This window comes from Scandinavium sp., from assembly GCF_051650185.1.
Classification (GTDB): Bacteria; Pseudomonadota; Gammaproteobacteria; order Enterobacterales; family Enterobacteriaceae; genus Scandinavium.
On sequence record NZ_JBOFIN010000140.1, the window covers coordinates 1 to 57671 of the forward strand.

Sequence of the window (57671 nt, forward strand, 5' to 3'; positions counted from 1 at the left end):
CTGCGGCAATGCCTTTACCCAGAGAGGATACGACCCCGCCGGTCACAAAAATATAGTTCGTTGTCATGCTGAACCTGAGAAGTTAGGGTGAAACGATGGAATAACCAGGACGGGAAAGTAGTATACCCGAACACGGCGAACGCCACAAACATTCATTCTCGCTCTCCATTCTCTGGCTCAGGCAAAGATAAGGAGTGAGAAAATAGCCCCTTTTGGGTAAATGTTTTTGACGTAAATCAAGCGCTTGTCATTTTAAAAATCACACAAATCGCGCTTGATCGCAAAAAAGCGTTAGAGATCAGTTTCCTGTCGTTTTACTTCCTGCCACACGCTTTCCATCGCTTCGAGGTCGATCCCGGTCATTTCCAGGCCTCGCTCGCTAACAATGCGCTCAACTTCGCGGAATCGGCGCTCGAACTTGAGGTTCGCTTTTTGCAGCGCGGTTTCGGCTTTCACGCCCAAATGACGAGACAGATTGACGGTCGCAAACAGCAGGTCGCCCATCTCTTCTTCGAGCTTCGCTTCATCGATGACAGCCTGTTTGGCTTCATGCATCACTTCGTCGATTTCTTCATACACTTTGTCGAGGACCGGGCCCAGGGATGTCCAGTCAAAACCAACAGCAGAAACACGCTTCTGGATTTTATGCGAACGCATCAGCGCAGGCAGGCTGTGGGGAATGTCGTCCAGAGCTGAATGTTGTGCTTTTTCAGCACGTTCAGCGCTTTTGATGGCTTCCCAACGTGCCAGCACTTCCGTGCTGTTCTCAGCGGTCGCATCACCAAAAATATGCGGATGACGACGTTCCAGCTTGTCGCTGATTGCCGCGCAAATATCATCGAAGTTAAAGCGCCCTTCTTCCTGCGCCATTTGGGCGTAGAAAACGACCTGGAACAGCAGATCGCCCAGTTCGCCGCGCAGATCGTCGAAATCTTCGCGGGAGATAGCATCCAGCACTTCGTACGTCTCTTCGAGGGTATAGGGCGCGATGGTGGCAAACGTCTGCTCTTTATCCCACGGGCAGCCGTTTTCCGGGTCGCGCAGGCGTTTCATAATGCCAAGCAGGCGGTCGATTTGGGTCATGGGGGATCCTTGCTAAATTTGAGATTACTCCCTCACACCGGCCCTCTCCCTCAAGGGAGAGGGAGAAAACCGATCCCCCTCGCCCCTTTGGGGAGAGGGTTAGGGTGAGGGGAAAAAGTCAGCCGCCGTGTAAACGACGAGCGTCAATCACATCGGGCACCTGGTTCAGCTTGCCGAGCACACGGCCCAGCACCTGCAGGTTGTAGATTTCGATGGTCATGTCGATGGTGGCGAGCTGCTGTTTGGTGTCGCTACGGCTGGCCACGCCCAGCACGTTCACTTTCTCGTTGGCGAGAATGGTAGTGATATCGCGCAGCAAACCGCTACGGTCATTGGCCTGAACACGCACCACCAGCGAATAGCCAGCGGAATAGCTTTCACCCCATACCGCATCAACGATACGTTCCGGCGCGTGAGATTGCAGCTCCACCAGTTGATCGCAATCCGCGCGGTGCACGGAAATTCCGCGGCCTTGTGTGATGAACCCAACAATTTCATCGCCCGGTATCGGCTGGCAGCAACGTGCGATGTGATGCATCAGATTACCGACACCTTCCACCACCACGCGACCGTCGTCTTTCTTGCGGTTTTGATGCGGGTTGTAAGATTTCTGCTGTAGCTGTTTGAGCGCCGCCGCATCCTGCTCCGCCGCACTCGGCTTGTTGAACTGCGCCTGAAGGAAGTTGATCATCTGGTTGATGCGGATATCACCCCCGCCAATCGCCGCCAGCAACTCTTCCATTTCGTTGAAGTTGTAGCGCGGCAGCAGGTGCTTCTCCGCCTCTTTCAGATTGATGTCCAGACGTTCCAGCTCGTCATCAAGGATCTGACGCCCGGCGAGGATATTTTTATCGCGATCCTGTTTGCGGAACCAGGCCTGGATCTTGGAGCGACCGCGGCCCGTCGTGATGTAGCCCAGGTTCGGGTTCAGCCAGTCACGGCTTGGGTTAGGCTGCTTCTGAGTGATGATCTCAATCTGATCGCCCATTTGCAGCTGATAGGTGAAAGGCACGATGCGACCGCCAATTTTCGCGCCGATGCAACGGTGCCCCACGTCACTGTGAATGTGGTAGGCAAAGTCGAGCGGCGTGGAGCCCGCAGGCAAATCCACCACGTCGCCTTTTGGCGTAAACACGTAGACGCGATCGTCAAACACCTGGCTGCGAACTTCGTCGAGCATCTCGCCCGAATCCGCCATCTCTTCCTGCCAGGCAATCAGCTTACGCAGCCACGCAATGCGGTCCTCATGACCACGGCTGCCGCCAGATGCTGAACCTTCTTTGTATTTCCAGTGCGCCGCAACGCCCAGTTCAGACTCTTCGTGCATCTGGCGCGTACGAATCTGGATCTCAACCGTTTTGCCGCCCGGGCCTAACACCACGGTGTGAATCGACTGATAGCCGTTCGGTTTCGGGTTGGCAACGTAATCGTCAAATTCATCCGGTAGATGGCGGAAATGGGTGTGAACAATACCGAGAGCGGCGTAGCAGTCCTGCAGGCGTTCGGCGACAATGCGCACGGCGCGCACGTCGAACAGCTCATCAAACTGCAAATGCTTTTTCTGCATTTTGCGCCAGATGCTGTAGATGTGCTTCGGACGCCCGTAAACCTCGGCTTTGACGCCTTCTTCTTTGATGGAGGCACGCAGCGTACCGACGAATTCATCGATGTAGTGTTCGCGGTCGATGCGGCGCTCGTGGAGCAGTTTGGCGATTCGCTTATATTCCGCCGGATGCAGATAGCGGAAGCAGTAATCTTCCAGCTCCCATTTGAGCTGACCGATGCCGAGGCGGTTCGCCAGCGGCGCGTAGATATTGGTACATTCCTTCGCGGCCAGAACGCGTTCGTCTTCCGGCGCATCCTTCACTTCGCGCAGATGGGCAATGCGTTCGGCGAGCTTGATAACCACGCAGCGGAAATCATCGACCATTGCCAGCAGCATCCGGCGAACGTTATCCACCTGCTCTGACGACACCGAATCCGTGTGGGTTGCTTTCAGCTGGCGAATCGCGGCCATATCCCGCACGCCGTGGATCAGCGTGACTACCGATTTGCCAAAGGTTTCCTCCAGCTTCTCTTCGCTCACCACTTCGCTGACCACCAGCGGGTAAAGCAGCGCGGCACGGAGTGAATCGATATCCATATTCAGCATGGAGAGGATTTCAACCATCTCGACGCCGCGCCACAGCACGATATCCGCCTCAGGATGGTTGAGAGTTTGTTCGCGACAATATGTCCATGTCTCGGTTAAGCGCTCACACGACGGCTGGCTGGAAATGCCCAGGCTTGCTATCCATTTGACCGGATCAAACTCTCCAGCTTTATTAAGATGTGCACTGCGTACCGCAACCATTGTCCTCTCCTTTAGGGACCGGGCCTGTCGAAGTCGACAAGCCTTGATTCATTATTTGTGCTCAAACAGCACCATCGACTCCAGGTGCCCAGTGTGCGGGAACATGTCCAGCATTGCCAGACGCTGAATTTGATAGCCTGCGGCCAACAATACCTCGCTGTCGCGCGCCAGCGTTGCCGGGTTACAGGATACATACACCACCCGCTGCGGGGCCAATTTTACGACATGTTGCATCACACCCGGTGCGCCCGCTCTGGCAGGATCGAGTAAAACTTTGTCAAACCCGTTTTTTGCCCAGGCCTGCAACGTGACATCTTCTTCCAGATTTTCATGAAAGAATGTCACATTGGGTAAATCATTAAGTGTCGCATTCTGCTGGCCCTTCTCAACCAGCGCTGGCACGCCTTCCACGCCAACGACGCTTGCCGCCCGCTTCGCCAGCGGCAGGGTGAAATTGCCCATGCCGCAGAACAAATCCAGCACGCGATCGCCAGGCTGCACGTCCAGCCACGCCAGCGCGGTGTCGACCATCAGCTGATTAACGCCATCATTGACCTGAATAAAATCCCGCGGACTGAATGTTAAGCGTAGCCCGTCTGAGTGATAGCAGGGCGCTTCGCCGCTAACCTGTTCAATCGTTTCACTTTGCGGTGCCAGCCACAGCGCAAGCTGGTGAGTATGCGAAAACTGTTCCAGTTTTGCTTTATCGGCGGCAGAAAGCGGAGCGGTGTGGCGCAACACCATCAACGGGCCATTATCAGCTTGCACCAGTTCCACATGCCCTAAATGGCGAGCGCCTTTCAGCGAAGATAAACAATCACGCACGGCCGGGATTAATGTTTCAAGAGTGGGCACCAAAACGGGGCATTGCGTGACCTCAACGATATCGCTGGAGCCAGCCTGACGAAAACCCATCTGCAAGTGTTGGGTCTTTGGCTGATAATTCAAGCTAAGACGAGCGCGACGACGGTAGCCCCACGGCGATGCCGACAGCACGGCATCCACTTCGTGTTTCATCAAACGGGCCAGTGCCGCCTGCTTGCTGCGCTGCTGAAGGGCTACGCTCGCATGCTGCTGCTGACAGCCTCCGCACACGCCGAAATGAGGGCAGCGCGGCGTTTCACGCTCAGCACTGTCGTTCAGACGCCGTTTTACCTGTCCGCGAGCATACTGTTTTTTATCTTCGATAATCTTAATTTCAGCGCGCTCATCCGGCAGCAAGCTGTTGATAAAAAGCGTTTTACCGTGATGACGAGCCACACCCTGGCCAAAAGGGTCAAGGTCGCTTACCGTCACGGTTATGATCTCGCGCGTCGTCACGCGGCGTTTTGCAGAGTAGAATTGCGCCATTGTAGAGAGTTTTCTCAAACGTAGTGTGTTAACCCTGATTCTCCCATAACGGACCTCCATGACCAACTACAGCCTGCGTGCGCGCATGATGATCCTGATACTGGCCCCGACCGTCCTTATCGGTTTGCTGCTCAGCATCTTCTTTGTCGTTCACCGCTATCACGACCTGCAGCGCCAACTGGAAGACGCCGGTGCCAGCATCATTGAGCCGCTTGCGGTCTCCAGTGAATATGGCATGAACTTACAAAACCGCGAGTCAATCGGTCAGCTGATAAGCGTCCTGCACCGCCGCCATTCCGACATCGTGCGGGCCATTTCGGTGTACGACGAGCACAACAGGCTGTTTGTGACATCGAACTATCATCTTGATCCCAGCGAGCTCCAGCTGCCGAAAGGCGCCCCGCTGCCACGCCGATTGAGCGTCATTCGCAGCGGCGATCTGATGATCTTACGCACGCCCATTATCTCGGAAAGCTATTCGCCGGATGAATCACCCACGTCGGAAGCCAAAACGCCGGTCAATATGTTGGGCTACGTGGCGCTGGAGCTGGATCTCAAATCCGTGCGGCTGCAGCAATACAAAGAGATCTTTATCTCCAGCGTGATGATGCTGTTCTGCATTGGCATCGCACTCATCTTTGGCTGGCGACTGATGCGGGATGTCACCGGCCCGATTCGCAATATGGTGAATACCGTCGACAGAATTCGACGTGGGCAGCTTGATAGCCGCGTGGAAGGCTTTATGCTCGGCGAACTCGATATGCTGAAAAATGGCATCAACTCGATGGCGATGTCGCTCGCGGCCTATCATGAAGAGATGCAGCACAACGTCGACCAGGCCACGTCTGACCTGCGTGAAACGCTTGAACAGATGGAAATCCAGAACGTCGAATTGGATCTTGCCAAGAAACGCGCACAGGAAGCCGCGCGTATTAAATCAGAGTTCCTTGCCAACATGTCACACGAGCTGCGCACGCCGCTCAATGGCGTGATTGGCTTTACGCGCCTGACGCTGAAAACCGATCTTAACTCCACGCAGCGCGATCACCTCAACACCATTGAGCGCTCAGCGAACAACCTGCTGACCATCATTAACGACGTGCTGGACTTCTCGAAGCTGGAAGCGGGCAAGCTGATTCTGGAAAGCATTCCTTTCCCGCTGCGCAATTCGCTCGATGAAGTCGTCACCTTGCTGGCGCATTCCGCCCATGACAAGGGGCTTGAGCTCACGCTGAATATTAAAAATGACGTGCCGGACAATGTGATTGGCGATCCTCTGCGTCTGCAACAGGTCATCACCAACCTCGTCGGCAACGCCATCAAGTTTACCGAGCACGGCAACATTGATGTGCTGGTCGAGAAACGCTCTCTGAGCAACAACAAAGTGCAGATTGAAGTGCAAATCCGCGATACCGGAATTGGCATTCCGGAACAGGATCAGTCGCGGCTGTTCCAGGCTTTCCGCCAGGCAGATGCCAGCATTTCACGTCGTCACGGCGGTACCGGGTTAGGTCTTGTTATCACCCAGAAGCTGGTCAAAGAGATGGGCGGGGATATCTCCTTCCACAGCCAGCCAAATCGCGGCTCCACTTTCTGGTTCTTCATCAGTCTGGATTTGAACCCGAACGTCGTCTCTGAAGGCCCCATGACCGCGTGCCTGGCCGGCAAGCGGCTGGCCTACGTGGAAGCCAATGCCGCCGCTGCGCAATGCACCATGGACTTACTGGCCACCACACCGCTGGACGTGGTCTACAGCCCGACGTTTTCTGCCTTGCCAGACGATCACTACGATATTCTGTTGATCGCCGTTCCCGTTTCGATGCGTGATTTGAACATGCATTCAGACAAACTGGCACGCGCACACACCATGACGGATTTCCTGCTGCTGGCGCTGCCTTGCCACGCACAGGTGAATGCTGAAGAACTCAAACAAAACGGCGCTGCTGGCTGCTTGCTCAAGCCGCTGACGTCGACGCGTTTGCTCCCGGCGTTAACCGAGTATTGCCGCAGCAATCATCTGCCGGTCTCCCGGGAAAGCAGCGATCGTCGTCTGGGCATGACGGTCATGGCCGTTGACGACAATCCTGCCAACCTGAAACTGATAGGCGCCTTGCTGGAAGATCAGGTGCAGAATGTCGAGCTGTGTGACAGCGGCCAGGCCGCCATCGAACAGGCTAAACAGCAACAGTTCGATCTGATCCTGATGGACATTCAGATGCCGGATATGGACGGCATTCGCGCCTGCGAGCTGATTCGTCAGTTGCCTCACCAGCAGCAGACGCCGGTAATTGCCGTGACAGCTCACGCCATGGCAGGGCAAAAAGAGAAATTGCTGAGCGCCGGGATGAATGACTATCTGGCGAAACCGATTGAAGAGAGCAAGCTGCGTAATCTGCTCCATCGCTATCAACCCGGCATGACCGTCCCACTGATTGACACGTCAGAGCCGCAGCCACCGGTCAATATCAATACCACGCTCGATTGGTCGCTGGCGTTACGCCAGGCGGCCAATAAGCCTGATCTTGCCCGCGATATGTTGCAGATGCTGATCGCCTTCCTGCCTGAAGTGCGTAACAAAGTGGAAGAGCAGCTTGTCGGCGAGCAACCTGAAAAACTGGTCGATGCCATTCATAAGCTTCACGGGAGCTGCGGCTACAGCGGTGTGCCAAGGCTGAAAAATCTGTGTCACCTTATCGAAGGGCAACTGCGGGACGGTATTGCTCCGGAGGAGATGGAGCCGGAATTTCTGGAACTGCTGGATGAGATGGACAATGTGACCCGCGAAGCGCGGAAGATGCTGGGATAAGCAGGGTTGCCCTTTCACAAGGGCAACATCATTTAGCTGAGCAACGTCGCCCAGTGTTCAACCCAAGGGTTGGAAATGGTTTCTGGTTCAGGATCTTCGCTGGCATCAATCATCAGCATTTCACCAATGCGCTGCGCACCTTGTTCCTGCAGCAGCGCGTCAAAGCGCTTCCCCCCGCCGCAAAAATGGGAATAAGTACTGTCGCCAAGCGCAATAATGCCGTAGCGCAGATGGGGCTGGTACATGTCCTGAATGCCCTGATACAGCGGCACAATGCTGTCCGGCAAATCGCCCTGGCCCGTGGTGGACGTGACCACCAGCACATAGCTGCCCTGATATTTTTCCCAGTCGCCCACTTCAGGATCTTCAAACACCTGCGCCTTGTGACCATGAGCGCTAAGAATGGTTTGCGCCTCTTCCGCCACCAGCAGTGCGTTTCCGTACATGGTGCCGACAAAAATGCCTACGTCTGCCATTACTTTTCTCCCTGAATCATTCGGTTATGATCTCATCCTGACGGTTGTCAGAGGTAAACTCAACCCTTTCAACGGCAGGGAGAAGCCCGCGCCAGCCGAAATGTGACAATGCCTGCATCCAGACGTCATCCAGCCCGGCGCGGATAACCAGCGGTTCGCCGGTGAACGGGTGCGTAAGGTGCAGTTCGCTTGCATGTAGCATTAACCGATCGCAACCAAAATGCTCCGCCGCACTTCGGTTTTGGCGCAAATCGCCGTGCTTACTGTCGCCGATTATCGGGTGACGAAGATGGCTAAGATGGCGGCGTAACTGGTGCTTGCGGCCGGTTTTCGGCTCCAGTTCGACAAGGCCATAGCGCGTCGTGGGGTAACGTCCGGTTGCTACCGGCATTTCAACCGTGGCAAGCCCGCGATACTGCGTCACCGCTGGCTGCGGGTCTTTATCCTCGCGAGCATATTTATCGGCGATCTTGTCGAGTTCTTCCACCAGCGGATAATCAAGTACCGCTTCTTCCATCAGCCAGCCACGCACAATGGCGTGATAACGCTTCTGGATCTGGTGCTGTTCAAACTGCTGCGACAGCAAACGACCCGCTTCGCTGGAAAGCCCCATCAGCAAAACGCCGGATGTCGGGCGATCAAGGCGATGAACAGTAAAAACATGCTGGCCAATCTGGTCACGCACGGTCTGCATCACTACGACTTTCTCGTCACGATCGAGCCAGCTGCGATGGACGAGCCAGCCAGAAGGTTTGTTGACCGCGACCAGCCATTCGTCCTGATAGAGGATCTCCAGCATCAGTCGTCGTCGCCTGCGAACAGAGCGTCCAGTTGTTCAAGCTCTGGCAGGATAATGGCGCGAAACGGATGGCTCGCCTCAAGGGCAATTTCGTAATACGGCATCACGGCGAAGCTTTGCGGAAGCGGCTGTTCACTGTCGAGAAGCTGGTGCATGCGAGGGATCAACACCCACTGCAGCCACTCCAGCGGCTCAAGAGTATCCATACAGAAGGGTTGCGTGCTTTCAAATACGCTGGCGTCTGGCGGAAGATCCTGCCAGTGCTGATGCTCGCGTAATTGCGCTTCAATGGCCTGCAAACGCAGGCGGACACTGTCGTGATGAGTCATGGAAACCTCGAAAGAAACATCGAATGAAAATCTGCGGCGGAGAATACCACCAGTGCGGCGAGAAATAAAAAAAGGGAGCACTGTTTTCACAGTGCTCCCGGTTCGTTTCGCAGCAATCCAGCTACTTTTAGTGCTCCCTGCTCATCCGTGACAACTTTTCCTGTGGTCTCCTGACCTGTTCATCCGTAAACCGTTGCATCCTGCTCGCACCACCCCGATGCGATTAGACTTATCCGTAAGTGTGTCCTGATCTTCCTGATCCACCGGGCATCCTGACCGGCTCTCGTTCTCCATCCTGGAGGTGTCCTTTGCGCGTCCTACGCTATCCTTTCGCTTTCATCCTGAAAGCCTTCCTTGTAGCACCATCCTGGTGTATCCGCCTGAAACGTCATCATCCTGATGTTCGTTTCGTTGTCGCGTTCCCTGTCGACGTGTATAGAATCCTCTATTCCGCCTCGTCTTACAAGCCTCTTACAGTGAACACTTTAAGATTATCTTCATACGAAACTTTCGAATTTGCGAGGTAACTCGTTGATTTATGAAGGTTGACGCACAAGCGCAGCGGCAATGTCAGTCTTACACGGGGGCGATCTCTCACAATGCGTGTAAGAGATCTCTCACAAGAACCCCAGGCATATGGATTACAGAACAGGCTCGAGGTGAGTCAGGAAACTCGCAATGGAGGCAGAAAGGACGGTGCGGTTACGGGTGCCGAGTGTTTCAAGCACCACTTCGCCCGTCAGGTTGCACACCGAGATGACGTCCAGTTCGCTGTCCAGCGTGGCGATGAACAACGTCGGCGATAATTTAAGGCGCTTCTGTGTGACCAAATGACCAATCAGATTTTCCTGCACACGCTGGAAATCTTCCGGGCTCCAGACTTGCAATAACGTCAATTGACGCTCACCAAACCTGGCCGGCATATCACCCGCAAACTGGGTGGTATAATAAGTTTGAAGCGGGGGTTGTACCACAATGTCCAACGCCCTTTCAACCGCTTCAAGTGTTGACGCGGGGCTGAATGGCTGCGGTTGCCAAAAAACAGCATCCTGACTGGTCGACACCACACAAGGTGATGGCACGCCGTAAAGGTCTTCGCTGCGAGCGGGCGTTCCATCACGCTGCTGCCATGCCGCGCAAAAACGTTGGGTAAAAGCGTCTAAGGCTTCTGCGGTTTGTGGTTCCACTGCTTTCTCTCTCCAGGTCAGCCAGGATAAACTCATCCTGATAGTCTACCTGCTTTATGACGGTGAAACATGTCCTCTTATGAAAATCATCAGGCGCTTTCTGGCCTGACGCTCGGTAAATCAACGGATTACCGTGATGTGTACGATGCAACGCTGCTACAAGCTGTTCCACGTAGCCTGAATCGCGATCCGCTGGGTCTGCGTGCTGATGCCCTGCCGTTTCACGGCGGCGATATCTGGACGCTCTATGAACTCTCCTGGCTCAACGCCAAAGGCTTACCGCAAGTCGCCGTCGGCCATGTGGAACTGAGCGATACCAGCGTGAATCTGGTGGAATCGAAAAGTTTTAAGCTCTACCTCAACAGTTTCAATCAGACACGCTTTGCCGATTGGGAAGCCGTCCGCTCCACGCTGGAACGCGATCTCAGCGCCTGCGCCGAAGGTAAAGTGACCGTCGCCTTATATCGACTGGATGAAATTGAAGGTCAGCCGATTGCGCACTTCCATGGCACCTGCATCGACGATCAGGACATCGAGATTGAAAGCTATGAATTTAGCGCCGATTATTTGCAGGATGCGGCCAGTGGCAAGATTGTAGAAGAAACGCTGGTCAGCCACCTGCTGAAATCGAACTGCCTGATAACTCATCAGCCGGATTGGGGCTCTGTGCAGATCCAGTACCGTGGACCGAAAATCGACAGAGAAAAACTGTTGCGCTATCTGGTCTCGTTCCGCCACCACAATGAGTTCCATGAACAGTGCGTGGAGCGCATTTTCAGCGACATCCAGCGCTTCTGCCAGCCTGAAAGCCTGAGCGTTTACGCACGCTATACCCGTCGCGGTGGACTGGATATTAACCCCTGGCGCAGTAACACCGATTTCGTTCCCGCCATCGGGCGACTGGTTCGCCAGTAACATAAATCATTGCAAAATAAAGCACGGTTTCGACCGTGCTTTTTCTTGTGGAAATCAGACAGGCAAGGCTATTGTAATCAACAGGGAAGACGATACTCGTCCCGTAAGGAGTTCACTTGATTACACATATTAGCCCACTTGGCTCAATGGATATGCTGTCGCAGTTGGAAGTTGATATGCTGAAAAGCAATGCCAGCAGCGACCTTTATCAGTTGTTCCGCAACTGTTCACTGGCAGTGCTTAACTCAGGGAGTCTCACCGACAACAGTAAAGAGCTGCTTTCCCGTTTTGAGAATTTTGAGATTAACGTGCTGCGTCGCGAGCGCGGCGTAAAACTGGAACTGATCAATCCGCCAGAAGACGCTTTCGTCGATGGACGTATTATTCGCTCTCTTCAGGCCAACCTGTTTGCCGTCCTGCGCGATATTCTGTTCGTTTACGGGCAAATCCATAACACCGTTCGTTTCCCTAATCTCGACCTTGAGAGTTCAACCCACATCACCAACCTGGTGTTCTCCATCCTGCGTAACGCCCGGGCGCTGCACGTTGGGGAAGCACCGAGCATGGTTGTGTGCTGGGGCGGTCACTCAATTAATGAAAATGAGTATCTGTATGCTCGTCGCGTTGGCACTCAGCTTGGTCTGCGCGAACTGAATATCTGCACCGGCTGTGGCCCGGGCGCGATGGAAGCCCCGATGAAAGGTGCGGCGGTCGGTCACGCTCAGCAGCGTTATAAAGAAGGGCGTTTTATAGGCATGACTGAACCGTCCATCATTGCCGCTGAGCCGCCAAACCCGCTGGTGAATGAACTGATCATCATGCCGGATATCGAAAAGCGTCTGGAAGCGTTCGTCCGTATCGCCCACGGGATAATCATCTTCCCGGGCGGTGTCGGTACCGCGGAAGAGCTGCTTTATCTGTTGGGCATTCTGATGAACCCGGCAAATAAAAACCAGGTACTGCCGCTGATCCTCACCGGCCCGAAAGAGAGCGCCGATTACTTCCGCGTGCTGGATGATTTCATCGTCCATACGCTGGGTGAAGCCGCTCGCCGTCACTATCGCATTATCGTGGATGACCCGGCAGAAGTGGCGCGTCAGATGAAGAAAGCGATGCCGCTGGTGAAAGAGAACCGTCGTGATACCGGCGATGCGTATAGCTTCAACTGGTCGATGCGTATCGCGCCCGATCTTCAGCAGCCGTTTGAACCGACGCACGAAAACATGGCGAACCTGAAGCTGTATCCGGATCAGCCAGTGGAAGTGTTAGCCGCCGACCTGCGCCGAGCGTTCTCGGGCATCGTAGCCGGTAACGTCAAAGAAGTGGGCATTCGCGCTATCGAAGAGCATGGACCGTATAAAATCCACGGTGACAGCGACATGATGCGCAGAATGGACAACCTGCTGCAAAGCTTCGTGGCGCAGCACCGTATGAAGCTGCCAGGCTCCGCCTACATCCCTTGCTACGAAATCTGTTCCTGATGTTTTGAACAACACCCGAGGGCGGCCAATAAGCCGCCCTTATCTTTTGCTGAGATAAGAAACACTATCCGTTCATTTACTGCGATAAATATTCATCAAAATTATATTAAGTCGCATAAAACCGCTATTTAGCCTGCTTTAATCCGCATAAAATCTGATTCAGCGCCCCTTAACTTCCCTTGCGTACGCTGAAAATGGTAGCCTTCACGCCCTTAAATTTTACCTAACCGCATAAAACCAGACTGATGGTCTAATAAGTAACGCTCAGAAAGTGTTTTATCGCATTTGGGATCATGATCACTGATACATTGATGAGTTAAATGTATCTTTCCGCCCCCATAGAGATACGGGTAAAAATCATAAAAAACGCCCGTTTTGCACGAATTTATTTTACCGTCAGCCACTTATTCATTGGATTTGACTAAAAAACTGACAAATTGCTTCCTCCAGGAGATACAGATGGAAACCACTCAAACCAGCACCCTCGTTTCGGCTGAGAGCCGTAGCGGATGGCGTAAGACGGATACTATGTGGATGCTGGGCCTTTATGGCACCGCGATTGGCGCAGGCGTACTGTTCCTGCCAATCAACGCCGGGGTTGGCGGAATGATCCCGCTGATCATCATGGCGATTATTGCCTTCCCGATGACCTATTTTGCTCACCGTGGCCTGACTCGCTTTGTGTTATCCGGTAAAAATCCGGGCGAAGACATCACTGAAGTCGTGGAAGAGCACTTCGGTATTGGCGCAGGCAAACTGATTACCCTGCTCTACTTCTTCGCGATTTACCCGATCCTGCTGGTTTACAGCGTGGCTATCACCAACACCGTTGAGAGCTTTATGACTCACCAGTTGGCGATGACCCCTCCACCGCGCGCCATTCTGTCGCTGATCCTGATTGTCGGCATGATGACTATCGTGCGCTTCGGTGAGCAGATGATTGTAAAAGCGATGAGCATCCTGGTGTTCCCGTTTGTGGTGGCCCTGATGCTGCTGGCCTGCTACCTGATCCCACAGTGGAACGGCGCAGCGCTGGAAACCCTGTCACTGAGCAGTGCTAACGCCACCGGCAACGGTTTGTGGATGACTCTGTGGCTGGCGATCCCGGTGATGGTCTTCTCCTTCAACCACTCCCCGATCATCTCCTCTTTCGCCGTGGCGAAACGTGAAGAGTACGGTCAGGATGCCGAGAAGAAGTGCTCCAAAATTCTGGCCTTCGCTCACATCATGATGGTACTGACCGTGATGTTCTTCGTGTTCAGCTGCGTGCTGAGCCTCTCTCCGGCAGACCTGGCGTCCGCGAAAGAGCAGAACATCTCTATTCTGTCTTACCTGGCGAACCACTTTAACGCCCCGCTGATTGCGTGGATGGCCCCGATCATCGCGATTATCGCTATCACCAAATCCTTCCTCGGCCACTACCTGGGCGCGCGTGAAGGCTTCAACGGGATGGTGATTAAATCTCTGCGTAGCCGCGGTAAAACCATTGAAGTGAGCCGTCTGAACAAGATGACTGCTGTGTTCATGCTGGTGACCACCTGGATTGTGGCGACCCTGAACCCAAGCATCCTCGGTATGATTGAAACGCTCGGCGGCCCAATCATCGCGATGATCCTGTTCCTGATGCCGATGTATGCGATTCAGAAAGTCCCTGCGATGCGCAAATACAGCGGCCACATCAGCAACGTGTTTGTGGTCATCATGGGCCTCATCGCCATCTCCGCGATTTTCTACTCCCTGTTCGGTTAATTCCCCGAGCCGCCTGAGGGCGGCTCTTTTCTTTACAGCAATGGACGCATCATGATCAGCGTATTCGATATTTTCAAAATCGGCATTGGTCCTTCCAGCTCACACACTGTGGGGCCAATGAAAGCGGGCAAGCAATTCACGGACGACCTGATTGCACGCGGGATCTTAAACGACACCACCCGCGTGGTTGTCGATGTCTACGGCTCACTTTCTCTGACCGGGAAAGGCCACCACACCGACATCGCCATTATCATGGGTCTGGCGGGTAATCTGCCGGATACCGTCGATATCGATGCTATCCCCGCTTTTATCCAGGATGTGAACACTCACGGCCGCCTGCTGCTGGCAAACGGTCAGCACGAAGTCGAGTTTCCTGTCGATCGGTGCATGAATTTCCATGCCGACAATCTTTCCCTGCATGAAAACGGCATGCGCATTACTGCGTTGAGCGGTGAGAAAGCGGTCTACAGCCAGACGTATTACTCCATCGGCGGCGGCTTTATTGTCGATGAAGACCATTTTGGGCAGAGTAACGAGGCACCGGTTGCTGTGCCCTATCCGTACAAAACCGCAGCCGATTTGCAGCGTCACTGCCAGGAAACAGGGCTCTCCCTTTCCGGCCTGATGATGCAGAACGAACTGGCACTGCACAGCAAAGAAGAGCTGGAACAGCACTTCGCCGCGGTGTGGGACGTAATGAAGTCGGGCATCGAGCGTGGGATCACCACCGAAGGTGTGCTGCCGGGCAAACTCCGCGTACCTCGTCGTGCTGCCGCACTCCGTCGTATGTTGGTCAGCCAGGACAAAACCACCAGCGATCCCATGGCGGTTGTTGACTGGATTAACATGTTCGCACTTGCCGTGAATGAAGAGAATGCGGCGGGTGGTCGCGTAGTGACTGCGCCAACCAACGGTGCCTGTGGCATTGTTCCGGCGGTGCTGGCCTACTATGACAAGTTCATTCGTGAAGTGAACGCTAACTCTCTGGCACGCTACATGCTGGTCGCCAGTGCGATTGGTTCACTGTACAAAATGAACGCCTCCATTTCCGGCGCGGAAGTAGGCTGTCAGGGTGAAGTCGGCGTAGCTTGCTCGATGGCTGCGGCGGGTCTGGCGGAACTGCTGGGCGGAAGCCCTACGCAGGTTTGTATTGCCGCAGAAATCGGCATGGAACACAACCTTGGATTGACCTGCGATCCGGTGGCAGGCCAGGTTCAGGTGCCTTGCATCGAGCGTAATGCGATTGCATCGGTGAAAGCCGTGAACGCTGCGCGTATGGCTATTCGCCGTACCAGCGAGCCCCGCGTGTGCCTCGATAAGGTTATCGAAACCATGTACGAAACCGGCAAGGACATGAACGCCAAATACCGCGAAACCTCTCGCGGCGGCCTGGCGATGAAGATTGTCACCTGCGATTAAGCCCCTTAAGATGCCTCGTTCTGCGAGGCATCTTCCCGTTTTTACTGCTTACATAGCCTCATCTTTCCCCGGATGTTACCCTAAGCGCCTTGCTATCAAGGAGGGTACTCATGGCCGTACATCTGCTTATCGTCGATGCACTCAATCTGATTCGCCGTATTCACGCGGTTCAGGGTTCCCCCTGCGCTGACACCTGTCTGCACGCGCTTGAACAGCTCATCGTGCACAGCCACCCGACGCACGCCGTGGCGGTTTTTGATGATGAAGCCCGCAACCAGGGCTGGCGGCATCAGCGCCTGCCGGATTACAAAGCCGGACGTTCCCCAATGCCCGACGATCTGCATGCTGAGATGGACGCCATCCGCAACGTCTTTGAGAAACGTGGCGTACGCTGCTGGGGTTCAGCAGGAAGTGAAGCAGACGATCTCGCTGCCACCCTCGCGGTGAAAGTAGCAAGCGCAGGCCATCAGGCGACTATCGTTTCCACCGACAAAGGCTACTGCCAGCTGTTATCGCCGACCATTCGCATCCGTGACTACTTCCAGAAACGCTGGCTGGACGCGCCGTTTATTGCCCAGGAGTTTGGCGTAAAGCCAGAGCAACTGCCGGACTACTGGGGGCTGGCGGGGATCAGCAGCTCGAAAGTACCTGGCGTAGCAGGCATTGGGCCGAAAAGTGCCACGGAACTGTTATCGCAGTTCGCAACGCTAGAAGCGCTGTATGAGCATCTGGATGACGTGCCGGAGAAGTGGCGCAAAAAGCTGGCTGAGCATAAAGAGATGGCGTTTATCTGCCGGGAAGTGGCGACGCTACAGACGGATTTACAGCTGGACGGGAATTTGCAGCAGTTGAGGCTGGCGAAATAACAACACTGCCCGGAGGCGCTGATTGCCCGGTGGCGGCTACGCCTTACCGGGCCTACAAACCGGGCCGACGGACTTGTAGGCCGGGCAAACGAAGTGCCGCCCGGCAACAAATCACCGCTCGTCGCGACGACCACCCACGGCGGCCCACATACGGCGCACGTGGACAGTCACTTCTTCACGATCGTGATAAAGCTGGCGAGCCTGAATCTGCGCCGCAATCCCATGCTCATCCAGCTGCGCCTGAATATACGCCAGATTCTGCGACACCTCTTCGTAGCGTTTTTTCATCGGCAGCTTGAGGTTAAAGATGGTTTCGCGACACCAGCCATTCACCAGCCACTGCGCCATCAGCGCGGCAACCTTCGCGGGTTTCTCGACCATGTCGCATACCATCCATGAGATGTTGTTGCGCGTTGGGCGATAGCGGAAACCATCTTCACGCAGCCAGGTCACCTGCCCGGTATCCATCAGGCTTTGCGCCATCGGGCCGTTATCGACAGAGGAGACCCACATGTTGCGTTTCACCAGCTGATAGGTCCAGCCGCCCGGACACGCACCCAAATCAACCGCATACATGCCGTTCGCCAGACGCTCATCCCACTCATCGGCCGGAATAAACACGTGAAACGCCTCTTCCAGTTTCAGGGTCGAACGGCTTGGCGCATCAGACGGGAACTTCAGGCGTGGAATGCCCATATAGAACGGAGAGTTGTTGGTGGTCAGTGAATAGCCCACATAGCAACAGCCTGGCGCAATAAAGAACACGTGCACCACAGGCCGTTTCGGCGTTTCGTAGCCTGCCAGCACATTCACTTCACGAAGTGCAGCGCGCAGCGGCACGGTGAATTTGCGGCAGAACTTCATCAGCTCTTTGCTTTCGTTGGTGTCAGCCACTTCCACGCGCAAATCGCCGCCCTTCTCCACCACGCCTGTTAGCATTCCCACCACTGGCGTGATGCGGTCTTCCGGCGGCAGATCGGTTAACAGCTCGCAGGCCACAAACATCTGACGGGCGAAAATCAGCGAGGCAAACGGCAGCTCTTTAATCAGCTTCTCCGCTTCGCCTTCCTGATAGCACTCAAAAATCACATACCCCGAGTTGTCTTTTACTCGGGCAAAACCATAGACGCCAAGGCGCGATGCCTTGTCAGAAATCTCTGCTGCGCACTCTTTCTCAAAACCCTGACGGCTGTAGAGGACAACCTTATTCATGCGCGATACCTTTACGCTTTAAACGAATAGCGCCAATCAGCATCAGCACCCAACCGGCGAGGAAGCTAACGCCGCCCACCGGAGTGACAAATGCCCACAGGCGTAAATGCGACAGCGCCAGACAATAAAGGCTGCCGCTGAATAATACGGTTCCCAGCGCCATAAACACGCTGCTCCAGTAGAACCAGATGCTGATACGGCGCTGCATCGCCACCGCCAGCCCAAAAATCGCCAGCGTGTGAAACGCCTGATACTCAAGGCCGGTCTGGATCCAGCCCATCTCGACAACGCCGAGGGTTTTACTCAATACATGTGCCCCGAAGGCGCCCAGAGCAACAAAAACAAAGCCACTGATGGCCGCAAAAATCAGCATGAAGCGACTGGTCATGTCATTATCCTGAAGTCATTTATTGTTCGTAACGGAAGCGAAATTTCTCTTGCTCGCTTGCCGCTTTCGCCAGTATCCACTGCCGGAAAGCGGCTATTTTACCCAGTTCTGCCTGGCTGTCATGGCAAACGAGGTAAAACGCATTTTTGCTGACCAGAACATCATTAAACGGGCAAACCAAACGGCCTGCCTCAATTTCGGACTGCGCCATCACGTTGTTGGCCAGTGCGATCCCTTGTCCGTGGATTGCCGCCTGCAGCACCATGGCGCTGTGGCTGAAGATCGGTCCTTGTTGAACATTGATATGGTTTAAGCCCAACTGGCGCGTGTACGTCTGCCAGTCGCGGCGTGAAGCATCGTGCAATAAAGTATGTTGCGCCAGGTCAGCTGGTGTTTTCAACGCCTTATCGCCGGTTAACAGCAATGGCGAGCAAACAGGCAGCAAATATTCGGCGTACAGCTTCTCAACCCTCAGGCCCGGCCAGTTCCCCCGGCCATAAAAAATAGCCACGTCCACATCGTCCGCCAGCTTGTCTTCCTGACGGTCTACCGCCTGGATCCTGACGTCAATTCCCGGATAAGTTGAGTTAAAGCTTGCAAGCCGTGGCACCAGCCATTGAATGGCAAAACTGGGCAACATACTGACCGTCAGCGCCCCTTTTGCGCTTCGGGCCTGAAGTTTACGCGTTGCTTCGGTTAATTGCGAAAAGATCTCTTTGATGTCCTGAAAATAGCTCTGCCCTTCTTCAGTCAGCAACAGCGAACGGTTGCGACGACGAAAGAGCTTCAGGCCCAGGAAATCCTCAAGAGACTTGATCTGATGGCTCACCGCGGCCTGGGTGACGAAGAGCTCATCGGCGGCGCGAGTGAAGCTAAGATGACGGGCGGCGGCATCAAATACACGTAATGCATTCAGAGGAGGTAAACGCTTCGACATGATTGTTTTGGCTTAGATGTTAACTCGATTTAACAATTAGATTACATCATGTAACCTATTAGTTTTTTTTATCTGAGCCATTATAAATTGTCCGTTGAGCTTCTACCAGCAAATACCTATAGTGGCGGCACTTCCTGAGCCGGAACGAAAAGCTTTTTTCGGAATGCGTGTTCTGATGGGCTTTTGGCTTACGGTTGTGATGTTGTGTTGTTGTGTTTGCAATTGGTCTGGAGTTCAGACCTCGGTAGCAAGACTACCCCTTTTCACTTCCTGTACATTTACCCTGTCTGTCCATAGTGATTCAATGTAGCACCGCCGAATGCGGTGCTTTTTTTTGCTTTAAAATCAGCCGTTAGTTGTCCATTTCGACCATTTCTTTCACGTCGCTACGGTTGATTTGCTGCTTGTTACCATTGGCGTCTTTATAGGAAATCATACCGGTATCGTTATCGGTTTGTGGCTTACCGTCGGCGATAATAGTACGACCGTCATTGGTATGCATCACGTAGTTCGGGCCCGAGCAGGCGCTCAGGGCAAAAGTCAGCATACAGGCAGAAATGATTGCGGCAGTCTTTTTCATGTTCTTCTCCTTTCAGCAATTCATGCTGGGTTTCGAGCTTCAATTAACAGGCTAAAACAGTCGCCTAACATAATTCAGCATAACGCACTACCCACGGTTCGCCACTCATCCCAGAAAATTCCGAGGGTTACGCCTGCCCTTGCCCTGCTGCAAAAATTGCGCGACGATCGTCAGACTGGAATGAGGAAAACCATGAACGCATTCAACCCGGCGCAGTTTCGCGCCCAGTTTCCGGCGCTGAGCGATGCCGGCGTCTATCTGGACAGCGCCGCCACCGCGCTGAAGCCGCAGGCGGTTATCGATGCCAGCCATCAGTTTTACAGCCTGAGCGCGGGAAACGTGCACCGCAGTCAGTTTGCTGCCGCGCAAAAACTCACTGCTCGCTATGAAGCCGCGCGCGATCAGGTCGCGGCGTTGATTAATGCTCCGGATGGCAAGAACATCGTCTGGACTCGCGGCACGACCGAAGCCATCAATATGGTGGCGCAGTGCTTTGCGCGCCCTCGCCTGCAGCCTGGCGATGAGATAATCGTCAGTGAGGCAGAACATCATGCCAACCTCGTTCCATGGTTGATGGTGACTGAGCAAACGGGCGCGCGTATCGTCAAGCTGCCCTTGGGTGCAGATCGCTTGCCCGACGTTGAGCAGCTTTCCTCATTGCTTAACAACAAAAGCCGTATTCTGGCGCTGGGCCAGATGTCGAACGTAACTGGCGGTTGCCCTGATTTGGCGCGCGCCATTCAGCTTGCTCATGCCGCAGGCGTGGTGGTGATGGTTGATGGAGCCCAGGGCATCGTTCACTTCCCTGCCGATGTACAAGCGCTGGATATCGATTTTTACGCCTTCTCCGGTCACAAGCTCTATGGCCCAACAGGGATTGGCGCGCTGTATGGCAAAGCCGAATTGCTCTCAGAAATGACGCCGTGGTTGGGCGGCGGCAAGATGATCACCGAGGTGACCTTTGACGGGTTTAAAACGCAGCCCGTTCCCTATCGACTGGAAGCGGGAACGCCAAACGTAGCGGGCGTCATCGGGCTGAGTGCCGCACTTGAATGGTTGAATGAAACCGACATTGCGCAGGCTGAAACCTGGAGCCGCGGCCTGGCAACGCTGGCAGAAGAAGAGCTCGCCCGCCGACCAGGTTTTCGTTCATTCCGCTGCCAGGATTCAAGCCTGCTGGCCTTTGATTTCGCCGGTGTGCATCACAGCGACATGGTGACGTTACTCGCGGAATACGGCATCTCGCTCCGGGCAGGACAGCATTGTGCTCAGCCACTGTTAGCCGCGCTTGGCGTGAAGGGTACCCTGAGAGCCTCATTTGCCCCTTATAATACCCAGGAAGACGTTCACGCGCTGATCAACGCCGTGGACCGCGCCCTTGAACTTCTGGTGGATTAAATGACAAGCCCAGCCTTAGCCGGACATCCGTTCGGCACAACCCTGACTGAAGACGATTTACGACAGATTTTCGGCCCACTCACGCAGTGGGAAGACAAATACCGGCAGCTGATCCTGCTCGGCAAAAAGCTGCCTGCTCTGGCAGAAGAGCTGAAAGCTCAGGCCCAGGAAATTGCTGGCTGTGAAAATCGGGTCTGGCTCGGCCACACGCTGTCATCTAACGGGAAGCTTCATTTTTATGGGGACAGTGAAGGACGGATTGTGAGAGGCATGCTGGCAGTGTTACTGACCGCGATTGAAGGGAAGAGCGCGGAACAGCTTTTGTCGGCTGATCCGCTGAGCCTTTTTGATGAGCTGGGGCTTCGCGTGCAGCTTAGCGCATCCCGCAATCAGGGGCTGAATGCCCTGCGCGACGCAGTCATCGCCGCCGCGCAGAAGGCTTAAGCCTGACGATCGGCTTTCGCCATCATTTTCTTCAAAACATGGGACACCGCGACAAACCCGAACGTCGCGGTCACCATCGTCGCCGCACCAAATCCTGACGCACAGTCCATCCGTTTTGGCCCTTCGGCAGTGCTTTTCATCGCACATACCGTACCATCAGACTGCGGGTAAACCAGCGCTTCGGTGGAAAACACACAATCCACGCCAAGCTTGCCCTTACTGTTTTTCACCACGCCGAAATCATTCTTCAGGCGCTCGCGCAGTTTTGCCGCCAGCGGATCCTGAATCGTTTTCGCCAGATCGGCGACCTGGATCTGCGTCGGATCGATTTGCCCGCCCGCGCCACCGGTTGTCACCAACGGTACTTTGTAACGACGACAGTAAGAGATCAGCGCCGCTTTCGGCCGCACGCTGTCGATAGCATCGATGACATAGCTAAAGCCGGCCCCAAGATACTCAGCGACATTATCCGGCGTGACGAAATCATCAACCACCGTCACCTGGCACTCCGGGTTGATCTGACGAATACGCTCCGCCATCACTTCCGCTTTCGCAAGCCCGACATTGCCGCCTAACGCGTGGATCTGGCGATTGGTATTGGTGACGCATACGTCATCCATATCAATCAGCGTAATGGCGCCAATTCCCGTGCGTGCCAGCGCCTCTGCTGCCCATGACCCCACACCGCCAATGCCGACGACACAAACGTGTGCGTCAGCAAACAGCTGCAGCGCCTTTTCACCATATAAACGTGCCGTGCCGCCAAACCGCTGGCGCCACGCATCGCTAAGTACAACTGACATAAAACCTCAAACGACGTGATTAACCGCTAAAGACGTAACCGTTGCCCGCCCCACGCAATACCCAGACGCGACCGTAATGGTTATACCAACCCGCACGGTGTCCGGCATCCGGACCAATCCCCTGGTAGATATCGAAGTGCTGGCCTTTAATTGCACCGCCCACATCCAGCGCGACCATCAGTCGCAGCTCGTAGTGACCGTTAAATTTACCGTTGTTATCCAGCAGCGGGACTTCAGCCAGCAGCGTAGTGCCCGCCGGAATAATACTGCGATCGGAGGCGACAGACGCCCGGCCCACTAACGGAACAGCGCTCGCCCCTTTCACCGGTGCAAAAGATTGTGGTTTGAAGAACACGAAGGACTGGTTCTCTTCAAGCAAAGCACGCACTTCCGCTTCGCTGTGGGTTTCGCCCCAGTGACGGATAACCTGCATCGACATATCTTCTTTCTTATACTCGCCGCGATCGACAAGCACCTTGCCGATACTGCGGTATGCCCAGCCGTTTTTACCCGCGTAGCTAAAGAAGTTCAGCGGCGAGCCGTCGCCGAAATCGATATAACCGCTGCCCTGCACGTCCATGATGAAGTTATCCATCAGGGAATTGCTGTAAGCCAGAATGTACTTGTCGCTCAGCGCGCCTGCGTAGATTTCTGCGCGAGACGGCAGTCGACCGCGCTTCGGCGGCATGCGGTAGATTGGGTACTGGAACTCGCCCTGACGCGTGTGTCGCGCTTCAATTACAGGCGTGTAGTAACCGGTGAACTGGACGTTGCCGTAGTTATCTGCACCCTGCATCTGCCAGGCATCAAGCCCGTACTGCTTTAAGGTGCGCGTATCGCCACCGGCCTTAAGCCATTGCTGAACGGCACTGAACACAGCGCTTTGATTGCCATACAGGCGCGGCGATGCGTTACGAATTTCATTGACCTGCTGCGCGAAGTCGCCCCCATTAATTGGAGCCCCTACGGCGTCAGGCTGGTTCACCAGGGAAAACTGGTTGGTGAGCTTTCCGTCATTATATTGCTGACCGCGATCGGTCGGCTTTGATGAACAGGCGGCGAGTAACGCCATCATTGCCCCTGTTGCCAGATATTTTGCCCAACGTCCTTTCATGGTTTCCCGTCTTCTTTATAGGCTGAATGCGTGATGAAGATAACAAACCGTCAGGGGTATTGAAATGTGATAACGTGCCACGCAGTCCATTTTGAACAAAAAACAATCGACATGTTTTGTTTTTACCCACTCTTTATCATTTATGCAAAAAAGGGTTGCAACAAATCGTGACCCGCGTATAGTGCGCTTCCACGGACGCGGGATGGAGCAGCCTGGTAGCTCGTCGGGCTCATAACCCGAAGGTCGTCAGTTCAAATCTGGCTCCCGCAACCAATTAAAATATGATGTGTAAGGTTTACCTGATGGAAGGGTAAACATTCGGACGCGGGATGGAGCAGCCTGGTAGCTCGTCGGGCTCATAACCCGAAGGTCGTCGGTTCAAATCCGGCTCCCGCAACCAACACATGATGAAGTAGAAGGTTTATCTGATTCACGGTAAACAAACGGACGCGGGATGGAGCAGCCTGGTAGCTCGTCGGGCTCATAACCCGAAGGTCGTCAGTTCAAATCTGGCTCCCGCAACCACTTCATCAAACACTAAGCACCTTAACGGGTGTTTTTTTGTATCTGAAATTCGCCCAGCCCAAAAAACAAACAAAAAAATGACGCCTTCCGGCGCCATATTCTCTGATAATAATGCCTAACTGCGCCGTGCGAGCGTGGCCCCATCGGCAAAATAAGCTTTGATCCCCGCCAGTATCGACTCAGCAACTTCCTGCTGAAAGGCCGCTGTTTTCAGTTTGCGCTCTTCTTCAACGTTACTGATGAAGGCCGTCTCGACCAGAATGGAAGGAATATCCGGTGCCTTCAGTACCGCAAACCCCGCCTGCTCCACCCGATTTTTATGCAGATTGTTGACCTTCCCGAGCTTACCCAGCACCGCTTTACCAAATTTCAGGCTGTCATTGATGGTCAGCGACTGCACCATATCAAACATAGTGTGGTCGACGTAGCGATCGCCGCTCTTGCTCACCCCCCCGATCAAGTCAGAGGCGTTCTGAGTATCGGCGAGGTATTTCGCAGCGGTACTTGTCGCACCTTTGGTCGAGAGCGCAAAAACAGAAGAACCGCTCGGCTGGCGGCTGGTAAAGGCATCCGCATGAATCGAGACAAACAAGTCTGCGCGCTGCTTCTGCGCTTTCGCGACACGCACTTTCAACGGAATGAAAACATCCTCGTTGCGCGTCATGTACGCCTTCATGTTGCCTTCTTTGTCGATCAGCGCTTTCAGGCGGCGGCCAATTTGCAACACCACATCTTTCTCGCGAGTCCTGTATTTACCGACAGCGCCGGAGTCTTCACCCCCGTGCCCAGGATCAAGCATGATCACAATCGGCCTGTCGCGACCGGCTTTCCCCGGCTGTGGACCACTTTGCGCAGGCGGAACCTGCTTTTCCAGATCGCCTTTATTGTAATCTTCGAGCAGTGCCAGCAGCGGATCCTGCACTTCTGTTGCTGTGGAAGGGTAAAGATCCATCACCAGGCGCTCTTTAAAACCGGCGACTGGTGCAAGCGCAAACAGCTGCGGCTTCACGTTTTGCTTCAGCTCAAACACCATCCTGACGGTTTGCGGATCAAACTGACCCACGCGCGCAGATTTAATGTAGGGATCGTCGCCACGAATCTGCGCCCCCATGCCTTTCAGCACCGAGTTCAGGTTGACGCCTTCGAGATCGACCACCAGCCTTTCAGGATTGCTCAATGCAAACTGCTTGTATTTCAGAACCTGGCTGGATTCCACCGTCACGCGGGTATAGGTCGACGACGGCCACACGCGGACCGCAACCACCTGACTCGCGGCGGCCAGTCCCACCTGGCTTACGCTGAGTAACCACATCGCCCCGGCCCCTTTTAATAAGCGACGGCGACTTAATCCTGACTGACTTCCAGACATGCTTCTCCCAGGCAAAAATTTCAACTTTACTTTTTAAACATTGAGTTTGACCGAAAACTTTAACCAAAGGCGCATAAACTGTCATCAATAAAAGGGTAAACATTCCTGATTTGTGACGTTTTTCGGCTGACTTCTCCGCCACATTCACTGAAATTGCTGCTTGCACCTGCCGCCAAAAAAGAATAAAAATACACTCATTACGAATAATCATGCAATGAGGGTTGTGCTGTGGTGAAGGAACGTAAAACCGAGTTGGTCGAAGGATTTCGTCATTCTGTTCCCTACATTAATGCCCACCGCGGGAAGACTTTTGTCATCATGCTGGGCGGTGAAGCGATAGAGCATGAGAATTTCTCAAGTATTGTCAACGATATAGGTTTGCTTCACAGCCTGGGGATTCGCCTGGTGCTGGTGTACGGCGCACGCCCGCAAATTGATGCCAATCTGGCGGAACATCACCACGAGCCGATTTATCACAAGCACACCCGCGTGACGGATGCGAAAACCCTCGACCTGGTGAAACAGGCCGCCGGTATGCTGCAACTGGATATCACCGCACGTCTGTCGATGAGCCTGAATAACACGCCGCTTCAGGGCGCGCACATCAATGTCGTCAGCGGTAATTTTATTATCGCGCAGCCGCTGGGCGTGGATGATGGCATCGATTATTGCCACAGTGGACGTATTCGCCGCATCGATGAAGAAGCGATTCATCGTCAGCTCGACAGCGGCGCCATTGTGCTGATGGGCCCCGTTGCCGTTTCTGTCACGGGTGAAAGCTTCAATCTGACGTCAGAAGAAATTGCCACCCAGCTCGCCATTAAGCTTAAAGCAGAAAAAATGATTGGCTTCTGCTCCTCGCAGGGTGTCTACGACCAGCACGGCGAGATCGTCTCGGAATTATTCCCAAATGAAGCACAGGCTCGCGTAGAAACGCTTGAGGAAGAGGGTGATTACAACTCAGGGACGGCGCGCTTCTTACGCGGAGCGGTAAAAGCGTGCCGCAGCGGCGTGCGTCGCTGCCATCTCATCAGCTATCAGGAAAACGGCGCGCTGTTGCAGGAACTGTTCTCCCGCGACGGTATTGGGACGCAAATCGTGATGGAAAGCGCCGAGCAAATCCGTCGTGCAACCATCAATGATATTGGCGGTATTCTGGAACTGATTGAGCCGCTGGAGCAGCAAGGCATTCTGGTACGTCGCTCACGCGAACAGCTGGAAATGGAAATCGACAAGTTCACCGTTATCCAGCGAGACAACACCACCATCGCCTGCGCCGCGCTCTATCCCTTCCCGGAAGAGCGCATCGGCGAAATGGCCTGTGTAGCGGTGCATCCGGATTATCGAAGTTCATCGCGCGGTGAAGTGTTACTGGAAAGAATTGCGGCTCAGGCAAAACAGATGGGGCTAAGCAAACTGTTTGTGCTCACCACTCGCAGCATTCACTGGTTCCAGGAGCGCGGCTTCACCCCAGTCGAGGTGGATTTGCTGCCCGAGAGTAAGAAAGAGATGTACAACTATCAGCGCCGTTCAAAAGTGCTGATGGCGGATTTAGGCTGAAATAACTTTGCCGGGCGGCGCTACGCTTGCATCGGCCTACGATTTTGTAGGCCCGGCAAAGGCAGTGCCGCCGGGCGAGGCATTTACCCCATCCTCGCAAACAGCGCCGCCAACCCACTCCGGCGCTCTGTTTTCACCGTAATGGCTTTCGCCAGCAACGCCTCATCGGCGTACATCGACAACTGCTCTTTGGCTCGGGTGATCGCGGTATACACCAGCTCCCGGGTTACTACCGGGACATGCTGAGAAGGCAAAATCAGCGCCGCATGCTTGAATTCAGAACCCTGAGATTTGTGCACCGTCATCACCCAGGCGGTGTCGTGCTCCGGCAAGCGGCTGGGCTGGACTGATTTAATGCTGCCATCCGGCATCGGGAACCAGACGCGCAGGCCGTTTCCTCTGTCGAGCGCGATGCCGATATCCCCGTTAAACAGCCCCAGCGCGCTGTCGTTGCGGGCGATCATCACCGGACGGCCTTCATACCAGCGAGAGTGGCGTGAGAGCTGAATGCGATGCTTACGCGCCAGCAATTGTTCGAGCTGCTCATTCAGCCCAGCGACACCGTAAGGCCCCTCACGCAATGCACAAAGCAACTGATAATGACTAAAGACTTCCAGAATTTCCGCCGGCTCCGCTCTGGCTTTTACTCGTTCCAGATAGTCGGCATAGCCCTGGAAAGCTTCTTCAAGCATGATTTCGTAGTCTGCCGTCGTGCGCAGCGTTTTTAAGGCAATGTCAGAAAATCCTTCGGCGAACGCCTTTTTCATGGCCTGCACATCGCCTTTATTCACGGCTCTGGCTAACTGACCGATGCCGGAATGGCTGCCAAAACGGTAACTTTTTTGCAGCAGGCACAGGCTGTCTCGCAGTGCGCCTGCCTGCGTGCCCTTCCCGGCGGGTACGGAATAGCCCGTCAGTTGACTCAATTCCTGCGCTCGCTCTGGCGTATAGCCTTCGTTAACCCAGGCGCAGATATCACCCAACACGGCACCTGCTTCAACAGAAGCCAGCTGATCGCGATCCCCAAGGAAAATAACTCGCGCATGAGCAGGAAGCGCCGCAATAAGCCTCGCCATCATCGGCAGGTCAATCATTGAGGCTTCATCCACAACCAATACATCCAGATGCAATGGATTGCCTGCGTGATGGCGCAGGCGCTGGCTACCGGGCTGGGCTCCAAGCAAGCGATGCAACGTGCCTGCTTCGGTCGGCAGAAGCGCTTTTTGTTCATCGGTGAGCGGTAACTGGCGCAGCGCCGCCCCCAGAGATTCAGTTAAACGTGCGGCAGCCTTGCCCGTTGGCGCGGCAAGGCGAATGCGGCATTTTGGCAAGCTGTTAGTCTGAATCAGCGCGCCCAGCAGTTTCGCCACCGTGGTGGTTTTCCCGGTGCCGGGGCCACCAGATATCACCGAGATCCTTCGCGTTAACGCCACTGCGGCGGCCACTTTCTGCCAGTCTGTCTCTGCGGAAGCAGGGAAAAGCGCGGCCAGCGTATTCTTTAGCTGAACATGATCGCCAGCAGTACCGGGCTCAGACTGCGTGAAGAAGCGGGCAATCGTTAATTCATTGTTCCACATGCGATTGAGGTACAGCCGCCCTTCGCTCAACACCAGCGGTGTGGCCTCAGAGCCATCACTCACAGCCGGTGAGGCCTGTAATCGCACTTCGATTTCGCTCGCCGGTTCAGCCAGAGCAAAGAGTTGCCGCCATAACGCCTGAGCACGTCCGCTGGCCTGCTCATCTTCATGAAATCGCGACAGCGGCAGGCAGACGTGGCCTTCCCCGGCATCGCGGCTCAGCAGTGCGGCAGCCAGCAAAACGGCAGGATGGTCATTTTGCGCCACCATCAGCGCAAACTGTACGTCGAGCGGACGCAGTAGTTTTTGCTGAGCGGCCTCCAGCAGCAACGTTTCCATGGTCATGACACCACCTCCTGTGACGCGCCGGAAAAGAGCGAATCCAGACCGTCGATCAGTTCTCGTGCTGGACGAGTAGAGAAAACGCCTTGTCCGCTTTCACCGCCGTCAACGCCGCGCAAAAACAGATAGATAACGCCGCCAAAATGGCTGTCGTAATCGTAATCCGCCAGGCGATGGCGCAGATAACGGTGCAGTGCGAGGCTGTAAAGCTGGTATTGCAGATCGTAGCGATGAGACTGCATCGCCTGAGCCATCGCGACCTGGGTGTAGGCTTCACTGTTATCACCCAACCAGTTTGATTTGTAATCGAGCAGGTAGTAGCGCCCGTCATGGCGGAAGACCAAATCGATGAAGCCCTTCAGCATACCGCTCACCTGACGGAACTCTAACGGCGGGCAAGGAGCCGAAAGCGAGTCATGCTGACGAATCAGCGCGTCCAGCGCCTGCGGCACCAGCAGTTGTTCAATCGGTAAATAGAATTCCATTTCGACCTGTTTGTCGCGTGCCGCTAACTGGCTGAGCGATATTCCCGGCCCCGCCAGCGGAGTTTGCAAAATGGTCGCCAGCCATTGGGTTAACACCGGTGTCCAGTGAGCCTCAAAACCATTGCGCTCCAGCTGCTCCTGCATCCAGGCTTCTGATACAGGCTGCGTGAAATCAATCTCTTCAAACAGGCTGTGCAAAAACGTCCCCGGTGAAGCGCCACGCGGGAAGTTATGCGGCGTCAGCTCAGGCTCTTCAGGCACATCGGCAACCCCAGCGGCGTCGATATCAAGGCGCGGGAGCAAATCCTGCGCGGCACTGTGCCCTCGCTGCTGCAAGCCGGAATAACTGGTGACGCGCCAGTCATCAACAATGCGCCTTTGCATCGCTTTGGCCTGCAATTCCGGCATCTCAGGCGCAATAGGCTGCCAGCGTTCGGCAGCAGGCAGCGCCGGGCTCTCCAGCGAAACATGTTCATTGCAGAGCTCACGCAGGCAGGCTTCAAGCCCGGCGGCATCTTTAGGTTCCCCTTTTTGCACCAGACGCCCAATCGCGCTGTGATGCAATTCGGTGTCTGTGGCTTTGTCACTGCGACGAGGACTGAGCGGGGCAATGCCAAGGCTGCAATGCCAGATAGCGCGCGTCAGGGCGACGTACAGAAGGCGTAAATCTTCCGCCAGGCGTTCGGCCTCAGCCAGTTCCAGACTCTCTTCCGCATTATGTAAATCCAGCACCGCCACAAAGGACTGTCTGTCGTGATAGAACGCCTGATCCTGCTTGCGGTAACGGGCAATAAACGGCAACCAAACCAGCGAATACTCCAGCCCTTTCGATTTATGCACGGTGACGATTTGCACCAGATGCTTGTCGCTCTCCAGACGCATCTGCTGGCTGGAAGAACCGCTGTTTGGGTCGCCGATTTGCTGTGCCAGCCAGCGCATAAGCGCATGTTCGCTTTCCAGCTGGCCCGCCGCTTCCTGTAATAATTCGCTGAGGTGCAGAATGTCGGTCAGACGCCGTTCACCGCCCTGCGTCGCCAGCAGGTTTTCTGCGATATGTCTTGCCGCCATCAATGCACGCAGCATTGCCATGACACCGCGCTGCTGCCAAAGCTGACGATAACGGCTGAACTCTTCGACAAGTTCATCCCAGGCCACCTCATCCAGGTTCAGTTTTTCGATGTCCTGGGCATTCAGGCCAAACAGCGAACTGGCCAGCGCACTGCGCAAACTGGTTTCACGCTCTGGCGTTAGCACGGCCTGAAGCAGCCACAGCAATTCCTGAGCTTCCGGGGTTTCAAACACGCTGTCGCGGTTGGATAAATACACGGAAGGAATACCCAGTACGTTCAGTGCATCACGCACCTGCGCCGCTTCCTGGCGGTTACGCACCAGCACGGTGATGTCTGATGCCTGAACCGGGCGCGACTTATCACCCCGCCACAGCAAGGCTTCACCACGCTGCCCGGCGCTGAGCCAGTCCCGAATTTGCCCGGCGCAAAGCTGCGCCATAAAACTTTGGTAATCTCCCGCGCCGACATTAGCGCCAGGCATCAGCCAGAAGCTCATCGCCGGTTGATTTTCGCCTTTTAGCTCGAACCGCAGGCCCTGATTTTTCGGGGCAGATTTTACCGGCAAAAAGGGGATATCCCGGAACATGAAAGGGTTGTCGGTCGTGCTGAACAACTGGTTAACGCTCTCGACAACGCCTGGCGCTGAGCGCCAGTTGGTGTCCAGCGTGTAGTGTGCGGAGACATCGCTACGAGCGCGCATGTAGGTAAAAATATCCGCGCCACGGAAGGCATAGATGGCCTGTTTCGGGTCGCCAATCAGCAGTAATGCGGTATCTGCCTGTTGGCGCCAGATACGGCGAAAAATGCGGTACTGCTGCGGGTCGGTGTCCTGAAATTCGTCGATCATCGCCACCGGAAAACGTTGCCGGATAGCGGCGGCTAACGCTTCTCCGCTCTCGCTCTGCAACGCTTCATCCAGACGACTCAGCATGTCGTCAAAACCGAGTTCGCCGCGTCGACGCTTTTCTCTCGCCACAGCCTCGCGAATTTCAACCATCGCGCGGGAGATAACCAAATCATTGAGTGAGGGAGGCTCCGCCAGAAGCGCTTCAATCGTCGAAAAGAGCGGATGAACAGGCGGCGTTCCGCCCTCTTTGGTCCGCGAATACAGGAACGATTGAGCAAATTTCTCCAGCGAATCCGGCAGCTCGTAGCCGGTATGTTCTTCACTGGCCCACGCGCTGATCTTATCGATCCACTTTCCCTGATTGCCGCGATTGAACTTGCGGCGATCGAGATCGGAGTGCTCCAGCAAATCGCCAATTTCACCGACAGCCGCCAGCCACCGGGCTTTGATCCCGGCGATCTGTTCAATTATCTGCTGATGACGGGCAATCAGCGTTTCATCGGACGGCGGGGTTTCCAGCTGTGGCGCTTCGCCCTGAAGGTAGCGATCGATAGCTTTGAGCAGATCCTGCGGCCCTTTCCAGCTGGCATGAATGGCTTCAGCCACTTCACGAGGCAGCGGATAGCAATGGCGACGCCAGAAATCGGCACAGGCCTGGAAACGTAAGCGGGATTCATCTTCGATAAGCTGCTGTTCAAACAGCATGCCCGACTCAAATGCATTGAGGCTCAGCATGCGCTGACAGAAACCGTGAATGGTAAACACCGCAGCCTCGTCCATCTGCCGCTCGGCAAGCAGCAAAACGTCGGCGGCTTGTTCGCAGTCAGGAATTTCTTCAAGAAGGCTGGCGTAGAGAGGATTGTCGGTGCTGTTTCGCAGACAGGCGATGCGCAGTTCGTGGATGTTGCTGCGGATGCGACCGCGCAATTCTTTAGTGGCGGCTTCGGTGAACGTCACCACCAGCAACTCTTCAACGTTCACAGGCCGGACAAAGGCGGCCTCGCCGCCCAGTCCGAGCAACAGCCGCAGATACAGAGCGGCGATGGTGTAGGTTTTTCCGGTGCCCGCAGAGGCTTCAATCAGGCGCTCACCACAAAGCGGTAAGCGCAGGGGATTTAAGGACTCGGCGGTCTCGGTCATTCATTCTCTCTCATCAGCGGCATGGTTTGCTGCAACGCGCTGACGCTCTTCCACACTTTCCAGCCTTTTGGGTGCACGTATTCGGCTTTCCCGTTCTGGCTTCCGGAGACCTGTGAAAGGACGGTCATACCCTGCGGCTCCACCACCGTCTGATGGAAGAAATCGGCAAGTTTTTGCGGCGTCAGCAGTTTAATCTGGGCCACTACTTTATCACGTGAATCAAACTGCATATTACCGCGATCGAAATCTTTGCTGAGCTTCGAGGCCTCGTCACCTAACGTTTGCGGTGGTTGCAGCATTTGCGTGATCACCGCCTGCTGAATTTGAGCGAACTCTTCCGGCTTCATGGCGCGCAATTTGGCCTCCGCAGTTGGGAAGAAGGCCTTAAAACGCTTCCAGAGGAAATCTGGCTGCTTGTCGTTACTTTGCAGCAGGAAGCCCATACCCCACTGACGCCCGATGCTCACAGGGAAAGCAAACACGGCATAGCCAAGCTGTTCTTCCGTACGCAGCTGATTATAGAACCAGGGCTGAACGATTTGCCCAAGCATAGCGCTGGCTGCGGAACTGCTGAACTCGTCGGCTTTTGGCGGTGCAAACACCGCAGCCAGTGCAGAATCGCTGCTGCTGCCCGCTTTCTCAAAGATGGCGTTTTGTTTTTTATCCACCACCACATCTTTGTTGCGACACCATTCAGTGCCATGAGCATTGAGCTGCTTTTGTACTTCACGGGCAAGCGTGGTGGACTGTTCAGCCGTCATATTGCCGACGATCAGGAATTCCGGGCGCGCCCCTGTTTTTAAACTGTCTCGCCAGGCCAGCACATCTTTAAGCGTTATAGAGGGCAGCAGAGCCCGACGCTCTTCACGCTGGAAATACGGCACCTGAGAGAGCATTTGGATTGGCATAATGGCCTGATCAAACGCTTTGCCTTTCTCGGCAGAATCCATCATTTGCGTGTACCAGGATTTCGCCTGCTCAAGCTGCTCTTCTGTTGGCTGGTAGCTGAAATATCCCTGAAGCAGCGCGTCAAACAGCTGCGGTAAACGTTGGGTGTAGCCGTTCGCGTTAACCATCAGGCCATTATTGGCACCGGTTGAGAAGCTGATACCGCCGACCGCAGCCTGGTTGCTCAGTTGGTCAAGTGCAATCCCCGCCAGATAATCGTTGAGGGCAAACATCACCTGATTACGTGCGCTGTCCATCGCATGCGGGTTACGCAGCACGAGGGTCACATCCGCTTTCGGCTCACTGGCGAAATAACGGCTTGGGGTATACACCACCCGCAACTGAGGTTCATCCACGATCAACTGCGGCTTCTCGGTGACCTTCTCCGCTTTAATCAGGGAGAAATCATCTGGAATATAAGGGTTCAGCGTCGGCAATTGCAGGGCGATTTTCCCGGCGTCTTGCTGCCACTGAGCAAAGGTTTTGTCGTCAATTTTATCGACCTGATACGGCGCATCGACAAAGTAAGCTGTTTTGTTATGCGGTTCATTCGGACTGATGTACCAGACGCGCGCATTCTGCGGCGTCATCATCGCCAGACGATCGTGGATAGCTTTGGCATCGTACTGATCGGCAATATTCACCGCATCCAGAGTGTGCTCGACCGGCACACGGATCATGGTGTCAGCCAGCCATTCAACGTAGTCCATATCGCGGTTGATCGACGGATAGCGGAAATCCAGATCCAGCACGTGCGCGAGCTCATCGAAATAGGTTTTATCGATGCCTTTTTCACGCAACAGGTTCAGATAGCTGAAGATCGCCGCAACAACCTGATCGCGGTGTGCGAGGCCTTTATCCGTTAAGGTCGCGGAGATCGCCAGCACGCCGCTGTTGCCGTTCACCACAGGATCCGAGTCTGCACGAATACCTTCGACCAATCCCTGACTTTGCAGCCAGTCCGAGAGCGTTCCCGGGCTGCGATTGCCAATCAGGTACGTGATCAGCTCGTCGGTTTTGCTGCGGAATTGATCGGTGTTGTTGTCGATACGGAATTCAACGCGCAGTACTTTGCGCGGCACCGCTGGCACGTAGTGGATGATGATGCCTTTCTGAGCATCAGTGACAACAGGCACGGTAATTTCCGGACGGCTAATGTTCTTATCCGGCACTCGTCCCCAGGTTGCGGCAGCCATTTTCGCCAGTTCCGGCAACGGCTTATTGCTGTAAATCACCGCTTTCATCAGATTGGCTGAATAGTATTTATCACGAAACGCCAGCAGCGCGTCCAGCACCGGGCTACCCGGTTTGTCGCTCAGGGTTTCAAGATTACCGCCAGAGAAGCGCGCGCCCGGGTGTTTTGGATTGATGGTTTCGGCACTCACTTGCGCCATACGCATACCGTCACGACTGCGGGCCATCGTCAGCTCAGAATTCACTGCATTACGCTCGCGGTCTGCATATTTTTTATCGAGCAGCGGTTCGGCAATGGCGTCCGCAAGCCTGTCGACAGCCCCTTCCAGCGCATCATTTTCGACTTCGAGATAGAACGCGGTGCGATATGGCGCAGTACTGGCGTTGTGGCTCCCGCCGTGCATTTTTAAATACTCGGCAAGGCTGTCAGGCTGCGGATATTTTTTAGACCCCATCAGGGTCATGTGTTCCAGAAAATGAGCCAGTCCAGGATGGGTATTCGGATCTTCAAGCGAACCGACAGGAACAACCAACGCGGACAGGGATTTTACAGCCTGCGGATCAGACACCAACAGCACCACCATGCCATTATCCAGCTTGATAGCCTGATACTGACGCGGATCTTTTTCGCTTTTGCGGATGGTCTCTTGTATCGGTTGCCATCCGGTGTCGGCCTGACTTAACGGTGCCCAGAGGGCGAACAACAGTACATATACGGCATGTAACCAGGTGCTGCGGGGCATTCACGGACCTCATCATTAACAAACTTCCGGGCGGCTCTCAATGGCAGCCTCACTGGTGAACATCAGTCCGTGACAAGTTGCGCATCATAATGGAAAGCGAATTACTGCGCAATTTTTATACAATCCTTAAGCCTGATTGAAGCGAAAAATGGGGGCCAGATAACGTTCGGCCTGCGCAATGATTGCTTCGTAAGTTTCCGGTTCCAGGGTACGCCATAAGCGCTGATACCACACATCGGCCCCTTCGCCATTCACCATCATTCCGCCTTCCCAGGCTTGTATAAACTTGCCACGAGCTTTTTGCTGCGTCTCTTCATCCCATAAAATGACATTATTTTCGGCGTCGTAACAGGCCTTCAGCCATGCACCTCCGCTTTCGGGCAAAAACAGCAGCGGTTGAGACATGCCCTCCCGGTAGCCTTTCACCAACTCAGCCAGATAGTGCAATGCTTCCTGTGCTGAAAGCGGTGGGAAACGCCACTCGCCTTCTTTACGAAGAAACAGCCTGCTCTCGCCTGTTCCGCCACTCGCACAGTAGACAAGATGCTCCAGCCAAAGTTGCATTCCCTGCGAGACGTTCTGTAAAGACGGGCGCCAGCGTAACAGACCGTCCGACTGTACCTGCGGTAACCATCCGGTAATGTTGACGCCGTCACAGTGCAAATCGATTTCCAGACTTTTCGCGGGCTGCCGACAGGCATTAACCCTGTCGGCCAGCGCCTGCATCTCCTGACGCTGGCTCTCCCAGGCTATTTCGCCAAATGCGCCGTAGGGCAGTTCACCGGCAGCACGGAATCGCCTGAACATCAGGCCTGCATCCTGTTCATCCACCAGCGTATTGACCAGTTGCTGGTTCAGCTGATAGCGGGTCACCCCTTCCAGGGTGAAGGGTTCCGTTTCGGGGATCTCATTCTCTTCGGTGCGGAAATTCACCTGCAAGCGCAGCTGGAAAAAGGCCCGTACCGGATGCAGCCAGAAGCGCTGGAGTTGCTCAAAGGGCAAGGATTCAATCGCTAACGGTGGCAAAGGCTGGATAAACTCACTGTGCGCTTCGCCCTGCTGACTCGCAGCCGCCAGCCACTCATGGGCGTAGCTTTGGCTTTCCGTTGGCTGGAAATTGGCGGCATCAAACGGCATGCGAGTGTGCAATTGCATGATGTGCTGTTTGACCTTTTGCTCGCTTTTATCGCAGTTCAATGCCTCGTCGCCGCTCAGACAATGGCTCTGACCAATGTAGTCGACCAGTTCCTGAACCAGCACCGACGGATAACGCTCGCTGTTGTCCTGAATCGATCGGCCGATATAGCTGATATAGAGTTTTTGTTCGGCGGACATCAGCGCTTCCAGGAACAGATAGCGGTCATCATCACGACGGCTACGGTCGCCGCGAACCGGTTTCTGGCTCATCAAATCGAAACCAAGCGGAACAAGCGCACGCGGGTAAATGCCGTCATTCATCCCCAGCAGGCACACCACTTTGAAAGGAATCGAACGCATCGGCATCAGGGTACAGATATTCACCGGCCCGGCGAGGAAACGCTGGCTGATGCGCTCCTGGTCAAGACGCTGCGCTAGCTCATCGCGCAGTAAAGACAGCGGAACGGTTTCGCCGTAATGCGATGCCAGCCCCTGATCGATGATTCCCTGCCACTGCTGTTCAATCAGTGCCAAGGCAGCTTCGGTGTCTGTATCCGGAAGATAAAAATCGGTGAGCATTTCCCGGCAAACGGGCAGCCAGTCAGCAAGGCTTCTCTCCTGCGCCAGCGTTTGCCGCCACTGGTTCAGTTTCATCAATAACGACGCCAGATGCCCCACCAGCTCCGCAATCAACCCACTTGATTCATCGTAAGGTAGTACGGAATGCCACTCGCCCTGCGCGCTTTCCATGGCATAGCCCAACAACATTCTCGTCAGGCCAAACTGCCACGTATGCTGCCCGGTGGCAGGCAGTTCCCACTCCCGCACATTGTCGTCATCCAGACCCCAACGGATACCCGATTCATTCACCCACTGGCGTAAATAGCGCAACCCTTCCTCATCGATGTCGAAACGCGCCGCAATCACCGGCACGTCCAGCAATGCGAGCACATCTTCACTGGCAAAGCGACTATCCGGCAAAGAAAGTAAGGTGATAAAGGCCTGCAAGGCGGGATGAGACTGACGGGCACGTCTGTCCGATATTGCCCACGGCACATACCGTTCACCGCTCGCGCTGCCAAACACGGCCTGAATAAAGGGGCTGTAGCTGTCGATATCCGACACCATCACAATGATGTCCCTCGGGGTGAGCTCAGGATCGGCTTCCAGCATCGCCAGCAGCCTGTCGTGCAAGACTTCCACTTCACGCTGAGGGCTATGACAAACGTGGATCGTCAGGCTGCGATCGTCAGGATCTAATGTTCGTTTACTTCTGCTGTTCGCAAACTCTTCTGCCGTCCGCCCGGCAATGGCGTGATTCTGTAGTTCGAGCACATCGTACTGCAGGTTATGCAGCAGATTGTCAGGCTCAATATCCACAAAGGCATCCAGCTCCTGATAGCGTTCCAGCCCGGCAAGCAGGTAGATGTAGTCCCGGCCCAGCTTGCCCCACGAAGCCAGCATCGGGTTACCGATATCCTGTTCGCCTTCGGCATTAAAGAGAGCAGGTGCTTGTTGTGCATCACGAAACAGCGGTAATTCACGCTGTTCCCGATGATGTCGGCGCTGACGTGCCATCAGTTTTGCCAGAAAAGCCGGATCTTTGATGTCGCCCCAGTAATAACGGCAAGGATTGGTGAAGAGGACATAGACATCAACGTGTTTGCCTAATGCCTGCAAAGCCTGAAGATACACAGGAGGAAGCGCCGAAATCCCACAAATAAAGACACGAGACGGTAGCCCGGTCGGGGGTTGGTCGCTATTTTCCAGCGCCGAAATAAAACGCTGATAGAGGTTGGCACGGTGCCAGAGCGGCTGACCCAGTGCGGCAGTATGCTCCACCAGCGCTTTCCATAAAGGAGCCTGCCATAGCTGCGCATCGTCGATGCCATCAACAAGCTGATCGGCTTCCCAGCGAGTCAGCCATTCTGGACGATAAACCAGATATTGATCGTAAAGATCCGCCACTCGCGATGCCAGCTGGAAGAGCTTGCGTTTATCGCTGTCTTCCACCAGATAGTGACGAAGTGGGGCGAACGCCTCAAGCTCAAGCATGTCGGGCAACAGCGTCATCAGCTTCCAGCTCATGCTTTGCTTGTTGAAGGCGCTTTGCTCAGGGATATCAGGCAGAACGCGCACAAACATGTCCCAGATGAAGCTCGCCGGGAGAGGGAAATCGATATTCGCCGCGATGCCAAAACGTTTTGACAGCGTCATCTGCAGCCATTGCGCCATCCCGGTACTCTGTACCAGCACCATTTCAGGCTCGAAAGGGTCGCTGAGCCGATCCTGCTCAACAATAAACTCCATCAATGTTTCCAGCACATCCAGACGGTTGGAGTGGTAGACCCGTAACATATTCGCTCCTGACGCTCGCGGTTAAGCCATTAACGGTGTGGGCAATGCAGACGGGACATTTTCCCCTGTCGGCCCAATGGCGTGGTGATCGTGACTGAGATGCTGACACATCTTTGGTAACTTGTCTGCACACGGTTGGCCTGCCAGTTTTCACCTGGAGGTGTGCTTTGCCGCTGTGTTTGCCGCCATGCTTCGCGCCAGAGCTGTCGGTAATGATTAAGCTGCGCATCCCCGTTGGCGATATGGCTGAGTCCACCGGTAAGCGCAGTGACCACCATAATCATTAGCACCACACTAAGCAGCACTTCCGGCAGGCTAAAGCCTTGCTCACGATTTAAGGAAGCAGGCATTGTGCTGCGTCCTTCCGTGGGCAGAAATCACTCCAGCCGTGGCTATCAAACTGAAGAGCGTTGTTAGCTAAAACCCCTGTTCGCCAACGAAACTGCTCGCCGCTGTTAGCCATCAAAAGTACCGTGTCATCTTCAAAAACTCGCAAACAAACACGCCCTTTATAAATAGCCGGTTGCACACATTGCTCCTCCTGGCCCAACGTCCAGGAATTAACGCCTCCCCACTCCAGTAAAGAATCTGCGTTGGCGCTCTCCTGCAATGCGGTCATTTCTATGCTGGCTTGCGAGAGCAACGCCTGATGCTGAGCACCCAGCCCCTGCAATGTCAGGCTGCCGAGCACCAACATCAGCAGTACCAGCAGCAAAGAGGACATACCTTGCTCATTCTTCACAGATTATGCCCTGTCACGCTGTAGCTGGCGGAGACCTGAGTTTCCGGGCGCGATTTCAAATGCCCTTGCAGGTTCACCGTAAACTCAGGTGGAAACCCGTTGCTGTCGTGCCGGATGATGCTGAAGTCGTCGATCAGCATAAAATCAGGGTCCGTCATTTTCTCCCATCCTTTTCCCGTGCAGTTTGTTGCCCCGCGAAGCGTTTCAATTGCACCATTTTGCAGCCTGATGCCGGTCACTTCAGCCGTGTTGGCAGGTGTGTCTTCCCACCTGCCGTTCAGGTTGCTGTCCCAGCGAGAGAGCAGGCAATGGGGTTCAAGTTCAAGCCCTTCTCCGACGCAGGTTCCCCGGCAAAAGCCTGCTCGCTGGATCAGGCGAGAAATTGTAAACATGCGCTGCCAGATTTCCTCGTTCAGCGCCTGACGCTGAGTTTGTTTTATCGCCATCATTTGTAATGCTGGCAAAAAACGCGCAGTAGAAAGAAGGAGTACGCTGCTGATCGCCATCGCGATGAGCACCTCCACCAGCGAAAACCCCTGTTGATTTACTGACACGTGATGTCACTCCCGTCCCTGCATAAGCGGACTCGTCCCCAGTTAGAGATAACTATTTTCCAGCTGGTCTCTCCGCTTTTAAGCGTGATGTGTCCCGGCCAGGCAGTATTGCGTAAGCCGTAAAACGCCAACGACGGAGTCAGTTCACTGATCACCACTTCAGGCCACTGCGGACGAAGCACGAAAAGATGTTCAGCGGTGCAATCCGCTGTGCCTTCGTCTGCCGCATTCAGGCACCAGCTTGTGCCGTGGCTTTCTTTTCGCGGCAGACGATCGCGGTTATGCCAGTTTGCGTCGTTTCGCAACATCACCAGATAGTCCCTGACCTGCGAAGCCGTTTGCCAAAGCCGCTGTTGCTGCTGCCAGCGCTGCCAGCCATAAAGCCCGCCTGCGCTTAGGATCATCACCAGTGAGATCGCGACCAGCATTTCAATGAGGGTATAACCCTGTTCTCGTTTCATGGGCGAACTATGTCGCTTAAGAAAAGACAATGCGAACAGGAAATCAAAACGTTACGAGGAGGATTCAGCAGAAACGGCGCGAGTTGCAGGCCGTTGCATTAACAGAGGAAGCGCGCTTCAGAAAAAACAAAACCGGCCATTGGCCGGTTTGGAGAAGCGTGACTCAGATTAGATAGCCACTGGTGCTTTGATGCCCGGATGCGGGTCATAGCCTTCGATTTCAAAGTCATCAAACTGGTAGTCAAAGATAGACGCCGGTTTACGTTTGATAATCAGCTTTGGCAGTGCTCGCGGCTCGCGGGTCAGCTGCAGGTGAGTCTGTTCCATGTGGTTGTTGTAGAGGTGCGTATCGCCCCCCGTCCAGACAAAATCACCGACTTGCAGGTCACACTGCTGCGCCATCATGTGCACCAGTAATGCGTAGCTGGCGATATTGAACGGCAGGCCGAGGAACACGTCGCAGGAACGCTGATACAGCTGGCAGGAGAGCTTACCATCTGCCACATAGAACTGGAAAAACGCGTGGCACGGCGCCAGCGCCATTTTATCCAGTTCGCCCACGTTCCAGGCAGAAACGATGATGCGGCGTGAATCCGGATCGTTTTTCAGCTGGTTCATGACAGTGGTGATTTGATCGATGTGACGACCATCCGGAGTCGGCCACGCGCGCCACTGCTTGCCGTAAACCGGCCCAAGATTACCCTGCTCGTCTGCCCATTCATCCCAAATGGAGACATTGTTTTCATGCAGGTAAGCCACGTTAGTGTCGCCTTTCAGGAACCACAGCAGCTCATGAATGATTGAACGCAGATGGCAGCGCTTGGTCGTCACCAGCGGGAAACCTTCCTGCAGGTTAAAACGCATCTGGTGGCCGAAAATCGACAGCGTGCCGGTGCCGGTGCGGTCATTTTTTTGGGCGCCTTCATCAAGCACCTTTTGCATCAAATCAAGATACTGTTTCATGGTTCCTCAGGAGACTTGTTGCTGCGGGCGACGATAAGCCCAAACCATCATGATAATACCCGCGAGCACCATCGGAATGGACAGGATTTGCCCCATGCTGATGTACTGCACCCACGCGCCGGTGAACTGCGCATCTGGCTGGCGGAAAAACTCAACGATGATGCGGAATAAGCCGTAGCCAATCAGGAACAGCCCTGATACCGAGCCAGTCGGACGCGGTTTGCGGATAAACAAATTAAGGATGATAAACAGCACGACGCCTTCAAGTGCCAGCTCATAGAGCTGCGAGGCATGACGCGGCAGCACGCCGTATTGATCAAACAGAGACTGCCATTCCGGGTGCGATGGCAGCAGCGCCAGGTCTTCCGCACGGGAGCCCGGGAACAGCATGGAGAAGCGGAAGCTCGGATCAACGCGGCCCCACAGCTCACCGTTGATAAAGTTGCCCAGACGCCCGCAGCCCAGACCAAATGGGATAAGTGGCGCGATGAAATCGGCTACCTGGAAGAAGGTGCGCTTGGTGCGTTTTGCGAAGACGACCATCACCACGATCACGCCAATCAGGCCGCCGTGGAAGGACATTCCACCGTCCCAGACGCGGAACAGGTAGAGCGGGTCTTGCAGGAAAACAGGCATGTTGTAAAACAGGACATAGCCAATACGGCCGCCGAGGAAGACCCCGAGGAAGCCTGCATACAGCAAGTTTTCGACTTCGTTTTTCGTCCAGCCGCTGCCGGGACGATTTGCCCTGCGCGTTGCCAGCCACATGGCGAACACAAAGCCCACCAGGTACATCAAGCCATACCAGTGAAGCGCAACCGGTCCGATGGAGAAAATCACCGGATCGAAGTCCGGGAAATGCAGATACCCACTGTTCATCTGTCACCACAAATACTTGTTATTCCGCTGAAAGTGGTCAGCGGTAGCGATCAGCAGCCAAACGGCTACTCCAAAGTGGCGAATGATAGCATAAGCCGGGAAAGGGTGAGGCGAGGAAAGATGTAAAAGATCTGTATAGCTAAATGTAAGAACCCTCTTCTTTGATGAAGAGGGTCTTCGGGATTAGCGGCCGCCGCGAATTAAACCACCCAGCCCACGGCGTTCCATAAATGCGGCCACCTGATGGCGCACTTCCGTGGTGAGCTGGGCTTCGAGACTGCGCTGGGCCAGATTCTGCGCATCTGCCAGTTCGATGTTGCGAAGCATGTATTTCACGCGAGCCACAGAGCGCCCGTTCATGGAAAGGTGGCGGAACCCAAGGCCAATCAGAATGGTGACGCACATCGGATCGCCTGCCATTTCACCGCACACTCGCAGATCGATGCCGTTGCGTTCGGCATCTTGCGCAATCATCGACAGCGCGCGCAACAGCGCCGGATGGAGGCTGTCGTAGATGCTCGCCACGCGCGTGTTGTTGCGATCCACCGCCAGCAGATACTGCGTTAAATCGTTAGTTCCGACAGAAATGAAATCCACCCGGCTGCTCAGGTGCGGCATCAGGAAGACCATCGACGGCACTTCGAGCATTACGCCGATACGAGGCTTTGGAATTTCATAGCCAATCATCTCTTCCACTTCTCGCCCGGCACGTTCAATCAGGCGTTTTGCCTCATCGATTTCATCAATGCTGGTCACCATCGGCAGCAGAATGCTGAGATTCCCTGTCGCCGCATTGGCTCGCAACATGGCGCGAACCTGGATGAGGAAAATTTCCGGCTGGTCGAGCGTGATGCGGATACCACGCCAGCCCAGGCAAGGGTTTTCTTCACTGATAGGCATGTACGGCAGTTGTTTATCCGCACCGACATCGAGCGTTCTCAGCGTGACCGGCTTGTCGTTGAACATCTGCAACATGCCCTGATACTGGGAAACTTGCTCTTCTTCAGACGGGAAGCCGCTCTGCAGCATAAACGGAATTTCGGTACGGTACAGACCGATACCGTCGATGCGGCTCCCGAGTTTTTGCTCATGTTCCGGGCTGAGGCCCGCATTGAGCATGACTTTAACTCGTTCACCTGTTTTCAGCTGCGCCGGACGATCCACGTCGTCTTCAGCGATGCGACTAAGCTCGTTTTCTTCGCTGATAAGGCGCTGATATTCCTGCAGCAGTACCGGCTCAGGATCGACCAACAGCTCGCCGCGATAGCCGTCCACCACCAGCATGCGGCCATGCAGGACCGAAGGCTGAATATCCGCGCCCATCACCGTCGGAATACCCAGCGCACGAACCATAATTGCGGCGTGCGAGTTGGCCGCACCGTCTCGCACCACAACGCCTGTCAGCCTGTCTTGCGGCACTTCTGCGAGGGTGGTCGCAGAAAGCTCATCCGCCACCAGCACAAAGCGCTCGGGCCAGGCATTCGCGCCCTGAATGGAATCATCAAGATGGAAAAGCAGGCGCTGCCCAAGTGCGCGTAAATCTCCAGAGCGCTCTTTGAGATAGCCATCACTTAACGCGGCAAACTGGGCGGCGAATTTCTCAATGATGGTTTTGACGGCCCATTCAGCAACGGAGCCTTTGTCCACTTCAGCAAACAGCTCTTTACGCAAACGGGCGTCAGAAAGCAGGTGTGAATAAAGATCGAAAATGGCCGCCGTTTCTTTCTGCGCCCCGGCTGCAAAGCGCTTGCTGTAGCGGCGAAACTCGCCCGCGGCCTCTTCCAGTGCACCTGTCAGGCGTTCGCGTTCCAGCGCGGTGTCCAGCGTGGAAGCTTCATAGACCTGCTCCATCAACGGAAGCGTGGCATCCATCCAGCCTTCAGCAATCGCCACGCCCGAGGAAGCAGGCAACGCGCGAATACGAGTCTGGCGGTACTGCCCGAACAGCGCGGTTAGCTGCGACTGGGAAAGAATGGCTGCCATCTGCGTGGCAAGCGTAACGAGGAAGGACTCTTCGCTTTCATCGTATTGACGAAGTTCCCGCTGCTGAACAACCAGCACGCCAAGCAACTGGCGACGCTGAATGATCGGCACCCCAAGGAAGGCACGGTATTTTTCTTCTTTTACAGAGGGGATGTATTTGAAACTGGGGTGTTTTTGCGCATCAGCAAGGTTGATAGGCTCCGCCAGGCGCCCCACCAGGCCCACAATACCCTCGTCGAATGCGAGCGTAATGGTACGGCCTCGTGGCTTTTTCAGCCCCCGTGTCGCCATCAGGTAGTAACAGCGCCTGTCGTGATCGGCCAGGTAAACCGAGCAGACCTCGGTTTCCATTGCCTGGCAGATATCCGTGACCAAAATATCGAGAGCCTCGTTAACACGGGGCGCACTGGCCACTTTCTCGACGATTTCTCGCAACCGGGTGAGCATAATGTGCGTGGCTTAACCTCTTTTACGTCGCCAGGCAGGCGCGCTTTGCGGCTTAGGAGGGGCCTCCGTCAGCGACATGACAACACCCGCGAATTCTTTCATCACCCGACGGTAGACATCGCGTTTAAACGACACCACCTGACGCACCGGATACCAGTAACTTACCCAACGCCAGCCATCGAACTCCGGTGTACTGCTGGTTTGCATGTTGATGTCGGCATCGCTGCTCATCAACTGCAGAAGAAACCATTTTTGTTTCTGGCCGATACAAACCGGCTTTGTGTCCCAACGCACCAAACGTTTTGGCAACTTGTAGCGCAGCCAGTTTCGGGTAGAAGCCAGTATCCGTACATCTTTACGGCTTAAACCGACCTCTTCAAACAATTCCCGATACATTGCCTGTTCAGCAGATTCGCCTGGATTTATCCCTCCCTGAGGGAATTGCCAGGAGTGCTGACCATACCGCCGGGCCCACATCACCTGGCCCTGGCGGTTGCAGATTACAATTCCAACATTTGGGCGGTAGCCATCGTCATCAATCACCGGACTACCTCTAAATAATCTTCAATGTGAACGATTGTTTCACACTCGCCGGAAACGGTAAACCACTCTCTTTCGGCAGTAACACCGGATAACATTTGAATAACTCACAGTAATCATCAAAGTTATAAACAGCGGGAGCCTTTTCAGCGCCATTTTATTCACTTTTTCTGTGGATAGACTTGTGAAGAAGTGTGGAATTACCGCGGGAAAAACCTGAATACTCCGAAATGCGTACATTATTGCTGTAATTATAATAGTAATTTATTCATTAGCTTAGCGTAGTTATTTTTCATTAAACCTGCAACAACGTGACGTCCATCACACAGGGGATCCTTTCACTGATGAAAGATCGAGCAACGTCGTTTTTATCCACAGATTGTGCCACTAACTTAAACACTTTTTGTGTGAAAATTGGATTTTCGTCGCACGTCAAGGCTGTAAATCGAAACAGTAGTGGCACTTTTTCACAGTTATCCCATTTTTCTGTGGATAACAGGGTGTAAGATCCTGTTCATTGTCAGTGACCAGAATGGGGGAAACCTTTTTAGCCTGTTAGAAAAAGGTCATTCTGCGAATAAAAAATGCCGTAAAATCATCGCATTGGTTAAGTTTTCCAGAAAGAGGTAAACTTCTTCCACAACGGGATAAATCCCCGCTCATTTTTTCACCAAAGGCGTCGCGTTATGTCCATTCTTACTCCATTGCGTCATCCCCCGCTGTCAGAAGCTCAACTTTTGAGCCAGGCACAGCAACTGGCGGGATTCAGCCTGGGTGAGCTGGCAACGATGGCGAAACTCCCGATCCCCCCGGATCTGAAGCGTGATAAAGGCTGGATCGGTGTCCTGCTCGAAATCTGGCTGGGTGCCAGCGCGGGCAGTAAACCAGAGCAAGACTTTGCCGCACTGGGCGTCGAACTGAAGACGATCCCTGTCGATAGCAATGGACGCCCTCTCGAAACCACATTTGTCTGCGTGGCTCCACTCACAGGCAACAGCGGCGTGACATGGGAAACCAGCCATGTCCGCCATAAGCTCAAACGTGTGCTTTGGGTGCCTGTCGAAGGTGAACGCTCAATTCCCCTTGCGGATCGTCGCGTGGGGGCGCCGCTGCTATGGAGCCCAAATGAAGAAGAGGAACATCAGCTGCGGATGGACTGGGAAGAACTGATGGATCTGATTGTGCTCGGGCAGGTAGAACGCATTACGGCCCGCCACGGTGAGGTTTTACAGCTTCGACCAAAAGCCGCCAATAGCAAAGCGCGAACGGAAGCCGTAGGGCTTCATGGCGAGCCGATCCTGACGCTGCCCCGCGGGTTCTATCTGAAGAAGAATTTCACCGCTGCCCTGCTCGCTCACCACTTTTTGCTCTGACACTATTCGTTTGGGTTAACCCGCCACAAAGGCCTATAATTGCGCTTTTCATATGTTGGCAGGATTTACAATGTTATTTGCATGGATAACCGATCCCAACGCGTGGATGGCTCTTGGAACACTGACCATTCTCGAGATTGTCCTTGGTATCGATAATATTATTTTCCTCTCTTTGGTCGTTGCGAAACTCCCCACCGCACAGCGTAACCATGCGCGCCGCATCGGGCTCATGGCGGCAATGCTCATGCGTCTGGCACTGCTGGCGTCTATCGCCTGGGTGGTGAGGCTGACGAACCCGCTGTTTACGCTATTTGAGCATTCGTTCTCGGCCCGCGATCTGATCTTGCTGTTTGGCGGGTTGTTCCTTATCTGGAAAGCCAGTAAAGAGATCCACGAATCCATTGAAGGCGAAGAGGAGGGGATCAAAACGAATGTTCACTCCTTCATGGGCGCAATTGTGCAGATCATGCTGCTGGATATCATCTTCAGCCTGGATTCCGTGATCACCGCCGTCGGGCTTTCCGATCATCTGTTTATTATGATGGCCGCCGTGGTGATTGCCGTTGGCGTGATGATGTTCGCCGCGCGTCCGATTGGCGAGTTCGTTGATCGGCACCCTTCCGTCAAAATGCTGGCGCTTTCCTTCCTGATTCTGGTGGGCTTCACCTTAATGCTGGAGAGCTTCAGTATTCACGTGCCGAAGGGCTATATCTATTTCGCGATGTTTTTCTCTATTGCGGTGGAAAGCCTTAACCTGTTGCGAAACAAAAAGAATCCGCTTTAAACATCTGGCAGCGCCAATTTGCGCGCTGCCCCGCAATCTTTTTAAGATTTTACTGCTTTTTACTTACTGCTTACCGGGTTATTACTAGAATGATAGGAGTTGCGGTCATATAAGGGTGATAACGATGACAAAATGGGCAGTTTTGATCTCCGCGGTAGGTCTGGCTTTTGCTGTTTCCGGTTGCAGCAGTGACTACGTGATGGCAACAAAAGATGGCCGTATGATCCTGACGGACGGTAAGCCAGAAGTTGATGATGATACTGGCCTCATCAGTTACGAAGATCAGCAAGGCAACAGAATGCAAATCAACCGTGACGATGTCTCCCAAATCATTAAGCGCTAAAAGAAAACAGGTCAGCCACGCTGGCCTTTTTTGATTTTTTGCTTCCGCTTTTTCCTCGCATCTGCCATGTTTATATTCCTTTGTCGGGCGGGTCACGCCTGACGTTGTTGATTCATATAAAGGAAGGCGGCTATGCACTATCACCGTATCCCCCACAGCTCACTGGAGATCAGTACTCTGGGGCTTGGCACAATGACGTTTGGTGAACAAAACAGCGAAGCCGACGCCCATGCACAGCTCGATTACGCCGTTTCTCAGGGCATTAACCTGATTGACGTCGCAGAGATGTACCCTGTTCCGCCTCGCCCGGAAACTCAAGGGTTAACAGAAACCTACGTCGGAAACTGGCTGGCAAAACACGGCAGCCGCGAAAAGCTGGTTCTGGCTTCAAAAGTCAGCGGGCCATCGCGTAATAACGACAGCGGGATTCGCCCTAATCAGGCACTCGATCGCAAAAATATTCGCGATGCGCTGCATAACAGCCTGACACGACTGCAAACCGATTATCTCGACCTCTATCAGGTTCACTGGCCGCAGCGTGCCACTAACTGCTTCGGCAAACTGGGCTATCAGTGGACCGAGTCACAGCCAGTAGTCACGCTGCTTGAGACCCTTGAAGCCCTGACAGAATTCCAGCGTGCGGGCAAGATTCGCTACATCGGCGTCTCGAACGAGACCGCATTCGGTGTGATGCGCTACCTGCATCTGGCAGATAAACATGACCTGCCACGTATCGTGACAATCCAGAACCCGTACAGCTTGCTGAACCGCAGCTACGAAGTGGGTCTGGCGGAAGTGAGCCAATATGAAGGCGTTGAGCTGCTGGCGTATTCTTGCCTGGCGTTTGGCACGCTGACAGGTAAATACCTCAACGGAGCCAAACCAGCGGGAGCGCGTAATACGCTGTTCAGCCGTTTCACTCGCTACAGCGGTGAGCAAGCGCAGAAAGCCGTTGCAGCGTATGTCGATATCGCGAAACGCCACGGCCTTGACCCGGCACAGATGGCGCTGGCATTTGTCCGTCGCCAGCCATTCGTGGCCAGCACCTTACTGGGCGCAACGACGATGGAACAGCTCAAAACCAACGTGGAGAGCTATCACCTGGAGCTGAGCGAAGAAGTTCTGGCAGAAATTGAAGCTGTGCATCAGGTGTATACCTATCCGGCACCGTAGGATGTAAAAAAGGGAACCGCCAGGTTCCCTTTTTACTGTCGGATGGCGCTGCGCTTATCCGGCCTACAAAAACTGTAGGCCTGTACCAGCGAAGCGCCGCCAGGCAATGTCTAGCGTTTTTTACCCCAGGCCCAAAGCACGACAATCGCCAAAGCGAACAACGCACCAAAGCCAATCCCAACGCCCACGACCGGAATACCGACCATCACCGCCAGTGAATACAGGCCAAGCATGATAAGCATCGCGCTGTTTTCACCCAGGTTTTGCACAGCAATGGCATTGCCCGCGCCGACAGTATGCTTGCCGCGTTCCTGTAGCAAGGCATTGAGCGGGACGACAAAGAACCCTCCGCAAACACCAATCAGCAACAACAGCCCGTAAGCAGGCAGCAGAGCATGTTGCACGGCAAAGATAACCACCAGCACGCCAATCAAAATACCCGCAGGCATACAGCGCGCGACGTTTTCCAGGGTGATGAGTTTTGCTGCGGCCCCAGCCCCTGCCACAATGCCCACCGCAACCATCGCGTTGAGGTACGTCGGTGTGGCGTTATCCGTAATACCCAGCGCCACAGGCACCCACAGCACCAGCAGAAAACGCAGCGTGACGCCCGCGCCCCAAAAGAGGCTGGTGCCAACAAGCGAGAAGCGAGTTTCGCGGTTTAACCATAGCGTTTTGCAGGCTGAGAAAAAGCTCTGCGTCATGGCCTTAAAGCGCCACGACTGCCCCGGCCTTGCCGCAGGCAAACGGGTGATAAACATATTGGCGACAACCGCTCCGCCATAGACAACGGCGCAAACGCCCAGTGCCGCCAGCACGTGCCAGTCGGCGAGTACCCCACCCGCCACGGAGCCCAGCAGGATAGCCGCGATGGTGGAAGACTCCATCAATCCGTTGGCTTTCACCAGCTTATCGCCAGTGGTCAATTCACCCAGAATGCCGTATTTGGCCGGAGAGTAAGCCGCCGCGCCCACCCCCACCAGCGTGTAGCCGATAAACGGGTTCACGCCAGCACAGATAGACGCCGCGCCAATCAGCTTCATCGCGTTGGCGACCATCATCACCCGGCCTTTCGGGAAGCTGTCGGCAAACTGCCCGACAAACGGGGCAAAGAGAATGTAAGCGCCCACAAACACCATCTGCAGGATCGGCTGGCTCCAGTCCGGATAGAACTGCTGCTTCATCAGCGCCAGCGTGGCAAACAGCAAAGCATTATCGCCAAACGCAGACAGGAACTGGGCGCAGATGACCGCCAGCATGCCTTTCGATCGCAGCGACGTGTTAGTGTGTACTGACTCACTCATTATGGTTTTCCGCCTGATCGACCATACCCTTGAGGGTGACGAAGTCCGGTTTACCGCTGCCGAGCAGCGGCATTTGCTTCAGGAAACGAATATCGCGTGGCACAGCCAGCTCCGGCACGCCACTCGCTCGCGCCTGTTGCTGAAGCTTCTCTCGCGTCAGCTCATTATCGGTGGTAAACAACACCAGCGCCTCGCCTTTGCTGGCGTCTTGCTTGATAGCCGTGGCATGCATCTTGTCTGGTGACACTGACAGGGCCAATTGCTCAACCATTTCCAGCGATACCATCTCCCCGGCGATTTTCGCGAAGCGCTTCGCGCGCCCCTGAATCTGAACAAAGCCTTGCTCATCAAACAGAACGATATCCCCGGTGTCGTACCAGCCGCTTTCCACTTCACCGTTATGGTTTTCCGCCGTTGGCGCTTCAAGCACACCCGGGTTTTCTACGCGCAAATACCCGTTCATGACGTTCGGCCCTTTGAGCTGTAAACGTCCGCCCTGCTCAATGCCCGGCACCGCCAATAAACGTGCATCCATGCCAGGCAGGATACGCCCAACGGTGCCCGGTTTTGCTGCCATCGGTACGTTAATGGAGACCACCGGGGCACACTCGGTTACGCCATACCCTTCGAGGATGCGCAGACCGAATTTGTCCTGCCAGAGCTGTTTAGTGCTCTCCTGCAGTTTTTCCGCCCCGGCGACCACATAACGAATCTTGCGGAAATCATACGGGTTGGCAAAACGAGCATAATGCCCAAGGAACGTTGAGGTCCCAAACAGCACGGTACAGTTACGATCGTAGACCAGTTCCGGAACGATGCGGTAATGCAGCGGGCTTGGATAGAGGAAGACTTCTGCGCCCGTCAGCAGCGGCGTGAACAGACCGACAGTCAGACCAAAGGAGTGGAACAGCGGCAGCGCCGACATAAAGCGGTCTTCCGCGGTGAAGTCGGCAATGGTTTTGATCTGCTCGACGTTGGCGAGAATGCTCTTGTGGCTATGCACCACGCCTTTGGGGTTGCCTTCAGAACCCGAGGTAAACAGGATGATGGCCGCGTCCTCCGGCTGCTGTTTAACTTGTGCCAGATGCGGAGCCAACAGATGGCCGAAAATCCACAGCTTATCGGCAGTCGTCACGTCGCCTTTCAGATCTTCGAGGAAGACCCAACGCACTTGCGTCAGTTGCTCTGGGAGATGCCACAGCTTGCCTTTATCGAGGAACGTACGGGAGGTGAAAATGGTGTTGATTTCCGCAGCAGTGATTGCGCTGGAAAGCCCTTTAATCCCTGCCGTGTAGTTCATCATCGCCGGAACGCGACCGCGGGCAATTGCCCCGAAAATCACCGCGGCGCTGATCCCTGCGTTGGGCAGCATCAGGCCAATTTTCTCACCCTGCTTGCTGTATTTTTCCAGAATGCGCGCCACGAACAGCGTTTTGGTTAACAGCTTGCGGTAGGTGTCAGGCTGGAAGTTAATATCTTCGATACAAACTTTGCGATCGCCATAGCGGTACTGCGCTGTCAGCAACGATTCATACAGCGTTTCACGCGGACGCACCGCCATGCGTGCTTCCATCATTATCTGATGCAGCATTTCGCCCGCAATCTTACGGCGATCGCGTGCGCGGGGCGCTTCCGGCATCGGCAGCGAGGTCGGTGGCAGAATATGCAGGTCAATACGCGGGAAAAAGCGACGTTTCACCAGCCCTTTCAGGCGGCTGGCAAACGTCAGCTCAGCCCCTTCGATACGGACTGGCACCACCACCGCTTGCGCTTTTGCCGCCACAAACGCTGCGCCGTCATAGATTTTCATCAGCGAGCCGGTTGTGGAGATACGGCCTTCCGGGAAGATAACCACCGGACGGCCGCTTTCGATCATCCTCACCAGATGCTTGATGGACATCGGCTTGGTTGGGTCCAGCGGGACGAAATCCACGATGGGGGCCAACCAGCGCATAAACCACTTCTGGCTGATGGAGGTATAGACCGCAAACACCGGGCGCACGGGTAAAAACAGCGCGAGCAGCATGCCGTCAATAAAAGAGACGTGGTTGGGGGTGATCAGCACTTTCGGCTGGTTCAGCACAGCCGCATTTCCGGTCATCCGAACCCGAAACATCACCCTGAAAAGAAAACGGAAAAAGCCCAAAAGCATATCAACTCCATTTGGCATCAAAAGACTGTTTGCAGGGTACACGAGATGCACAGGAAATGCAGGATGGGGGTGGTTTTTCGGACAAAAAAAACCTGCGCATCTGCGCAGGTCGGTGCAAGAGATAAGTACGAAGTTCGTACCAAAAAAATCTCACCAATCAATACCTCTGGGATCTTGATTGTGGTCGTTCCTCGCCCCGCTTGCCACTGCGAAAACGCAAAGGAATGAGCGGAAATGCAACGAGGTGTTACGATTCGCGTTAACTGTTACAAGCCACGGATTTTGGGCAAAAAAAACCTGCGCATCTGCGCAGGTTGGTGTAATTCAAGTGGTCTCCCGTTAGGGGGTCGACTTCACCTATCAATACCTCTGGGACAGTCAGAGTATCAATCTGGCTGATGACTCCTCCAGCTAACATTCGCAACAGCTCTGCGCAAAGTGTAACTAAAGGTTTGAATTCACCTTTTCCGTTTTCAATTCCCGGTGACGTGCTGTGTAACAGCTTTTCCACTACAGCCTCGTTTGCATCACATTTGCTGACCTTACCCGGCCCTTAACCTTGAACAGCACTGGCTTTTCCGTAACACTGTGAGGTGTGTAACCGTTTTCCCTCTTAAGAAGGCATGATATGGCGACAATTAAGGATGTGGCCCGGTTGGCTGGTGTTTCAGTCGCCACCGTTTCCCGAGTGATTAACGACTCCCCAAAAGCCAGCGATGCCTCACGCCAGGCGGTGTTTGCCGCCATGGAGACATTAAGCTATCACCCTAACGCCAACGCCCGTGCGCTGGCTCAGCAGTCGACCGAAACCGTCGGCCTGGTGGTCGGCGATGTTTCCGATCCGTTTTTTGGTGCCATGGTCAAAGCCGTGGAGCAAGTGGCCTATCACACAGGCAATTTTTTGCTGATTGGTAATGGCTACCACAATGAGAAAAAAGAGCGTCAGGCCATCGAGCAATTGATTCGCCACCGGTGTGCTGCGCTGGTTGTGCACGCCAAAGTGCTGCCGGATGAAGAGCTTGCCGGGCTGATGAAACAAATTCCGGGCATGGTACTCATCAACCGCATTCTGCCAGGTTACGAAAAGCGCTGCGTGGCGCTGGATGACCGCTACGGTGCGTGGCTTGCGACTCGCCATCTGATCCAGCAGGGCCACACGAAAATTGGCTATCTCTGCTCCAATCACGCCATTTCGGATGCGGAAGACCGCTTACAGGGCTATTACGATGCTTTAAAAGAGAGCGGCCTGCCTTGTAACGAAAGACTGGTGACCTTCGGCGAACCGGACGAGAGCGGTGGCGAACAAGCGATGACGGAGTTGCTTGGGCGCGGCAGAAATTTTACTGCGGTGGCGTGCTACAACGATTCGATGGCAGCCGGCGCGATGGGGGTGCTGAACGACAACGGCATTGACGTGCCGGGCGAGATTTCACTGATTGGCTTCGACGATGTCCTGATTTCACGCTACGTGCGCCCGCGTCTGACCACCGTTCGCTATCCGATTGTCACCATGGCGACACAGGCTGCGGAGCTGGCGTTAGCGCTGGCAGAAAAGCGCCCTTTGCCGGAAATCACGCACCTGTTTAGTCCTACTCTGGTGCGTCGCCATTCGGTGATTGCCCTGGCAGAAACTCAGAGTTCATAGCGGTACAGATGCACGGTGGTGGCTGGGTATTCAATGCCATCGCCGATGTATTGCCAGCCAAAACGCTCATAAAAATCGCGGCAGGCCGAATAGAGGTGAAGCTGTGAGTAGCGCTTTTCACGCGCATACTGAATCACATGCTCCTGCAACTGCCCTGCCAGCCCTTGCCCACGCACAGATTCGTCGACGTACAAGGCCGCCATCCACGGGAAAAGATCCTGACGACTGATAAGATCACAGCGCCATAAGCCAACGGTTGCCAGCAAGGCGTCACCTTCTGTCATCACGAAGGTCAGCGGCAAGGCATCCGGTTTCTGGCTGTGCTCAATAATGCTGGCGAAAAACTCACGCGGCATTGCCACACCGCCAAAGGCTTGCCATAGCCAGTCCGTAACCTGTCGCGCATGCTGCGGCACGGCATAAAGAGGCTGGATCTTCACATCAGCTTCCCCTGAAAAATGGGCACCGACTCAAACAGATAGCCGTCGAAATCAGGCGCGTCCTCATCGGACAGCTCCAGCAGGCTGTTTTTTACGTTTTCGAGATGCTGCCACATCGCCTGCCACGCGCCCATCACATCGCGACGACGCAGCGCGGCCAGAATGGTTTGCCTGTCGCCCAGCCATTTCAGGCGATACGCCCGGCTGGCGATGTGCACGTTAAACTGTTGCCACAGCGGGCTGCTGTCCATTTGCAGCCAGATGTTCTCCACCGTGGTCAGCAGCATCTGGTTTTGCGACGCCCCCGCCAGCACCAGGTGGAACATTTTATTGTTGTCCTGGGTGGTGTCGTTGGCCGCGATGGCGCGCTGCTCCTGCTCGATGATGCGACGAAGGTTGTCGATATCCGCACGGGTCGCCATTTTTGCGGCAAACGCCGCAATGTTGCTTTCCAGCAGCTGGCGGGCTTGCAGGATTTCAAACGGCCCGACGTCGCTGTGCAGCATCCGCTCTTCTTCACTGTCGTTTTCCTGCGGAATGCGCATGACATAAACACCCGATCCCTGACGAATATCGACCGTACCCTGCAACTCCAGCATCAGCAGCGCTTCACGTACGATAGTGCGGCTGACGCCGTACTTTTCGGCAATATTGCGCTCCGGCGGCAGCCGGGAGCCCACCGGGTAAAGGCCCTGCATAATCTGCGCGCGTAAGTCTTCCCCAATTTCCTGGTAAGGTTTCTTTTCCGGCGGAACAACGGCCTTTTCCACAATATCACCTGTGTCTGCTTGCGGGTGGATGCACAGACCGCCGCTCCTGACGGTCTGACCGGCGGCTATAGTAGCAAAATTCCCCTCAGTGCAGGAATGCTGCTATTTCAGCTCGTCATCAACGTTCAGCGTTAACTGGCGGCTTTCGCGCAGCTGGCGGAACCAGTGGGCCGATTTTTTGGCTTTACGCGCACGTTGGTTTTGCAGATCGATTTCGATAAGCCCGTAGCGATTCTTGAACGCATTCATCGGCGACACGTTGTCGGTGAACGCCCACAACATGTAGCCATGACAGTTCGCGCCATCCTGCTTTGCGCGCAGGGTTTGCCACAGGTGCTCGCTGACAAACGCGATTCGATAATCATCTTCGATGATGCCGTCCCGGTTGCGGAACTGCCCTTCGTTCTCAATCCCCATCCCGCTTTCCGCGACGAACCACGCAATGTTGCGATACTCGTTTTTAATGCGCATCGCCATGTCATACACAATCTGCGGGTAAATTTCCCAGCCACGCGATTTGTTCATCCGGCGACCCGGCAGCTCAAACGGCTCATAATAATAAGCGGGATGGAAAGGCGTTTCCGGGTGCCAGGCGCGAGACGGCGCTTTGACCCGATGCGGGTAATAAAGGTTGATACCGAGTTCATCGACGGTATTTGCGCGGATCTCCGCCAGTTCTTCTGCGCTGTAATCCCACTCAACGTTGTGCTTCTTCAGCAGAGAAAACAGTTCCTGCGGGTACTCTCCGTGAACAAACGGATCGAGGAAAACCCGGTTGTAAAAGAGATCGTAACGTTCAGCGGCAAGTACATCGTGCGGCGCGCTCGAGCGCGGATAGGTGACTTCCGGGTTCAGAATGCAGCCCACGCTGCCGCGATAGCCCTTCTCCCGGAAGAGCTTCACTGCGCGCGCCGTGGCCAGCACTTTATGGTGATTCCACTGCATCCATTTGCCGGTGTTCTGCTCATAGGGCCAGCGTAACGCATCCAGATACACCCGGGTTTGCACCACAATCGGCTCGTTGAAAGTAAACCAGCGTGTGACCTTAGCGTGATAGCGTTCGAAGACTTTTTCGGCATAACGGACGTACAGATCCACTACCTTTTTCGACGCCCAGCCACCATAGTTTTCCAGCAGATATCCCGGCAGCTCGTAATGCTCAAGGCAGATCATCGGTTCGATGCCGTGAGCCAACATTTCATCAAACAGCGCGTCGTAGTAAGCGGCGTACTCCTCATCAACCGTCACGTTTTCATAGTCGGTCAGAAAGCGTGACCAGTTGATCGAGGTGCGATAGTGCGTCAGCCCTGCCTGCTTCATCAGGGCAACATCCTCGCGAAAGCGGTTGATAAAATCAGTCGCTACTGCCGGGCCATAGCCGTCGTGCCAGACGTGTCGATCGTTTTTGTACCAGAGATCGGGCCAGGAGTCCTGCCCCTCTTTTTTGCCGCTCCAGCCTTCCGTTTGCCAGGCTGAAGCCGCGGCGCCCAGAATAAAATCTTCAGGTATAGCAATGGTTTTCTGGCTCATAGCGTCCTCATGCGTTGTCCATGGCCTGCTGCTGCGCCAGCAGCTGTGCCTGCTCTGCGCGACGAGAAGCGATTTTCACGAACGGCAGGTAGATAACCACTGCCGTCACGATACAAAACAGCTGGGTGATCACCGCCCCCATCGAGCCTGCGGTGGAAAGCCAGGCGTTGATCAGCGGTGGCGTGGTCCATGGCACCATCACCACAGCTTTGCCCGCAAAGCCGGTTGCAGTGGCAAAATAGCCAATCGAGCCCGTGACCAGCGGCGTGATGATAAAGGGGATGGCGAGGATCGGGTTGAGCATAATCGGCATGCCGAAAATGACGGGCTCGTTGATATTGAACAGCCCAGGCCCAATCGACAGTTTGGCTATCTCTTTCATCTCTTTGCGTTTAGTCGCAATCATCACCGCAATCAGCAAGCCAATCGTCAGGCCGGAACCGCCGATGCTCATATAAACATCCCAGAACGGCATGGTGATGATGTTCGGTACTTCTTTGCCCTGCTCGAACGCACTCATGTTGACGGTGATCGCCCCCAGCAGTAGCGGCTCGCGGATCGGCTTGATCATCTGGTTGCCGTGAATACCGATCACCCAGAATAA

Annotated in this window: 48 protein-coding genes, 3 tRNA genes and 1 pseudogene (1 of these 52 running past the window's edge); 18 read left to right on the forward strand and 34 right to left on the reverse strand. The window is 54.7% G+C overall.

The window, feature by feature from the left end:
• The 4 genes from ACRCWW_RS19085 to rlmD form a co-directional block, all read right to left on the reverse strand.
• On the reverse strand, positions 1 to 67 hold a 67-nt coding region (locus ACRCWW_RS19085; protein WP_376753179.1), incomplete at its 3' end, for a hypothetical protein.
• Positions 68 to 291: 224 nt separating this feature from the next.
• Positions 292 to 1083 (reverse strand): nucleoside triphosphate pyrophosphohydrolase, encoded by a 792-nt coding sequence (gene mazG, locus ACRCWW_RS19090; RefSeq protein WP_438683792.1) that lies wholly within the window; start codon positions 1081 to 1083, stop codon positions 292 to 294.
• Positions 1084 to 1201: 118 nt separating this feature from the next.
• Positions 1202 to 3436 carry a GTP diphosphokinase gene (relA, locus tag ACRCWW_RS19095; protein ID WP_438683793.1) on the reverse strand — a complete coding sequence of 745 codons (2235 nt, stop codon included), beginning with the start codon at positions 3434 to 3436 and terminating at the stop codon, positions 1202 to 1204.
• Positions 3437 to 3487: 51 nt separating this feature from the next.
• Positions 3488 to 4786 (reverse strand): 23S rRNA (uracil(1939)-C(5))-methyltransferase RlmD, encoded by a 1299-nt coding sequence (gene rlmD / locus ACRCWW_RS19100; RefSeq protein WP_438683794.1) that lies wholly within the window; start codon positions 4784 to 4786, stop codon positions 3488 to 3490.
• Between the two features lie 58 nt (positions 4787 to 4844).
• Between rlmD and barA the strand changes: the two genes are divergently transcribed.
• On the forward strand, positions 4845 to 7592 hold the full coding sequence (barA, locus tag ACRCWW_RS19105) for a two-component sensor histidine kinase BarA (protein WP_438683795.1): 2748 nt from the start codon (positions 4845 to 4847) through the stop codon (positions 7590 to 7592).
• Positions 7593 to 7624: 32 nt separating this feature from the next.
• On the opposite strand, the gene ACRCWW_RS19110 is transcribed toward barA, so the two are convergent.
• The 4 genes from ACRCWW_RS19110 to syd all read right to left on the reverse strand — a co-directional run bounded on the left by ACRCWW_RS19110 (position 7625) and on the right by syd (position 10383).
• Entirely contained in the window at positions 7625 to 8068 is a 444-nt protein-coding gene (locus ACRCWW_RS19110; RefSeq protein ID WP_438683796.1) for a flavodoxin, read from the reverse strand.
• Between the two features lie 16 nt (positions 8069 to 8084).
• Positions 8085 to 8867: a tRNA pseudouridine(65) synthase TruC gene (gene truC / locus ACRCWW_RS19115; protein ID WP_438683797.1), complete on the reverse strand. Its 783-nt coding sequence runs from the start codon at positions 8865 to 8867 to the stop codon at positions 8085 to 8087.
• The gene (locus ACRCWW_RS19120) at positions 8867 to 9196 is read right to left on the reverse strand and encodes a YqcC family protein (protein WP_438683798.1); all 330 of its coding nucleotides are present in this window, start codon (positions 9194 to 9196) and stop codon (positions 8867 to 8869) included. Before ACRCWW_RS19120 ends, truC begins: the two co-directional genes overlap by 1 nt.
• 641 nt (positions 9197 to 9837) lie before the next feature.
• The gene (gene syd / locus ACRCWW_RS19125) at positions 9838 to 10383 is read right to left on the reverse strand and encodes a SecY-interacting protein (RefSeq protein WP_438683799.1); all 546 of its coding nucleotides are present in this window, start codon (positions 10381 to 10383) and stop codon (positions 9838 to 9840) included.
• A gap of 69 nt (positions 10384 to 10452) precedes the next feature.
• Between syd and queF the strand changes: the two genes are divergently transcribed.
• The 5 genes from queF (at position 10453) to xni (ending at position 16813) form a co-directional block, all read left to right on the forward strand.
• Positions 10453 to 11298, forward strand: coding sequence for an NADPH-dependent 7-cyano-7-deazaguanine reductase QueF (gene queF, locus ACRCWW_RS19130; protein WP_438683800.1), 846 nt, complete (start codon positions 10453 to 10455; stop codon positions 11296 to 11298).
• A gap of 116 nt (positions 11299 to 11414) precedes the next feature.
• On the forward strand, positions 11415 to 12779 hold the full coding sequence (gene ppnN, locus ACRCWW_RS19135) for a nucleotide 5'-monophosphate nucleosidase PpnN (RefSeq protein ID WP_404658370.1): 1365 nt from the start codon (positions 11415 to 11417) through the stop codon (positions 12777 to 12779).
• Between the two features lie 459 nt (positions 12780 to 13238).
• The gene (locus ACRCWW_RS19140) at positions 13239 to 14528 is read left to right on the forward strand and encodes an HAAAP family serine/threonine permease (protein WP_438683801.1); all 1290 of its coding nucleotides are present in this window, start codon (positions 13239 to 13241) and stop codon (positions 14526 to 14528) included.
• A gap of 51 nt (positions 14529 to 14579) precedes the next feature.
• Positions 14580 to 15947 (forward strand): L-serine ammonia-lyase, encoded by a 1368-nt coding sequence (locus ACRCWW_RS19145; protein ID WP_438683802.1) that lies wholly within the window; start codon positions 14580 to 14582, stop codon positions 15945 to 15947.
• A gap of 110 nt (positions 15948 to 16057) precedes the next feature.
• Positions 16058 to 16813, forward strand: coding sequence for a flap endonuclease Xni (xni, locus tag ACRCWW_RS19150; RefSeq protein ID WP_438683803.1), 756 nt, complete (start codon positions 16058 to 16060; stop codon positions 16811 to 16813).
• A gap of 111 nt (positions 16814 to 16924) precedes the next feature.
• Here the strand turns inward: xni and rlmM are convergent, their stop codons facing one another.
• From rlmM to ACRCWW_RS19170, 4 genes are all read right to left on the reverse strand, one after another.
• Positions 16925 to 18025, reverse strand: a complete 1101-nt coding sequence (gene rlmM / locus ACRCWW_RS19155; RefSeq protein ID WP_438683804.1) for a 23S rRNA (cytidine(2498)-2'-O)-methyltransferase RlmM — start codon at positions 18023 to 18025, stop codon at positions 16925 to 16927.
• Complete coding sequence (locus ACRCWW_RS19160; RefSeq protein WP_330982905.1) at positions 18018 to 18413, reverse strand: DUF423 domain-containing protein; 396 nt, start codon at positions 18411 to 18413, stop codon at positions 18018 to 18020. The genes rlmM and ACRCWW_RS19160 overlap by 8 nt, the downstream gene beginning before the upstream one ends.
• A gap of 19 nt (positions 18414 to 18432) precedes the next feature.
• A complete protein-coding gene (gcvA, locus tag ACRCWW_RS19165) occupies positions 18433 to 19350 on the reverse strand; it encodes a glycine cleavage system transcriptional regulator GcvA (protein ID WP_404658375.1) in 918 nt (305 codons plus the stop codon).
• Between the two features lie 352 nt (positions 19351 to 19702).
• Positions 19703 to 19930 (reverse strand): YgdI/YgdR family lipoprotein, encoded by a 228-nt coding sequence (locus ACRCWW_RS19170; RefSeq protein WP_438683805.1) that lies wholly within the window; start codon positions 19928 to 19930, stop codon positions 19703 to 19705.
• Between the two features lie 192 nt (positions 19931 to 20122).
• On the opposite strand from ACRCWW_RS19170, the gene csdA reads away from it, so the two are divergent.
• Together csdA and csdE are read left to right on the forward strand one after the other, a co-directional pair.
• On the forward strand, positions 20123 to 21328 hold the full coding sequence (gene csdA / locus ACRCWW_RS19175; RefSeq protein ID WP_438683806.1) for a cysteine desulfurase CsdA: 1206 nt from the start codon (positions 20123 to 20125) through the stop codon (positions 21326 to 21328).
• Positions 21329 to 21772, forward strand: coding sequence for a cysteine desulfurase sulfur acceptor subunit CsdE (gene csdE, locus ACRCWW_RS19180; protein ID WP_438683807.1), 444 nt, complete (start codon positions 21329 to 21331; stop codon positions 21770 to 21772).
• On the opposite strand, the gene tcdA is transcribed toward csdE, so the two are convergent.
• Positions 21769 to 22575, reverse strand: coding sequence for a tRNA cyclic N6-threonylcarbamoyladenosine(37) synthase TcdA (tcdA, locus tag ACRCWW_RS19185; RefSeq protein WP_438683808.1), 807 nt, complete (start codon positions 22573 to 22575; stop codon positions 21769 to 21771). The two genes, csdE and tcdA, sit on opposite strands and share 4 nt — an antisense overlap.
• Before the next feature lie 19 nt (positions 22576 to 22594).
• The gene (gene mltA, locus ACRCWW_RS19190) at positions 22595 to 23689 is read right to left on the reverse strand and encodes a murein transglycosylase A (RefSeq protein WP_438683809.1); all 1095 of its coding nucleotides are present in this window, start codon (positions 23687 to 23689) and stop codon (positions 22595 to 22597) included.
• A gap of 196 nt (positions 23690 to 23885) precedes the next feature.
• On the opposite strand from mltA, the gene ACRCWW_RS19195 reads away from it, so the two are divergent.
• The 3 genes from ACRCWW_RS19195 (at position 23886) to ACRCWW_RS19205 (ending at position 24214) form a co-directional block, all read left to right on the forward strand.
• Positions 23886 to 23962: transfer RNA gene (locus ACRCWW_RS19195), tRNA-Met, on the forward strand.
• 50 nt (positions 23963 to 24012) lie between these two features.
• Positions 24013 to 24089, forward strand: a tRNA-Met gene (locus ACRCWW_RS19200).
• A 48-nt stretch (positions 24090 to 24137) separates the two neighbouring features.
• Positions 24138 to 24214: transfer RNA gene (locus ACRCWW_RS19205), tRNA-Met, on the forward strand.
• Between the two features lie 115 nt (positions 24215 to 24329).
• On the opposite strand, the gene amiC is transcribed toward ACRCWW_RS19205, so the two are convergent.
• On the reverse strand, positions 24330 to 25583 hold the full coding sequence (gene amiC / locus ACRCWW_RS19210) for an N-acetylmuramoyl-L-alanine amidase AmiC (protein WP_438683810.1): 1254 nt from the start codon (positions 25581 to 25583) through the stop codon (positions 24330 to 24332).
• Positions 25584 to 25811: 228 nt separating this feature from the next.
• Between amiC and argA the strand changes: the two genes are divergently transcribed.
• Entirely contained in the window at positions 25812 to 27143 is a 1332-nt protein-coding gene (gene argA, locus ACRCWW_RS19215) for an amino-acid N-acetyltransferase (RefSeq protein WP_330982896.1), read from the forward strand.
• 83 nt (positions 27144 to 27226) lie between these two features.
• Here the strand turns inward: argA and recD are convergent, their stop codons facing one another.
• The 13 genes and pseudogenes from recD to ACRCWW_RS19280 all read right to left on the reverse strand — a co-directional run.
• On the reverse strand, positions 27227 to 29065 hold the full coding sequence (recD, locus tag ACRCWW_RS19220; RefSeq protein ID WP_438683811.1) for an exodeoxyribonuclease V subunit alpha: 1839 nt from the start codon (positions 29063 to 29065) through the stop codon (positions 27227 to 27229).
• Positions 29062 to 32604, reverse strand: coding sequence for an exodeoxyribonuclease V subunit beta (gene recB, locus ACRCWW_RS19225; protein WP_438683812.1), 3543 nt, complete (start codon positions 32602 to 32604; stop codon positions 29062 to 29064). Before recB ends, recD begins: the two co-directional genes overlap by 4 nt.
• Positions 32601 to 35489, reverse strand: coding sequence for a pitrilysin (ptrA, locus tag ACRCWW_RS19230; protein WP_438683813.1), 2889 nt, complete (start codon positions 35487 to 35489; stop codon positions 32601 to 32603). The genes recB and ptrA overlap by 4 nt, the downstream gene beginning before the upstream one ends.
• A 126-nt stretch (positions 35490 to 35615) precedes the next feature.
• Positions 35616 to 38984, reverse strand: coding sequence for an exodeoxyribonuclease V subunit gamma (gene recC, locus ACRCWW_RS19235; protein WP_438683814.1), 3369 nt, complete (start codon positions 38982 to 38984; stop codon positions 35616 to 35618).
• Positions 38985 to 39013: 29 nt separating this feature from the next.
• A complete protein-coding gene (locus tag ACRCWW_RS19240; protein WP_438683815.1) occupies positions 39014 to 39334 on the reverse strand; it encodes a prepilin-type N-terminal cleavage/methylation domain-containing protein in 321 nt (106 codons plus the stop codon).
• Entirely contained in the window at positions 39319 to 39708 is a 390-nt protein-coding gene (locus ACRCWW_RS19245; protein ID WP_438683816.1) for a DUF2509 family protein, read from the reverse strand. Before ACRCWW_RS19245 ends, ACRCWW_RS19240 begins: the two co-directional genes overlap by 16 nt.
• Positions 39709 to 39722: 14 nt before the next feature.
• Entirely contained in the window at positions 39723 to 40280 is a 558-nt protein-coding gene (locus ACRCWW_RS19250) for a prepilin peptidase-dependent protein (RefSeq protein ID WP_438683817.1), read from the reverse strand.
• Positions 40271 to 40741, reverse strand: a complete 471-nt coding sequence (locus ACRCWW_RS19255; protein ID WP_438683818.1) for a prepilin peptidase-dependent protein — start codon at positions 40739 to 40741, stop codon at positions 40271 to 40273. The genes ACRCWW_RS19250 and ACRCWW_RS19255 overlap by 10 nt, the downstream gene beginning before the upstream one ends.
• A 168-nt stretch (positions 40742 to 40909) precedes the next feature.
• Positions 40910 to 41704 carry a thymidylate synthase gene (gene thyA / locus ACRCWW_RS19260; protein ID WP_438683819.1) on the reverse strand — a complete coding sequence of 265 codons (795 nt, stop codon included), beginning with the start codon at positions 41702 to 41704 and terminating at the stop codon, positions 40910 to 40912.
• A 6-nt stretch (positions 41705 to 41710) separates the two neighbouring features.
• Positions 41711 to 42583, reverse strand: a complete 873-nt coding sequence (gene lgt, locus ACRCWW_RS19265; RefSeq protein ID WP_438683820.1) for a prolipoprotein diacylglyceryl transferase — start codon at positions 42581 to 42583, stop codon at positions 41711 to 41713.
• Between the two features lie 183 nt (positions 42584 to 42766).
• A complete protein-coding gene (ptsP, locus tag ACRCWW_RS19270) occupies positions 42767 to 45013 on the reverse strand; it encodes a phosphoenolpyruvate--protein phosphotransferase (protein WP_438683821.1) in 2247 nt (748 codons plus the stop codon).
• Between the two features lie 12 nt (positions 45014 to 45025).
• On the reverse strand, positions 45026 to 45556 hold the full coding sequence (rppH, locus tag ACRCWW_RS19275) for an RNA pyrophosphohydrolase (protein WP_404658392.1): 531 nt from the start codon (positions 45554 to 45556) through the stop codon (positions 45026 to 45028).
• A 364-nt stretch (positions 45557 to 45920) separates the two neighbouring features.
• Positions 45921 to 46052: pseudogene (locus ACRCWW_RS19280) on the reverse strand (hypothetical protein); the annotation flags it as partial.
• On the opposite strand from ACRCWW_RS19280, the gene ACRCWW_RS19285 reads away from it, so the two are divergent.
• The 5 genes from ACRCWW_RS19285 (at position 45998) to ACRCWW_RS19305 (ending at position 49226) form a co-directional block, all read left to right on the forward strand.
• The gene (locus ACRCWW_RS19285; RefSeq protein ID WP_438683852.1) at positions 45998 to 46183 is read left to right on the forward strand and encodes a hypothetical protein; all 186 of its coding nucleotides are present in this window, start codon (positions 45998 to 46000) and stop codon (positions 46181 to 46183) included. The pseudogene ACRCWW_RS19280 and the gene ACRCWW_RS19285 overlap by 55 nt on opposite strands.
• A gap of 56 nt (positions 46184 to 46239) precedes the next feature.
• The gene (gene mutH, locus ACRCWW_RS19290; RefSeq protein WP_438683822.1) at positions 46240 to 46926 is read left to right on the forward strand and encodes a DNA mismatch repair endonuclease MutH; all 687 of its coding nucleotides are present in this window, start codon (positions 46240 to 46242) and stop codon (positions 46924 to 46926) included.
• Between the two features lie 70 nt (positions 46927 to 46996).
• A complete protein-coding gene (locus ACRCWW_RS19295) occupies positions 46997 to 47710 on the forward strand; it encodes a TerC family protein (protein WP_438683823.1) in 714 nt (237 codons plus the stop codon).
• 124 nt (positions 47711 to 47834) lie between these two features.
• The gene (locus tag ACRCWW_RS19300; protein WP_097162008.1) at positions 47835 to 48053 is read left to right on the forward strand and encodes a YgdI/YgdR family lipoprotein; all 219 of its coding nucleotides are present in this window, start codon (positions 47835 to 47837) and stop codon (positions 48051 to 48053) included.
• A 132-nt stretch (positions 48054 to 48185) separates the two neighbouring features.
• Positions 48186 to 49226 (forward strand): NADP(H)-dependent aldo-keto reductase, encoded by a 1041-nt coding sequence (locus ACRCWW_RS19305; RefSeq protein WP_438683824.1) that lies wholly within the window; start codon positions 48186 to 48188, stop codon positions 49224 to 49226.
• A 110-nt stretch (positions 49227 to 49336) separates the two neighbouring features.
• Here ACRCWW_RS19305 and lplT read toward each other — a convergent pair whose 3' ends face one another.
• Together lplT and aas are read right to left on the reverse strand one after the other, a co-directional pair.
• Entirely contained in the window at positions 49337 to 50530 is a 1194-nt protein-coding gene (gene lplT / locus ACRCWW_RS19310; RefSeq protein ID WP_438683825.1) for a lysophospholipid transporter LplT, read from the reverse strand.
• Complete coding sequence (gene aas / locus ACRCWW_RS19315; RefSeq protein ID WP_438683826.1) at positions 50523 to 52682, reverse strand: bifunctional acyl-ACP--phospholipid O-acyltransferase/long-chain-fatty-acid--ACP ligase; 2160 nt, start codon at positions 52680 to 52682, stop codon at positions 50523 to 50525. Before aas ends, lplT begins: the two co-directional genes overlap by 8 nt.
• 628 nt (positions 52683 to 53310) lie before the next feature.
• Between aas and galR the strand changes: the two genes are divergently transcribed.
• The gene (gene galR / locus ACRCWW_RS19320) at positions 53311 to 54327 is read left to right on the forward strand and encodes an HTH-type transcriptional regulator GalR (RefSeq protein WP_438683827.1); all 1017 of its coding nucleotides are present in this window, start codon (positions 53311 to 53313) and stop codon (positions 54325 to 54327) included.
• Here galR and ACRCWW_RS19325 read toward each other — a convergent pair.
• From ACRCWW_RS19325 to ACRCWW_RS19340, 4 genes are all read right to left on the reverse strand, one after another.
• The gene (locus ACRCWW_RS19325) at positions 54315 to 54767 is read right to left on the reverse strand and encodes a GNAT family N-acetyltransferase (protein ID WP_438683828.1); all 453 of its coding nucleotides are present in this window, start codon (positions 54765 to 54767) and stop codon (positions 54315 to 54317) included. The two genes, galR and ACRCWW_RS19325, sit on opposite strands and share 13 nt — an antisense overlap.
• Positions 54764 to 55537, reverse strand: coding sequence for an FCD domain-containing protein (locus tag ACRCWW_RS19330; protein ID WP_438683829.1), 774 nt, complete (start codon positions 55535 to 55537; stop codon positions 54764 to 54766). The genes ACRCWW_RS19325 and ACRCWW_RS19330 overlap by 4 nt, the downstream gene beginning before the upstream one ends.
• 102 nt (positions 55538 to 55639) lie before the next feature.
• On the reverse strand, positions 55640 to 57067 hold the full coding sequence (locus ACRCWW_RS19335; RefSeq protein WP_438683830.1) for a glycoside hydrolase family 1 protein: 1428 nt from the start codon (positions 57065 to 57067) through the stop codon (positions 55640 to 55642).
• Positions 57068 to 57074: 7 nt separating this feature from the next.
• On the reverse strand, positions 57075 to 57671 hold the final stretch of the coding sequence (locus tag ACRCWW_RS19340) for a PTS sugar transporter subunit IIC (RefSeq protein ID WP_438683831.1). It continues 738 nt past the right edge of the window; only the last 597 of its 1335 coding nucleotides appear in the window; the start codon falls outside the window, past its right edge; it ends in the stop codon at positions 57075 to 57077.

Excerpts from the sequence above, each read along its gene's own strand:
- ACRCWW_RS19145 (WP_438683802.1), top strand. The coding sequence starts at position 14,580 with ATGATCAGCGTATTCGATATTTTCAAAATCGGCATTGGTCCTTCCAGC.
- ACRCWW_RS19110 (WP_438683796.1), bottom strand. The coding sequence starts at position 8,068 with ATGGCAGACGTAGGCATTTTTGTCGGCACCATGTACGGAAACGCACTG.
- amiC (WP_438683810.1), bottom strand. The coding sequence starts at position 25,583 with ATGTCTGGAAGTCAGTCAGGATTAAGTCGCCGTCGCTTATTAAAAGGG.
- gcvA (WP_404658375.1), bottom strand. The coding sequence starts at position 19,350 with ATGTCGAAGCGTTTACCTCCTCTGAATGCATTACGTGTATTTGATGCC.
- mltA (WP_438683809.1), bottom strand. The coding sequence starts at position 23,689 with ATGAAAGGACGTTGGGCAAAATATCTGGCAACAGGGGCAATGATGGCG.
- ACRCWW_RS19335 (WP_438683830.1), bottom strand. The coding sequence starts at position 57,067 with ATGAGCCAGAAAACCATTGCTATACCTGAAGATTTTATTCTGGGCGCC.
- csdA (WP_438683806.1), top strand. The coding sequence starts at position 20,123 with ATGAACGCATTCAACCCGGCGCAGTTTCGCGCCCAGTTTCCGGCGCTG.
- ACRCWW_RS19305 (WP_438683824.1), top strand. The coding sequence starts at position 48,186 with ATGCACTATCACCGTATCCCCCACAGCTCACTGGAGATCAGTACTCTG.
- aas (WP_438683826.1), bottom strand. The coding sequence starts at position 52,682 with ATGCTTTTGGGCTTTTTCCGTTTTCTTTTCAGGGTGATGTTTCGGGTT.
- ACRCWW_RS19240 (WP_438683815.1), bottom strand. The coding sequence starts at position 39,334 with ATGCCTGCTTCCTTAAATCGTGAGCAAGGCTTTAGCCTGCCGGAAGTG.
- rlmM (WP_438683804.1), bottom strand. The coding sequence starts at position 18,025 with ATGAATAAGGTTGTCCTCTACAGCCGTCAGGGTTTTGAGAAAGAGTGC.
- galR (WP_438683827.1), top strand. The coding sequence starts at position 53,311 with ATGGCGACAATTAAGGATGTGGCCCGGTTGGCTGGTGTTTCAGTCGCC.
- ACRCWW_RS19120 (WP_438683798.1), bottom strand. The coding sequence starts at position 9,196 with ATGACTCATCACGACAGTGTCCGCCTGCGTTTGCAGGCCATTGAAGCG.
- rlmD (WP_438683794.1), bottom strand. The coding sequence starts at position 4,786 with ATGGCGCAATTCTACTCTGCAAAACGCCGCGTGACGACGCGCGAGATC.
- ACRCWW_RS19170 (WP_438683805.1), bottom strand. The coding sequence starts at position 19,930 with ATGAAAAAGACTGCCGCAATCATTTCTGCCTGTATGCTGACTTTTGCC.
- csdE (WP_438683807.1), top strand. The coding sequence starts at position 21,329 with ATGACAAGCCCAGCCTTAGCCGGACATCCGTTCGGCACAACCCTGACT.
- recB (WP_438683812.1), bottom strand. The coding sequence starts at position 32,604 with ATGACCGAGACCGCCGAGTCCTTAAATCCCCTGCGCTTACCGCTTTGT.
- xni (WP_438683803.1), top strand. The coding sequence starts at position 16,058 with ATGGCCGTACATCTGCTTATCGTCGATGCACTCAATCTGATTCGCCGT.
- ACRCWW_RS19160 (WP_330982905.1), bottom strand. The coding sequence starts at position 18,413 with ATGACCAGTCGCTTCATGCTGATTTTTGCGGCCATCAGTGGCTTTGTT.
- ACRCWW_RS19245 (WP_438683816.1), bottom strand. The coding sequence starts at position 39,708 with ATGTCCTCTTTGCTGCTGGTACTGCTGATGTTGGTGCTCGGCAGCCTG.
- mazG (WP_438683792.1), bottom strand. The coding sequence starts at position 1,083 with ATGACCCAAATCGACCGCCTGCTTGGCATTATGAAACGCCTGCGCGAC.
- lgt (WP_438683820.1), bottom strand. The coding sequence starts at position 42,583 with ATGAACAGTGGGTATCTGCATTTCCCGGACTTCGATCCGGTGATTTTC.
- queF (WP_438683800.1), top strand. The coding sequence starts at position 10,453 with ATGTCCTCTTATGAAAATCATCAGGCGCTTTCTGGCCTGACGCTCGGT.
- truC (WP_438683797.1), bottom strand. The coding sequence starts at position 8,867 with ATGCTGGAGATCCTCTATCAGGACGAATGGCTGGTCGCGGTCAACAAA.
- ACRCWW_RS19255 (WP_438683818.1), bottom strand. The coding sequence starts at position 40,741 with ATGAAACGAGAACAGGGTTATACCCTCATTGAAATGCTGGTCGCGATC.
- recC (WP_438683814.1), bottom strand. The coding sequence starts at position 38,984 with ATGTTACGGGTCTACCACTCCAACCGTCTGGATGTGCTGGAAACATTG.
- ACRCWW_RS19295 (WP_438683823.1), top strand. The coding sequence starts at position 46,997 with ATGTTATTTGCATGGATAACCGATCCCAACGCGTGGATGGCTCTTGGA.
- mutH (WP_438683822.1), top strand. The coding sequence starts at position 46,240 with ATGTCCATTCTTACTCCATTGCGTCATCCCCCGCTGTCAGAAGCTCAA.
- relA (WP_438683793.1), bottom strand. The coding sequence starts at position 3,436 with ATGGTTGCGGTACGCAGTGCACATCTTAATAAAGCTGGAGAGTTTGAT.
- ptrA (WP_438683813.1), bottom strand. The coding sequence starts at position 35,489 with ATGCCCCGCAGCACCTGGTTACATGCCGTATATGTACTGTTGTTCGCC.
- ACRCWW_RS19140 (WP_438683801.1), top strand. The coding sequence starts at position 13,239 with ATGGAAACCACTCAAACCAGCACCCTCGTTTCGGCTGAGAGCCGTAGC.
- recD (WP_438683811.1), bottom strand. The coding sequence starts at position 29,065 with ATGACCATGGAAACGTTGCTGCTGGAGGCCGCTCAGCAAAAACTACTG.
- ptsP (WP_438683821.1), bottom strand. The coding sequence starts at position 45,013 with ATGCTCACCCGGTTGCGAGAAATCGTCGAGAAAGTGGCCAGTGCGCCC.
- lplT (WP_438683825.1), bottom strand. The coding sequence starts at position 50,530 with ATGAGTGAGTCAGTACACACTAACACGTCGCTGCGATCGAAAGGCATG.
- thyA (WP_438683819.1), bottom strand. The coding sequence starts at position 41,704 with ATGAAACAGTATCTTGATTTGATGCAAAAGGTGCTTGATGAAGGCGCC.
- tcdA (WP_438683808.1), bottom strand. The coding sequence starts at position 22,575 with ATGTCAGTTGTACTTAGCGATGCGTGGCGCCAGCGGTTTGGCGGCACG.
- ACRCWW_RS19300 (WP_097162008.1), top strand. The coding sequence starts at position 47,835 with ATGACAAAATGGGCAGTTTTGATCTCCGCGGTAGGTCTGGCTTTTGCT.
- barA (WP_438683795.1), top strand. The coding sequence starts at position 4,845 with ATGACCAACTACAGCCTGCGTGCGCGCATGATGATCCTGATACTGGCC.